Origin of the sequence: Pantoea nemavictus (assembly GCF_037479095.1) — a bacterium.
Lineage (GTDB): Bacteria > Pseudomonadota > Gammaproteobacteria > Enterobacterales > Enterobacteriaceae > Pantoea > Pantoea nemavictus.
Map to the genome: position 1 here is coordinate 3050762 of NZ_JBBGZW010000001.1, position 57671 is coordinate 3108432.

Sequence of the window (57671 nt, forward strand, 5' to 3'; positions counted from 1 at the left end):
GCGAGAAAAATGATCTGATTTCCGTACCTGCGGGCACCGCGCACTGGTTTGATATGGGCTCTGAGCCGCACTTCACTGCAATTCGTATTTTTGACAATCAGGAAGGCTGGGTGGCGAATTTCACCGGTGACCAGATTGCCGATGCGTATCCGCGTTTGGCGTGATTTTGAGTGTGCTTTGCGAGCTAGATTGTGCTCGCTGTCCCCCTCCTCGGTCCTCCCCCATAAATGGAGGAGGATGACGCTGCTGTATGTCAGTGCTGAAGCTGCATGTGGCAGCGTCTCCTTCCCCCATTTATGGGGGAAGGTCGGGATGGGGGACTGCCAGCACAATCCAGCCTACCTCAAGGCAAAAATATCCCTTCCTGAACCTGTGCAGGTGTCACCACTCCGGTATCCAGCACCCAACCGCTAATCAGCGCCGCAGGCGTTACATCAAACGCTGGGTTATATACCGCTGCATTTTCGGGCGCCCACTGCACGCTGCCAAAACTGCCTGACACGCCGGTCACTTCGCTGGCGGCGCGTTGTTCAATCGGTATCGCGGCGCCATTAGGGCACAGACGATCAAGCGTAGTATGCGGTGCTGCCACATAAAACGGAATGCCGTGATACTGCGCCAGCACGGCCAGGCTGTATGTACCAATCTTGTTTGCTACATCGCCATTGGCGGCGATGCGATCTGCACCGACCCAAATGGCATCTACCGCGCCGCGCGCCATTAAGCTGGCGGCCATCGAATCAGTAATCAACTGGTAGGGAATGTTGAGCTCACCGAGTTCCCATGCGGTTAAACGGCCGCCTTGCAGCAGCGGTCGGGTTTCATCAACCCAGACATTTTTCACCAAACCTTGCTGATGGGCATAGGCGATCACGCCCAGCGCGGTGCCCACCCCCGCTGTCGCCAGACCGCCGGTATTACAATGGGTTAGCAACTGGCTGCCCGGTTTCACTAGCGCGCTACCGGCGCGGGCGATGTTGTCACACAGCTGTTTATCTTCGGCCACCAGCCGCAGCGCCTCAGCGCTTAACGCTGCGACAAAATCGTTCTCCGCCAGCGCCACTTTCATGCGATCCAGGTTATTCATCAGGTTCACCGCCGTTGGGCGGGCGGCACGCAGAACCTCCAGAGCGGCAGCTAATTCCACCTGCGTTGTCCCCTGTTCGCCAAGCAGCGCCAGCAGCAAACTGGCGGAGAGGCCAATCAGCGGGGCACCGCGCACGCGCAGGGCATGAATATGCTCAACCAGCTGCGCAACGCTGTGCGCAGGCAGCCAGTTTTGCTGTTGTGGTAGTGCCTGCTGGTCAAGGATCCACAGCTGGTTATCGCGGACCTCAAGGCTGGTGGTTCGAAGTGTTTGCATTGTGTGAAATCCCTGTTGCCTTAATGCTGGCTATTGTGCCAACATGCGTAACGGATGTATAGACGTCTGAACGGCTTATTACTGTCGAAACACGAGGAAAAAGCAATGTCGCAATACCGTACGTTCACCGCTGCCGATGCTGTGGAATATGCTAAAAAATTTGGCAGCGTGGACGATCCGTCAGCGCTGGTGAGCGCCGAGGAGATCGGTGACGGCAATCTCAACCTGGTGTTTAAAATCTTCGACAACCAAGGCCGCAGCCGCGTAGTGGTAAAACAGGCGCTGCCGTATGTGCGTTGTGTGGGCGAATCCTGGCCGCTCACGCTCGATCGCGCACGGCTGGAAGCGCAAACGCTGATTGAGCACTACAAACATTGCCCACAGCACACCGTTAACGTCACCCATTACGATGCAGGATTAGCGGTAATGGTGATGGAAGATCTCTCCACTCATCGTATCTGGCGTAGCGAGCTGGTGAACGGCGCTTACTATCCACAAGCAGGGCGCCAGCTGGGGGAGTATCTGGCGCAGACGCTGTTCCATACTTCTGATTTTTTCCTGCATCCGCACCGGAAAAAAGCCGAAGTAGCGCGTTTCATTAATCCGGAAATGTGTGAAATCACAGAAGACTTGTTCTTCAACGATCCTTTTATTGACCACGAGCGCAACAAGTATCCTGCCGCGCTGGAGTCGCTGGTGGTCAGCCTGCGCAGCGATGATGCATTAAAAATTGCTGTTGCAGGCCTCAAGCACCGCTTCTTTGCCGATGCCGAAGCTCTCCTGCACGGCGACGTGCACAGCGGCTCCATCTTTGTGGCGGATGGCAGCCTGAAAGTCATTGATGCAGAGTTCGGCTATTTCGGGCCGATTGGTTTTGATGTCGGCAGCGCGATTGGCAACCTGCTGATTAACTACTGCTGCTTGCCGGGCCTGCTGGCACCGCGTGAAGCGGCAGAAGGGCGCGAACGTCGTCTTAGTGATGTGCAGGATGTCTGTAACCAATTTGCCAATCGTTTCCTTGAGCTGGCCAAAGCGAAAACCAGTGATGTGGCGCTGGCCTATCCGGGCTATGCCGAATCCTTCCTGCGTAAGGTATGGCGCGATACCATTGGTTACTGCGGGACTGAATTGATTCGTCGTACCGTGGGGATGTCGCATGTCGCGGACTTTAAACAGATTAACGATGACACGATGCGCACCGAGTGCATTCGCAGCTGTATAACGCTAGGACGTACGCTGATTTTGGCTGCCGATCATGTTGCCGATGTTGACGCATTAATTGCGCGCATTCGGCAGGCGGGATAAAGCGATCGCCATAAAAAAAGCCTCCGCATGGAGGCTTTTTTATTTTATGCCGCTTCGCTGGTGCGCGAACGGGGTTTACTCTGCGGCTTTGGCACCGCCAGCGCTTCCGGCGCAAAGTCATCGACATTGATGGCTTTCAGGCGACTGGCTTCGGCGCGAATCAGCACTTGTGCTTCGCTTTCATCAATCCAACCCTCCTGCAAAGCACGCTGCGCCAGCGCATCCAGTCGGGTGAACGACAGGTGTTTTTTCTGCTGCTGGCACAGACGATCGTGAATCACTTCTGCTGCCATCACATCCTGCAACGCTTGCTCCAGTTGACCCGCCGGATTGTGCGCGCTCGGTGCCAGATACTGACCGCGACCTAAACGGGTGCGCGTGGCGGAGGGCAGCTGCAGCAGTTTCGCCAACTGGTGATCGAGCTTGTCAGACGGCGCTGGGCAATGATGTCCACCCGCGAAGATCACCAGACGCAGCGCGCCGGCAACCAGGCGATTTGGGAAGTTGCGCAGTAGATCATCCATCGCCACTTCGGCCTGATGCAAGGCATCCTGCACGCCCCAATGCACCAGCGGCAAGTCGGCGGCATTACGGCCTTCATCGTCATAGCGTTTCAGCGTGGCCGAGGCGAGATACATCTGGCTCAGTACATCGCCAAGGCGCGCGGAGATGCGTTCGCGACGCTTCAGGCTGCCGCCCAATACCGCCATCGATACATCCGACAGCAGCGCGAGGTTGGCGCTTAAACGGTTGAGATGCTGATAGTAGCGGCGCGTGGCATCGCGGGTCGGCGTGGCGCTGGTGCGGCCGCCGGTTAAGCCCAGCCACAGGCTACGTACTTTGTTACTGCCGACGTGGCCGATGTGGCTGAACAGCGCGCGGTCAAAGGTCACCAAATCGTTTTTCGCTGCGGCATTCATCTCTTCCAGTACCCACGGATGGCAGCGGATGGCGCCCTGGCCGAAGATGATCATGCTGCGCGTCAGAATATTCGCGCCTTCCACAGTGATAGCGATGGGAGCGCCCTGATAAGCTCGCGCTAGGAAGTTATTTTCGCCGAGCATAATCCCTTTACCGCCGGCAATATCCATCGCATCGATAATGGTGCGCTGGCCGCGATGGGTGCAGTGATACTTCACAATCGCCGACAGCACCGCCGGTTTTTCTCCCAGCATAATGCCGCTGGTGATCAGCGTAGCCGCGGCGTCCATCACATAAGCATTACCGGCAATGCGCGCCAGCGGTTCTTCAATCCCTTCCATTTTACCGATGGAGACTTTGAACTGACGACGAATATGCGCATAGGCACCGGTTGCCAGCGCAATACTTTTCACGCTGCCGGTTGAGTTCGAAGGCAGTGTAATGCCGCGACCCACTGACAGGCACTCCACCAGCATGCGCCAGCCTTGACCGGCCATCGACGGGCCGCCAATGATGAAATCAATCGGCACAAATATGTCTTTACCGCGCGTTGGACCATTCTGGAACGGCACGTTAAGCGGGAAGTGGCGCTGACCAATCTCCACGCCAGGCGTGTGGGTCGGAATCAGCGCGCAGGTGATGCCGAGCTCTTCAGTATTGCCCAGCAGATGATCCGGGTCGGAAAGTTTAAATGCCAGGCCAAGCACGGTGGCAATCGGTGCCAGCGTGATATAGCGCTTGTTCCAGGTGAGACGCATGCCCAGCACCTGCTTACCTTGCCACTCGCCCATGCACACTACGCCGGTATCGGGAATCGCCCCGGCATCGGAACCCGCTTCCGGGCTGGTCAACGCAAAGCAGGGAATCTCATCACCGCGTGCCAGACGCGGCAAGTAGTGATCTTTCTGTTCGTCGGTGCCGTAATGCTGCAGCAGTTCGCCTGGGCCAAGCGAGTTCGGTACGCCAACGGTGATCGCCAGAATGCCGGAGACGCCGGCCAGTTTCTGCAGCACGCGTGCTTGCGCATAGGCTGAGAACTCCAGGCCGCCATACTCTTTCTTAATGATCATGGCGAAGAAGCGATGCTGCTTGAGATAGGCCCACAGCTCCGGCGGCAGATCGGCCATTTCATGGGTGATTTCGAAGTCGTTCGCCATGCGGCACGCTTCTTCTACTGGACCATCAATAAAGGCTTGTTCCTCTTCCGTCAGACGCGGTTGCGGATAGTTGTGCAGCTTCTGCCAGTCCGGTTTACCGCGGAACAGATCGCCTTCCCACCAGGTGGTGCCTGCATCAATCGCCTCCTTTTCAGTGCGCGACATCGGCGGCATCACTTTCTGGAAGCTGCGCAGTGCCGGCTTGGAGAACAGGCTGCGGCGCATCACTGGCAGATTAAACGGCAGCAGAATGATCGCCAGCGGGACCAGCAGCCACGGCGTCCACACGCCAGCGGCCGCCAGCGCGCCGGTCCACAGCAGCAAAATCACGCTGCTGAGCAGCAGAGAGATTTGGTGATAGAACAAGACGCTAAGCAAAATTAGCGTCGCAATGATTGAGGCAACCAACATAATGAACCACTCCATAAGTAGTAAGAGGTCTGACCTGTTATGGGTGTAGGTTTAGAATATGGGGCAAAATTTATCAATCTGTTTACATCGCAATTACAACACATCTCACAAATTCATTGCGCGAACGGCAACAGCTGCCAAACTTCCTCAACAGGTCGCGCTTTTCCTGATGGCGGGCGCTTTGCGGCTTAGTCCCATTCCGTTAAACTTGCTGCGTCAATCTTTCCTCTAAAAGGACATCCCTATGTACCAGGACATTATTCGCTCAGAGCTCAATGAAGCAGCCGATACGCTCAACAACTTCCTGAGTGATGAAGCTAACATTCACGCGATTCAGCGCGCTGCGGTTCTGCTGGCCGACAGCTTTAAAGCGGGCGGCAAAGTGCTTTCCTGCGGTAACGGCGGCTCGCACTGCGATGCCATGCATTTTGCTGAAGAGCTGACTGGGCGCTACCGTGAAAACCGTCCTGGCTACCCGGCGATTGCCATTTCTGATGTCAGCCATCTCTCCTGCGTGAGCAACGATTTTGGCTACGATTACGTGTTCTCGCGCTATATCGAAGCGGTGGGTCGCGAAGGCGATGTGCTGCTGGGTCTGTCCACGTCAGGTAACTCTGCCAACATCATCAAAGCCGTTGAAGCCGCGCGCGCGAAAGGGATGAAAGTGATCACGCTGACCGGCAAAGATGGCGGCAAAATGGCGGGATCGGCGGATATCGAAATTCGTGTGCCACATTTTGGCTATGCCGACCGCATTCAGGAGATCCACATTAAAGTGATTCATATCCTGATGTTGCTGATCGAAAAAGAGATGGTTAAGTCATGATGTGTTCCTCTCGCCGCTGGCGAGGGGTGCTAACCTAAGGCGGTTGCTATGTGCGAATTGCTCGGGATGAGCGCCAATGTCCCAACGGACATCTGTTTCAGTTTTACGGGTCTGGTGCAGCGTGGCGGTGGAACCGGGCCGCACAAAGATGGCTGGGGCATTACCTTTTACGAAGGCAAAGGGTGCCGCACTTTCAAAGATCCGCAGCCAAGCTATAACTCACCGATTGCCCGATTAGTGCAGGAATACCCGATCAAATCGCATTCGGTAGTGGCACATATTCGCCAGGCGAATCGCGGTGAAGTGTCGCTGGAAAATACCCATCCGTTCACGCGTGAACTGTGGGGCCGTAACTGGACATACGCGCACAACGGACAGCTTAAAGGGTATCGCCAGTTGGACACCGGGCCTTTTCGTCCCATCGGTGAAACCGACAGCGAAAAAGCCTTCTGCTGGATTCTGCATAAACTTACCGAGCGCTATCCGCGCACGCCGGGCAACTGGCCGGCAGTTTTCCGCTACATCGCCGAGCTGGCAGCAGAAATGCGTGAGAAGGGCGTGTTCAACATGCTGTTGTCGGATGGTCGCTATCTGATGGCGTTCTGTTCGACCAATCTCTACTGGATTACGCGTCGTGCACCGTTTGGCAAAGCGACACTGCTCGATCAGGATGTGGAGATTGATTTTCAGCAGCAGACTACGCCGCAGGATGTGGTGACGGTGATTGCTACGCAACCGCTAACCGGTAATGAAACCTGGCACCGGATAGTGCCAGGCGAATGGGCATTATTTTGCCTGGGTGAGCGCCAGGAATGATTTCGAGGCAGCATCCGGTGTTGAAATCACCGGGGTGCTGTTCACCGCATATTGGCCGGTTGCCGTTACGTTAACCGTTGGCGGCACACGGTACTTCACAAAGTAGGCATAGCCCGGCTGCAGTTCACGCCAGAAGTTAATGTAGGTCGAATATTTATGACGCTGCATGTTGCTGTCTGTCATGCGGAACGGATAGATATTGACCTGAATCTCCTGCTGACCATTACGCAGCGCGGCGTTGGTAAAGGCGAAGATCTCATCCATCGATGCATCGGTCATCGCGTAGCAGCCAACTGACACGCAATCACCGTGAATCATTAAATAGTTACCGTCATAGCCTTTAGCGCGATCGTACTGGTTAGGAAAACCGGTATTAATGGCGCGATAGAAACGGCTATCTGGTTTTAACTGGTTCAGCTTAACGTTATAAAAGCCTTCGGGACTTTTGAAATCGCCCTGACGACGTTTCGGTCCTAAGCCGCCAGAGAAATTACAGATGCGATAGCTGTCCAGCAGACGATATTCATTACCGATTTTGCCGTACAGTTCCAGCGTACGCTCTTCCTTGAAAATCTGAATAAATACAGGTGTACCAATTAATTGTTTCTTTAACTCTTTGCTCACCGGAGCCAGCGGTTGCGCAGGCTCAGGGTTAATTGCCCAGCTAAGGACCGGCATAAGAATCATCGCAATCAATAATGCGATTCTGCCCATTCTGTAGATACCTTGATGTGAAGAGAGATGATGACGCTAAGCGTCCGGGTATTGCATTATCGGAAATATCCGCTATCGCAGCGCAACATTAACATTGTCTGGCTTTTAATCAAGCCAGTGTCCGAGAAAATGGCGCGTTCCTAAAAGGAATACGACCAGAAATTTGTAAACTTTAATTTGTTGATCAGAAAGTTCGCTTTTTTTCCTGGTTTTTAAAACGCCTTAATCCTGATGATAAACAAGACGCGTTCTGGCTGTTAACGGAATCCGTCTGCCTATACTGCGCCGGTCAATTTCATCAGGTAATAATCCATGGAACACTCCTCTCGCCCGTCCCTTTATCAGGTTGATAACCTGAGCTACATGTTGTCGTCCGGCCCGGATATGATTAATGCGCATTTACGCGGCGGCAAAGCCTGGGAGCCGACAACGCTGCAGATTTCTCAGCTACTAATCGCAGGTATTGAGCGTCCGATATTGATCGATGTGGGAGCCAATTTAGGCGCCTGGTCGGTGCCGATGGGCGATCATATTCGGGCGAAGGGCGGAAAGTTATATGCTTTCGAGCCCCAGCGTCAGGTGTTTTATCAACTTTGCGCCAATCTGTTTAGCAATCAGCTGTTTCATTGTCATGCCATGCAGATGGCGATTGGCGACGCGAATGGTGAAATTGACGTACCGGTACTGGATATGCAAACCGAGGTGAACGTCGGTGCGCTGTCGCTGGATGCTGATATTCGCGCGCAACAGAAGATGCTCAGCACCGCCTTTACAGAGAGTGAATCGGTACGCATCGCTACCTTAGACAGTTTGCACTTACCTGCCGCGCATCTCGTCAAAGTGGATGTGGAAGGGCTGGAGTTAGAAGTGCTGAAAGGTGCACGTCAGTGGCTGGAGAGCTCAGGCTATCCGGCGATTTTGTTTGAGGTGTGGGGCGACTATCTGCCGGCTCTGATCCCGAAACGCAATCGCCTGCTCAACCTGTTAAAACGTGCGCTGGGCTACGAAGTGGAAATGTTTGGCGAACTTGGCATCGCACAGCATCCGCAGAATAAACGCCTGGAGATCAAAAAAACCGATAAAGGCATGGAGATTCGTCGCCTGGTGTAATTGGGCGCGCTAACATCAGGGTACTTTTGCATCTGTACAAATATCCAGTATTATAAAGAGGTCTCGATGGAATCTGGGTTAGTTGCAAAAGTGAAAATCATTCATGTCGATATGGACTGCTTCTACGCGGCGGTGGAAATGCGCGATGATCCTTCATTGCGCGATATTCCCATCGCGATTGGTGGCAGCCGCGTACAGCGCGGCGTGATCAGTACGGCTAACTATCCCGCGCGCAAATATGGCGTGCGCAGCGCGATGCCCACCGGTATGGCGCTAAAACTCTGTCCACATCTGCGTTTATTGCCGGGCCGCTTCGATGCGTATAAAGAAGCATCGCGCCAGATCCGCGACATCTTCTCGCGCTACACCGCGCTGATTGAACCCTTATCCCTTGATGAAGCCTATCTGGATGTGACCGACAGCCTGCATTGCCACGGCTCAGCAACATTAATGGCGCAGGCGATACGGGCGGATATCCTGCGCGAAACCGGTTTGACCGCCTCGGCCGGCATTGCGCCGATTAAGTTTCTCGCCAAAATCGCCTCCGATCTTAACAAACCCAACGGGCAATATGTGATTACACCGGATGCCATGCCAGGTTTTTTACTGACGCTGCCGCTGAGCAAAATCCCCGGCGTTGGCAAAGTGGCGACGAAAAAGCTGGAAGAGATGGGTTTACGTACCTGCGCTGATGTCCAGCAGGCCGATCTGGCGCTGCTGCTGAAACGCTTTGGCAAATTTGGCCGTATCTTGTGGGAACGCAGTAACGGCATTGACGAACGCAATGTGGTGGTGGAGCGTGAGCGTAAATCGCTGGGCGTTGAGCGCACGCTCATGGAGGACATTCACAGCTGGGAGCAGTGTCTGGAGATTATTGACTTTCTCTATGCCGAATTAGATCGCCGCTTAACGGCAATCAAGCCGGATAAGCAGATCGCTCGCCAGGGAGTAAAGCTCAAGTTCAACGACTTTCAGCAGACTACGCAGGAACATGTCTGGCCGGTATTGAACAAAGACGACATGATCGCGGTAGCGCGTCAGGCATGGGATGATCGTCGGGCAGGGCGCGGAGTGAGGCTAGTGGGATTGCATGTCACTATGGTTGATCCGCAGCTGGAGCGGCAGCTTGTGTTGGGGTTGTGAGGTGATGGTGCGGCCTGGCTCGCACCCACCCAAAACACTACTTCTTAGCGTACTTCGCTTCCAGCGTGGCAAACCACGGTGCGACGAAATCGCTGTTCTCGCCCCAGCCAGGGATAATCTTGTTCAGTGAAGCCACGTTAACCGCACCTTGCTGACTGTTCAGCTGCTGCTGCGAAATGGATGCCGCTTTAAACTCATAGCTTGCAGGCGTGGTTTCGCCGCCAATCTTGTTCGCCACCAGACGCATATTCACCGCGCCAATGGTTTTCGGGTCCACCGCCACGGTCTGCACCCAGGGACTGTTTTTCTCGTGCATCAGCTGCAGATCCTGGTTGGATACGTCGATGCTATACAGCTTGATTTCAGTACGACCATTCTCCTGCAACGCTTTGTAGGCGCCCTGACTAAATGCATCCCACGAACCCCAAATTGCATCAATCTTGCCTTTCGGGTACTTCGCCAGAATCGCGCCAATCTTGTTGGCGGTATCGCCCTGAACATCAGAGGAGACGGCGCCGATCGATTCCAGTTGATGAATGCCTGGGTTCTCTTTCAGCAACTTCTCATACACCACCTGACGGCGATCCATCGCCGGGAAACCGGCCACCCACAATTTGACGATATTCGCTTTGCCATTGAAGTCTTTGATCAAACTGCCGAGTGATTCCTGCGCCAGCGAGGCGTCATTTTGCGCGGTTACGGTCACACCCTTCACTGGCGTATTTACCGGCGTATCAAACACCGACAGCTTAATACCGGCATCGGCGATGCGCTGCACTAGCGCGGTAGAGTAGGGATCTTTGCCATGCGACAGAATAATGCCGTCATATTTTTGGCTGATCGCCTGATTAACAAAATCCTGGAAACGCGCATCATCGCCGTTGCTTAAAAAAGTGCTGACCTTAAAGCCCAACTTGCGGCCCTGCTGAATTGCACCGGCCACAAACTGTGTGGTGTTGTCGTCGGAACCGAGGTTACGGATGATGGCAATGCGCACCGGGCCTTCGTGATTGGCGATGGCTGCGGGCACCGGCGTTGTGGTGTCGGCAAAGGCAGCGCTGACGTTCAGCAGGCTCACTGCCAGCAGCGAAAGGGTAATTTTTTTCATTATGCTCTCTTTCTGAATAACAGCGCCTTAGCGGCGCTGGATGTAAGTGATTGCCAGCGCCAGCGCCAGCACCAGTCCTTTAATGATGTCCATCGCGTAATAGGGCACCGACAGCATCACCAGCCCGTTCTGCAACACGCCGAGGATGACGGCACCCACCAGAGTCCCCAACGCATTAGGTTTGCCTGAACCGGCCAGCGAGAAGCCAATCCACGCCGCGGCGACGGCGTCCATCAGGTAACCGCCGCCGGCATTCACCTGCGAAGAGCCGATGCGCGAAGCCAGCAGAATGCCGCCCAGCCCAGCCAGCAGCGATGAAAGCACATAGGCCAGCACGCGATAACGCGTGGTGCGGATGCCCGATAACCGCGCCGCTTCCGCATTACCGCCGAGCGCATACATGCGACGACCGTGCTTGGTTAGCGATAGCGCCAGCTGCGCCACTATCGTCACCACCAGCATAATAATCACGATGGTCGGCACCTGGCCGAGCAGGCCAAAAGCAGCGGGAATGGTGCCCTCGGCCATGTCACCGCTTGGCAGCACCATATTTTCCGTGATCGACCCGCCGAAGCTGTAGGTCATCGCCACGCCCTGAATCACAAATAGCGTGGCCAGTGTGGCGAGCATGTCGGGAATACGCAGAATCACAATCAAGAAGCTGTTGAATAATCCCACCAGCGTGCACAGCAGCAGCGTGATAATAATGGCTTCGGTGGTGCCAAAGCCGTGCCAGACGAAGAGCGAAATCACCAGCGCATTGGCCAGCGATGCCGTCGATCCGACTGACAGGTCAAAGCCGCCAATCGTCAGTGAAATCGATACGCCGATGGCGATTACCGTCACGATGGCAATCGAACGCAGGATGTTGATGATGTTGGTGGGCTCAAGGAAGCTGTCTGAGGCCAGACCAAACGCGGCAATCAGAATAACCACCGTCAGCAACATGCCCCATTTATAGAGGAAATCGAAAAGCTGATGGCGCAGAGAAGGCTGCGGGGTTAGGGATAGTTCTTTGCTGCTCACGCAGGTGTTCCTCCGGTGGAATAAAGCAGAAGTGTCTCTTCTGTGGCGTCTATGCCCTCCATCTCTGCCACAATGCGCCCATCCCAGAGCACACAAATGCGATCGCATAAACCGACCAGTTCAGAAAACTCGCCCGAAGCATAAATGATGCCTTTACCTTCGCGCGCTAAGCCTGCGATCAGACTGAATAGCTCGGTTTTGGCTTTGATATCAACGCCCTTTGTGGGCTCATCAAAAATCAGTACATCGGCGTTGTTGCGCAGCCATTTGCCAATTGCCACCTTCTGCTGATTACCGCCGGACAGGCGACGCAGGGTTTGCGCCGGTCCGGTAGTGCGTACATTCAGGCGTTGAATCACCTCTTCAGCCCAGCGCCATGCCTTGCGATGACCGAACACGCTCCAGCGCGAAAAACTGTTATCGGCGCTGATACTGAGATTCATGCTGACGGGTTCATCGATGAAAATGCCCTCTTTGCGCCGCTCTTCCGGCACCAGCGCCATGCGGTTCTCGACAGAGTCGTGGGGTGAACGCGGTCGCCATGCTTTGCCGTGCAGTTCGCCTTTCTCAACGCGGCTTTTGCTGGCGCCAAATAGCGCTTTGCACAGTTCGGTTTTACCGGCACCGGCTAAACCCGCAATGCCGAGGATTTCGCCCTGGTGCAGCCGCAGCGAAATGTCCTGCAGTAACTGGTCGTCGTGCAAGCCGTCAACCGACAGCAGCAGCGGTCGCGCCTCACGCGTGCGACGGGGCGGAAAGACATCGTTGAGCTGATGTCCCAGCATCTTCTCTACGATTTGCTCGCCGCTCAGCGCGGCCATCGGACAGCTTTCGATCAGGCGTCCGTCACGCAGCACCGTCAGGCGATCGCATATCGCTTTCAATTCGTCAATACGATGCGAGATAAACACTACGCCAATGCCGCTGGACTGTAAGCGACGCACCACGGCGAACAGGCGCTCGCTCTCGTGCTGATCGAGCGGAGCGGTAGGTTCATCAAGAATCAGAAAGCGGCAGTGGTGCGAGAGCGCGCGAGCCAGCAGAATTTGCTGCTTCTCCGCTAGCGTGCAGCGTTCAACCAGACGATTGACGTCAATATTCACTTGCAGCTGCGCCAGCAAAGCACGCGCCTGGCGACGTATATCGCGCCAGTTATAGAGGTGCCCCGGCTCGGCTAAGCGATCGAGCAGAATGTTCTCCGCCACGCTAAGTTGCGGCACCAGCGCCACATCGACTTCCTGCTGGACCAGATGGATGCCCAGCTTTTTGGCATCACGCGGCGAGCGAATCATCACCGGTACGTCGTCCAGCAGAATCTCACCGCTGTAGTGCGCATGCGCCCCAGCCAGCACCGCCATCAGCGTTGATTTTCCGGCGCCGTTGGCACCGGTTAAGGCATGTACCGAACCGCCTGCGGTGAGGAAATCTACCTGCGCTAGCGCGGCGAAACCGCCAAAGGCGATGGAGATATTACGCATCTCCAGGCGGTTGATCGCAGTCATGAAGCCGGGCCTTTAATTATTTGAGTGGGAGGCATTTTTTCCTGAACCCTCACTCTGGGCAACAATCGAAAGGGCATAAGCTAGCACGAAATCTTCTTAGCCGTCCGGACATCTGGACATGATGGCGGCTAAAGCTGAAGAGCAGGAAAGAGTTGGAGGAATCAGGAGGTGGGAAGCAAGATTGTCAGGGCAATATGCTGGGGAAGTCGATCGCTATAAAGGGCAACCCGACGCTATGCCTGCAAAGATTTTGTCGACTGTGCATTAATTTGCGCAAGGCATAAAAAAACCCGACCGAAGCCGGGTTGCTCGCGAAAGCGCAAACTTACGCTTTTTCTGGCATTACGCTCAGCAGCGCAGTCAGCAGCTTCCAGTACAAACCGACGCTCTCGATGTGTACCTGCTCATCGGGCGAGTGCGGGCCGGTAATGGTGGGACCGATCGAAACCATATCCATTTCCGGGTACGGCTTCTTGAACAGACCACACTCCAGACCGGCGTGAATCACCTGAATGTTTGGCGTTTTGCCAAACAGCGCTTCGTAAGTTTTACGCGTCAGCGCCATAACCGGTGAGTCAGCATCGGGCTGCCAGCCCGGGTAGCCGCCCTTCGGTGCGCCTTGCGCGCCAGCAAGATCGGCCAGCGAGGTCAGCACTTCAACTACCCAATCTTTACCGGTATCGATCAGCGAACGAATCAGGCAGATAATTTCGGCATTATTCTGATCCATGGTCACCACGCCGACGTTCAGCGAGGTTTCCACCACACCTTTAGCGACGTCGGAGTTACGGATCACGCCGTTTGGCGTGGCATTCAGCAGGTTCAGGAAACGATCGCGGCTGTCAGTGCTTAACGCCTGGCCCTGGTGCGCCAGCGACTCGGTAACCACCGCAATGTGTTTCTCTTTAATGCCCAGCTCGTTCAGCAGCGTCGCCTGGAAATGTGCCGCAGCAGATTTCAGCGCATCCACTTGATGGCTGTCGATGGCCAGCGTCGCGAAGGCTTCGCGTGGAATGGCGTTGCGCAGCGTACCGCCGGTGAATTCGATCAAACGTACGTCGAATTCACGCGCGTGCAGCGCCAGGAAACGCGCCAGCAGCTTGTTGGCGTTGCCCAGACCGTGGTGAATGTCGGCACCGGAGTGACCGCCTTTCAGGCCTTTCAGCGTCAGCTTCAGGGTCTCATAGCCCGCCGGGACAGCTTCACGCGTCAGTGGCAGGGTGGTGATGAAGTCGATACCCCCGGCGCAACCCATGTAGATCTCGCCTTCCTCTTCGGAATCGGTGTTGATCAGAATGTCGGCCTGCAGCCAGTTCGGCTGTAAACCAAATGCACCGTCCATGCCGGACTCTTCGGTCATGGTCAGCAGCACTTCGACCGGACCGTGGATCAGGCTGTTATCAGCCAGTACCGCCAGCGCAGAAGCCATACCAATGCCGTTATCCGCGCCCAGCGTGGTGCCGCGCGCTTTCACCCATTCGCCATCAACGTACGGCTGAATCGGATCTTTGGTGAAGTCGTGCACTGTGTCATTGTTCTTCTGCGGCACCATATCGAGGTGCGCCTGCAGCGCCACCGGCGTGCGATTTTCCATGCCAGCCGTAGCGGGTTTACGAATCAGGATGTTGCCAACCTGATCGCGCTCAACCCAAAAACCTTGCTCTTTTGCCCAGCCAACAACGTATTCGGCCAGGGCTTCTTCGTGGTAAGAAGGGTGCGGAATGGAACAGATTTTGGCAAAAATATCCCACAGCGGTTGGGGTGAAAGTTGCGACAATTCAGACACCATGCGTCTCCTGTGTCAGCGTGGCGGACATACCGCACGCACGCGGGTTTCCAGTAAAAATCGTCGTCAGAACATCTGACGTGATGGGCCTGAGAATATCACTGTTTCTCGCCGGGTGCGTAATCAGGCGCGCTAAAAACCTGCAACCAGTAAGACAGATGCTGGTTTTTAAGGCGTCAGATCCTTATAATCTCGCGCAACCTTTTCCCCCTTGCATATTTTTTAAGCCAAGTTTCTTGGCCGGGATTCCTTCATATGAGCGAAAAATACGTCGTAACCTGGGACATGTTGCAAATTCATGCCCGTAAACTGGCCCAGCGCCTGCTTCCTGTGGAACAGTGGAAAGGTATCATTGCGGTGAGCCGCGGTGGTCTGGTTCCGGCATCATTGCTGGCGCGCGAACTGGGTATTCGCTATGTCGATACCGTTTGCATCTCCAGCTACGATCACGACCATCAGCGCGAAATGAAAGTGCTGAAGCGTGCAGAAGGCGACGGTGAAGGCTTCATCGTGATTGACGATTTAGTGGATACCGGCGGTACCGCGCAGGCGATTCGCGATATGTATCCAAAAGCGCGTTTCTGCACCATCTTCGCCAAGCCAGCTGGCCGTGCGTTGGTAGACGACTATATTGTCGACATCCCGCAGAACACCTGGATCGAGCAGCCTTGGGACATGGGCGTGGTGTACATCCCGCCAATCGTCAAAAGCTAATTGATGCATCGCAAACAACGCCCGGTTATGCCGGGCGTTGTGCTTTCTGCGCCTCGCGCGCGTATGGCGGGTGCAGTACACTCTTAGCCATCGCCATGACGTTGGCAGGAGAATCACTAAGATGTCTGATAAAAACCTGAGCGAAGAACTCTTCAAACCCCGTTTCAAACACCCGGAAACCTCTTCATTAGTGCGCCGCCAGCATCACGCGGCGGTACAGGTGCATAACGCCCTCGAAGGTGACACCCAGCGCGGCTGGTACCGCATGCTGAATAAGCTGCTGTGGACGTGGCGTGGTTTGTCGCCACAGGAGATCAGCGAGGTGCTGGCGCGTATTGCCGTTAGCGATTTCGAGCGCACCAATGAAGCCCTGCTCGACACGGTGATCGGCTATCGCGGCGGCAACTGGAATTACGAGTGGTCGAAGCAGGCAGCGCTGTGGCAGCAGCAGGCGATGCAAAGCGAGAATCATGAAACCGCCGGTCAACATTGGCTGCACGCCGCCAATCTGTTCAGCCTTGCCGCCTATCCTTATATTAAGGGCGACGATCTGGCCGATCAGGCGCAGGTGCTGGCCAATCGCGCCTATGAGGAAGCCACGCAGCGCTTGCCGGGTGAACTGAAATCGCTGACCTTCCCGATAAGCGGTGGCGCGCCAGTGACCGGCTTCCTGCACATGCCAGCGCAGGCCGAAGCGCCGTATCCAACGGTGCTGCTGTGCGGCGGTCTCGACTCCTTGCAGAGCGATCACTATCGCCTATTCCACGATTATCTTGCGCCGCGCGGCATCGCTATGCTGACGCTGGATATGCCGTCGGTAGGGTTCAGCAGCAAATGGACGCTCAATCAAGATACCAGCCAGCTGCATCAGCAAGTGCTGCGCGAGCTGAGCAACGTGCCGTGGATCGATCATACGCGCGTGGCGCTACTGGGTTATCGCTTCGGTGCCAATGTGGCGACACGTCTGGCTTATCTTGAGGTGCCGCGCCTGCGCGCCGTCGCCACGCTCGGCGCCATGGTGCACAGCGTGTTTGTTGATGCGCAGCAACAGCAACAGTTACCGGATATGTATATGGATATGCTGGCGAGCCGTCTCGGCATGTCATCCACCTCCGACAGCAATTTGCGCATCGAACTCAATCGCTACTCCTTGAAGGTGCAGGGTTTACTGGGGCGCCGCACGCCAACGCCGATGCTGGCGGCGTACTGGCCAGATGATATTTTTGGCCCGCAAGAGGATGCGCAGCTGATTGCTAACTCATCCTCGCAGGGCAAGACGCTGGCGATTCCCGCCAAACCGGTGTTTGCCAGTTTTGACCAGGCGTTGAATCAAATTTGTGACTGGCTGGAAAAACAGTTGAAAAACTAACTGGCGAAAGCGCGAACCTCTGCTACTACTTATATCCGGGATTTTCCATTTTTAGTTTCATGGGAAGCTAAAAATGCATTTGATACGGTTTATTTGAGGGAGAGTTTGCATGACGTTACCGAGTGGTCACCCCCGTAGTCGCCTGCTTAAGCGCTTCACCGAATTGGGGCCGTATATTCGTGAGGGGAAATGTGAAGAGACGCGTTTCTTCTTTGATTGCCTGGCGGCCTGCGTCAACGTCAAGCCGGCACCGGAACTGCGTGAATTCTGGGGCTGGTGGATGACGCTGGAAGCCCATGAAGATCACTTTACCTATGAGTACCACTTCGGTCTGTTTGATAAAGCAGGTGATTGGGGCGCAGCAACCATCAAGGGCAAAGAGAACAATGCCAAAGTGGAAAGCACACTGCGTAATTTCCATGAGCGCCTGAAAGCAATGCTGCATGAGCAGAAGCTGGATCTGAAACCGGCGGAAGGGTTTAAAGACGAGCCAGTAAAACTGAGCGCCTGATAAAACGTAGCGTGATTGAACAAGAAAGAGCCGGTGATGAGCCGGCTCTTTTTTTATAGACACAACAAGGGTAATACCAAATCAGAACTGGTACGTCAGACCAACGGCCACGATGTCATCGTTGTTGAGTGACAGACGGTTGTCGTCGCTCAGCTGGTTGATTTTGTAATCAACAAAGGTCGACATGTTTTTGTTGAAGTAGTAAGTCGCGCCCACATCGATGTATTTAACCAGGTCCGCATCGCCGATACCTTCGATGTCTTTGCCTTTGGTCTGAACGTAACCGATGGAAGGACGCAGGCCGAAGTCGAACTGATACTGAGCAACCAATTCGATGTTCTGCGCTTTGTTCGCTGCACCTGATACTGCTGCGCCGGTAGCGGAATCCGTACCGCTGATTGGCGTCATGTTACGGGTTTCGGTGTAGATGGCCGCCAGGTAAACGCTGTTAGCATCATATTTGATGCCCGCGCCCCATGAATCGGCTTTATCACCGGAACCGTATGCACGCGCTTGCTGCTGGTTAGTACGATCGGAAGAGGTAAGGGCAGACATCAGGCTGATGCCGCTATCACCAAGGGTGTAGCCCAGAGATGCACCGTAACCGTCGCCGTTCTGGCGTGAGGTATCGGTCGCGCTACCGCGTGCGTTGGCGCTGGTCGAATCGTTTTTGCCCTGATATTGCAGCGCGAAGCGCAGGCCATCAACCAGACCAAAGAAGTTGTTGTTGCGGTAAGTTGCCACGCCGGTCGCACGCGCGGTCATGAAGTTATCGGTACGCGCCGTACCGTCACCGCCAAACTCTGGGAACACGTCCGTCCAGGCCTCAACGTCGTACAGCACGCCGTAGTTACGACCGTAGTCGAATGAACCGTATTGACCAAATTTCAGGCCAGCAAAGCCCAAACGGGTTTTGTTGCCAGTGTTAGCGTCAGAACCTTCAGAGTTGTTGACGTTGTATTGATATTCCCACTGACCGTAACCGGTCATCAGGTCATTAATCTGCGTCTGGCCCTTGAAACCGATACGCACGTAAGATTTGTCGCCATCGCTTGACGCATTATCGCTGAAGTAGTGTTCAGCTTTAACACGGCCGTAGAAGTCCAGTTTATTACCGTCTTTGTTATAAACTTCTGCGGCGTTTGCGGTGGAAGCCAGTGCCAGCGCAGAAACAACCAATGCCAGTGTGCTTTTCTTCATTTTGCTATCAATCCCAATGAGTAAAATTTGTTGTACCCGTGAAAGGTTTTGTAAAACACGGGACTTTTTACCGGTTGGCGATGAAAGTTTTATGACAGTTTTTCGGTTTTCTTGTTAATCGCGAACTTTTGGTCTAGCGCATTGTCCGCGGATTTTTGTGCTTTTCCCCTTGCTGCTGTTGGCTTCCTTGCTCACTCCTGATAAAACGTCCCTTCGCAGATTTTTTTCTTACATGGCAGGAAAAACATGAGTGGCAGTCAGACCCTTGTGGTCAAGTTGGGTACTAGCGTCCTCACCGGCGGTTCGCGTCGGTTGAATCGGGCGCACATGGTGGAGCTGGTTCGTCAGTGTGCACAACTGCACGCGGCGGGCCATCGCATTGTTATTGTGACCTCTGGCGCCATCGCCGCTGGACGCGAACACCTTGGTTACCCCGAACTGCCGCCTACCATCGCCTCAAAGCAGCTGCTGGCTGCGGTGGGGCAGAGCCGTTTGATCCAGCTGTGGGAACAACTTTTCTCGATTTACGGCATTCATATTGGACAAATGCTGCTGACGCGCGCCGATATGGAAGATCGTGAACGCTTCCTCTACGCGCGTGACATGCTGCGTGCGCTGCTCGACAACCACATCGTACCGGTGATTAACGAGAACGACGCGGTGGCGACCGCGGAGATTAAAGTCGGCGACAACGACAATCTGTCGGCGCTGGCCGCGATGCTTGGCGGTGCCGATAAACTGCTGCTGCTGACCGATCAGCAAGGGCTGTTCACCGCCGATCCACGCACGAATCCTGAAGCTGAATTGATCAGCGACGTGCACCAGATCGATGACGCGCTGCGTACCCTCGCCGGCGGCAGCGTTTCCGGCCTCGGCACCGGCGGCATGGCGACGAAACTGCAGGCGGCCGACGTCGCTTGCCGCGCCGGCATTGATGTGATTATCGCTGCGGGCAGCCGTCCCGACGTGATCAGTGACGTGCTGTATGGCAAACCGGTTGGCACGCGCTTCCATGCGCAGCAGTCGCCGCTGGAGAACCGCAAACGCTGGATCTTTGGCGCGCCGCCTGCCGGTGAAATCACCATTGATGATGGCGCGCTGGCCGCGATGCTCGAACGCGGCAGCTCGCTGCTGCCAAAAGGGATTCGTGAGGTGCAGGGCAATTTTTCGCGCGGTGAAGTGATCCGCATTCGCAATCTGCAAGGGCGAGATATCGCCCACGGCGTGACGCGTTACAATAGCGATGCCATGCGCATGATTGCCGGTCATCACAGCCAGGAAATTGGCGAGATCCTCGGTTACGAATATGGCCCGGTAGCGGTGCACCGTGACGACATGATCGTCAGTTAAGGAGCGGATGATGTTAGAAGAAATGGGTAAAGCGGCGCGCGCAGCGTCGTACAAGCTGGCGGAGCTCTCCACCGAACAGAAAAATCAGGTGCTGCTGACCATTGCCGATCGTCTGGAAGCGGAAAGCGCCGACATTCTGGCAGCCAACGAGCAGGATCTGGCCGATGCACGGCAAAACGGCATGAGCGCAGCGCTGCTCGATCGTTTGACGCTCAACCCGCAGCGCCTGAAAGGCATTGCCGATGATGTGCGTCAGGTGTGTCGTCTGGCCGATCCGGTTGGCCAGCTGATTGATGGCGGCGTGCTGGATAGCGGCCTGCGCATTGAGCGTCGTCGCGTGCCGCTCGGCGTTATTGGCGTGATTTATGAAGCGCGTCCCAATGTGACCGTCGATGTCGCGTCGCTGTGCCTGAAAACCGGCAATGCGGCCATCTTGCGCGGCGGCAAAGAGACCTATCGCACCAACGCGGCTACCGTGCGGGTGATCCAAAATGCCCTGATGCAGCACGGATTACCGGCGGGCGCGGTGCAGGCGATTGAAAATCCAGATCGCGAACTGGTTAATCAGCTGCTGAAGCTTGATCGCTACGTCGACATGCTGATCCCGCGCGGCGGCGCAGGTTTGCACAAGCTGTGCCGTGAGAACTCGACTATTCCGGTCATCACCGGCGGCATCGGCGTGTGTCATCTCTATCTCGATGAAACCATGGAGACCGAGGCGGCGCTGGAGGTGATCGTCAATGCCAAGAAACAGCGGCCAAGCGCCTGTAACTCATTGGAAACGCTTCTGATTCATCGCCATCAGGCTGAGCGCTTTATCCCGGCATTCCTGCAGCGCATGGCGCAGGAGAAGATTGCGCTGCACGGCGACGAAAACGTGCTGGCGCTGCTGCAAAACGGTCCCGCTGATGTGGTGGCGGTGAAAGCAGAAAATTATGATGACGAATGGTTGTCGAACGATCTGAACGTCAAGCTGGTGGCCGATATTGATGCCGCCATTGCGCACATTCGTCAGCACGGCACGCAGCACTCCGACGGCATCCTTACGCGCAGCATTGGCAACGCCAATCGCTTCGTCAACCAGGTTGATTCATCTGCGGTATACGTTAATGCCAGCACCCGTTTCACCGACGGCGGTCAGTTCGGCCTCGGCGCCGAAGTGGCGGTCAGCACGCAGAAGCTGCACGCGCGTGGACCGATGGGACTTGAAGCGCTAACCACCTATAAATGGATTGGTTGGGGCGACGATACGCTGCGTCGTTAATGTTCGCTCCTGCATGACAATGGGCACCGAAAACGGTGCCCATTTTTTTCGCTTTCGATCCAGTTATTCCAAGAGCTTTTTGATTTATTTCTGTCATCTATGGCGGGGTCGCTGCTTTTCACCCATTTTTTCCTTTAGATGCTGGTCTTACTGCTACAGAACAATCCTGAAAACCCCTGTCAGAACAAGCGATATGGTAATGATCACTGGTTTCGGCTTAACCGAAAGGGATAATGATTGTCCAGCTTCATTGATAAAAGCGGTTGGGTAGTAAACTGACGGTAATATAAAATGAACTGGTAGCAAAAATGAAAATAACATTCAGTCTTTTACTGAAGGCAGATTATTAACTGATGGTTAAAAAAGAAAGTACCAGACAAGCATTTACTGCCAGGCTGATTGCCGCGTGCGAGAGCGCGGGAATTGTCGGACACGGACGGAACAAACAGGTTGCGCTTGCTCTGCAAGAGAGGGGATGCAAGATCTCAACGCCGGGGGTTTGGAAATGGTTTAACGGACAATCAATTCCGGATGATAACAATTTGCTGGCGCTCAGCCAGTTATTAGACGTGCGCGTCGAGTGGCTGCAGTTTGGCATGGAAAAACCGGCTGCCTTGCTGACTCAGCGAAGCCTGGTTAACCCACAACATCTGTTTCGCGTGGAGAGTCTGGATATCGGACAACACGGTGTGCGCAGCAGCAGTACGCGTGACGAACTGGTGGAAACCATTCAAGCCATTGAATATGGGCTGGAAGAGGCGCGCGTACTGTTTAACGGCCGTCCGGCCGAAAATATTCGCCTCATCGCCCTCAACAGTGACTCAATGGCAGGCACCTTTGCGCCGCGCGATCAGCTGTTTGTCGATATCAGCGTGCATCGCTTCGATGGCGATGGCATTTATCTGTTTACGCTTGACGATCAGCTCTATCTCAAACGCCTGCAGCTGCAGCACAAGAAGGTGGCGGTAATCTCCGATAACAAGCGCTATGAGACCTGGTATTTAACGCTGGAAGAAGCGAAGACACTGCAGGTGGTAGCGCGGGTGATCATGAGCCAGGCGCGTGATTACCAAATTCTGGGCTGATCACAAAACGGCAGGTTGCGACAAAAAAATATTTTGGCTGAAATCATAAATTTAACTGATGGTAAATAAAAAATTAACCATTGGTGTTTGCCAATGCATTAGAACCTGTTAATAATTTGAGCATGGATGGACGACATACCTGCTCCCGGATGAGCCCGCTCTTAAACAATTGAGGCGCTGCACAAGCGCGATACATACCATCCAAAGTTAGTGAACTTTGGGATGGGGTGGATACGCACTTTGCAGCGTTGTCAGTTGCCCTCTGTTTTTCACTCTCCTCTACTTCACCCTGGCCGTTAACACTGCCGGGCGAGTTGACGTCGAGTATTTCCAGAGGAACAACCGACGCTTCGGTTTAAGCCGAATCGCCGTGCCTGCCACCCCATCGCCAAAGACTCATTCACAGGAGGAGTTATGGCGATCATCCAGTACGGAAAATCAGTATTCTCAGGCAATGCACGCACGCGCCGTCATCGGCGGCGCCAGTCCCTCAGTCGCCTTAAGCGCAGCATCGACAGCGCGCTCGGCATCGAATATGAAAACGTCACCTTACGCACCGCTGAGCGCATCTGCCAGCGCCAGACGCAATCACGCGTCGACAGTGCGGTGTTAGCTCCCACACGCGTCCATCAGACGCAAGCGAGTTTCGATAACTGCTGTTTACCCCACGTTTATTTGTACGCCGTGCGCTAAGTCCTTCTCTCCCTTTCCCCACTTTTAAGCGGAACGTTTCAATGGTGCTCACTGTTTAACCATTCTTGAGCGTTTCGCTTACCAAACAATGCGCTGAGATCGATAAACGATCAGCGAGATTTATGTGTTTTTGCCATTTTGCGCAGCCATTTTCAGACTATTGCGCCCGTTAAAGAGGAACCAACCACTATGAGCCAGATTATTGCCATCCTGAATTTCGAAGAGGGTTATCGCGAAGCGCCTTACCTCGACACGTTGGGCTTTCCGACGGTCGCTGGCGGTATTCGCATCGGCCCAAAAGGCGCATCGCTGAGCAATTACATTTTCCAGGTGCCACGACCGGTGGGGGATGTATGGAAGCAGTGCATCGTCGAGGGCAAAGTGCTGCAGATGCATCAGCGCGCGCTGGTGCAACAGGCGCTTGCCAAGTGCAATGAGGCGCGTAGCGATGTGCTGATCAGCATGGGGTATCAACTCGGTGTGGATGGCCTCGCGATGTTTCGCGGCATGCTCACCTCCATCACGCAAGGCGACTTTGATGCCGCCGCCAATGCCATGCTCGACAGCCTGTGGGCGCGGCAGACATCCGGCCGTGCACGGCGCCATGCCGAAGTGATGCGCAGCGGCACCTATGACATTTATCGGGGGCTGCTATGAATCTGAAACTGCTGATTTTTGTTACTGCGGTGCTGGCGGTGATCGTCGTGGTGATGGTGATGCAGCGCTTCACCACGCTGGAGTTCGTCAAGCATGCGCGGCTGTTATTCAAAACCTGGTCGGTGTGGCTGGCGTCACTCGGTTCGATGCTCAGCGCGTGGGTGCAATCTTTTCCCAGTGCTGCGCTCGATGCGTGGAACAGCATGCCGCCAGATGTGAAAGCGATTCTGCCGCACAACTATCTCGGTTTGATTGGCGCCTTCATGGTGGCGATGGGCGTGATTGCGCAATTCGTTCGCCAGAAAGGTCTCAACCAGCAGAAAACAGCGATGGAGGAAAAAGCATGACATTTCTCATGGCAATGCTCGGCGGCAGCTGGCACTGGCTCGCCGCACTGGCGGGCGTGATTGCCGCGCTGGCTGCCAGTTATTTCGGCGGTAAGAAAATCGGCAAGGTGCAGCAACAATCCCAATCCGCCGTGGAAAACGCCGACAAAGCGGCAGCCCAGGCGGTGGCAGTTAATCAGCAGCAGCAACAGCTGCGCGAGGAGGCCAAACGTGTGGAAGCCAGCAATCTTAATCTTGATGACGCTGCTGCTCGCGACAAGCTGCAGCAATCGAAATACCACCAGCCCTGAAGCCCCTGTCGTCATCGACTCTGCCTGTACCCTTTTTTCCCCGATTTACACCCACGGCAATGATGCCGAGCGCATGGACGTTCGTACCGTGCGCGCCATCAACAACCACAACGATCTTTGGGAACAGCACTGCGGCCAACCGGCCAAATAACGCTGCTCTCACGCATTTGCATTACCTACCTGAAAAGCCGAGGAGGCTATGATGATCGAAGTTAACTCTTATGCTGAACTGCGCACCACTGCACCATCCAAAAACGGCGATCTGGCATTCTTACGCCGTTACAATCCAGATTCCACCTTCCGTGGCGGCGGTGATTTTACCGGTTTTATCGGTACCACAACGGCCGTTGATGATGGCGGCACGCTGGCGGTAGGAAACGGTTTTTACTGGAAGCGCGTGATTAACAACCCTTCCGATATCAACCTCTATCACTTCGGTGCGAAGGGCGACGGTTATGCCAACGACACCGATGCGTTTAATCGGATGCTGGCATGGACGCAAAACTACTCGGGGAACATCACCGCGTTACCGGTGCGTTTCCCAGGCGGTAAATTCCTGATTAGCCCAATCGATATCAGCGGTACCGAGCGCGCCTTCTTTGGCTTGCAAGGCGATGATGTTGAGCTGGGTTCTTTGCCGCGTACCACCATCATTTCAGACAAAAGCGCCAATACGGTGTTCAAGGTGAAGGCGCGTCGTACCTCGATCAGAGGTATTGCATGGAATGGCCAGGCGTCGGCCGATATCACCACCAACAAAAGCACCATCACTGCCGATATGTGCAGCAACGTGCAGCCGTTCTTCGAAAACACCTGTATCGAAGGCACCACCGTAAATATTTACTGTTTCCGCGCGCAGAATAATGGCGGCACGGTAATCAAAGTGCTGGATACTCTCGACAGTAAATTCGACCAAATCTACACCCTGTATACCTACGGACGCGTGTTTGATGTCGGCTGGTCGAACTCGCCAAAAGGCGCCTGGGATCACTCCACGGCGATTGAGATCTGCAACTGTAACTTCCAGACCGGTTACGGTGACGCCACGCTCTATATGCCGCGCGTGACGCAGGGGATTTTGCGCAACGTATGGATTGAGCATACGCGCAATCCGGGCGATCTCTCTGACGGCGGCTGGACCATCGATACGCTGAATATTGAGGATTGCGGTAACCCATTCAACCTCAATAATGCGCGCGTCACCATCCGACAGCTGAACCTGCAATCTGGCGCCAAAGTGAGTACTGACCTCGCCCCTGGCCGCTGGTTATCCACCTTTGAATATGGCTATCGCCGTGATGAAAGCTACGGCAGCTTCCTGACCGGTTCGCTGCGTGCGGGCTATTTCAGCGGCTACAAGATCACCAACAATACCGACACCGATAACTGGTATCGCCTGGGACAGCTGTTTTTCCCGAATGCTAACCAGCAGTGGGTGATGGAGTTCATTGGTAAAGCGGATGCCACTCAGCCGACCGGCACCGCCGGTTCCCCGGTCAATGTGGCTGCCACCGGTAAAACCTGGATCAACCTGCAGCGACTGGAAACGGTATGGGCCGATGTTTATCACATGGGGCAACCCGCGGTGCTGGATATCCGCTACAGCCGTGTTGGCACCACCTATGCGGCGGTATGGGTAAAACTGCGGGCTAACAGTGGCGACACCATGATGAACCTGAAATGCACCGGTCCAACGCGTTTCGATAGCGGTTCATGCTCGCTGTTCCAGCAGGACTTCTCGGTGGTGACTGATACCACCAAACTGGGCGGCTTCAAACCCGCCGCGCGCTTCGGTCTGCATAATGGACTGGCAGGTATCGGCGCCAATGAGAAAGGAGTACTTACCGTCGCGACGGCGGCCGGTACGCCGACCAATAAAACCGCGCCTACGGGCTTTGTGCTGGTCAATATTAACGGTGTCGATCGTAAGCTCCCCTATTACGATTGAGGTCCAGCACCTTTTTGGCGAGGCCTCTGGCCTCGCCTTTTTTTGTTTATAGAGCGGAGAAGGATATTTTGTTCTGTAAGCTCTTGCTGAAATGATTTCCGTATAATTTTTAAACACAATAATTGATGTACACTTTAAGGTGCATTATTATGTGCTTAATAAAATATAATGAGAGGTGATTTATGGAGCGAATTCTCGCGGAAAAATCTATAAATATTACTGAGTTGAGAAAGAATCCGGCAAAGTACTTCATTGATGAGCCGGTAGCTGTTCTTTCCAACAACCGACCTGCGGGTTACATGATCAGTGCTGAGGTATTTGAAGAACTGATCGATCTGTTGGAGGAGAAACAAGGAAGAGTTCATACGGCTGCGCGATTCAGACCCAATGCTAACCGTCTAAGTGACATTGCGGAGAGTGGCGAGAAACTGCTGCAAAGCGCCTCTGACAAGGATCTGACCGAGTTCACCGAATGAGCATTAGGGTTTTTAAATCAACTTTGATTCGTCAACAATTGAGCCAGACAGAGCTTGATGATTTAGTGGCGGATTTTCTGTCCTATAAAAAAGAGGGGGAGTTGCCAGATACGTTTGGTCGGGATGCGCTCTATGATGACGACCGAACCTATCCATTGGTAAAAGAAGAGCAGGTGGCTCACATTCATCTTGCCGATGCAGATGCACCTTTTCCCAAATTTTTACGTCAGTTCAAGCGGACCAGCGATCAGGCCCACTTGGTTTACTGTCAGGGTGCAATGGATCCCAATGCCTATTTACTGATTATCATCCTGAAGCCCGAAGCGCATAAAATGGCACGCAATAATAACAATATGCATAAGATCGGGATGATGGCCGAAGCATTCAGGATGAAGTATTAAGTTGATCAAAAACCCCTTTTTATAGAGGAGCGGCATAACACCGCTCCTCTATCCGTCACCCTTTCGGGAAAATCCACACATGGTTTTCCGGCAGCGCCAGATGGCAGTGCTGCGGATCGCGTACCTCGGTGCCGTAGGCGCGAATCACAAAATCATCGCCCGCGGTACGGAACAGATATTCCCAGCGGTCGCCGAGATACATGCTGGTGAGCAGCGGCAGTTCCAGCTGATTTTCACCCGGTCCGTCTACCAGTCTCACGCGCTCCACGCGAATCACCGCCGTGGCGTCCTGCCCCTGTTGCACACCTTCTCCCGCTAATCCCCACAATGCCCAGCCTTTTCCTTCGATACGCGCTTTACCGTCGCGCAGCTCGGTGATTTTGCCGTGCAGCCGGTTGTTGCTGCCCATAAACTCAGCGGTAAACAGGGTTTTCGGCGAGCCGTACATCTCCTGCGGCGTACCCTGTTGCTCGATCTTGCCGTTATTGAGCAACAAAATACGGTCGGAAATTGCCATCGCCTCATTTTGATCGTGTGTCACCATCAGCGCCGACAAGCCCAGCTTGATGATCAGTTCACGCAGGAACACCCGCGCCTCTTCACGCAGCTTGGCATCCAGATTTGATAACGGCTCATCCAACAGGATCACCGGCGGGTTATAAACCAGCGCACGGCCAATGGCTACACGTTGCTGCTGCCCACCGGAAAGCTGATGCGGGTGGCGTTTGCCGAGATGACCTAAGCCCAACTGCACCAGCACATCCTGCACGCGCTGGGTGATTTCAGCGGAGGCCACTTTGCGCAGCTTTAACGGATAAGCCACGTTCTCAAACACGGTTTTGTGTGGCCATAACGCGTAGGACTGGAACACCAATCCAAGGTTGCGCTCTTCCGCCGGGATCTCGCTGCGCGGCGTGCCGGCGTAAACGGTGTTGTTGCCAATAACAATGGTGCCCTGCGTCGGCTTCTCCAGCCCAGCGACCGCGCGCAGCAGCGTAGTTTTACCGCTGCCGGATGGCCCCAATAGAGAAACCACCTCACCGCGCTGCAGGTTCATGGAAACGCCTTTCAGCACCGGGTTGTCGCCGTAGGTTAAGTGCAGGTTCTCGACCGATAATTCAATCATGTAATTTCACTCCAAATCGCAGGGCAATACCCAAACCGACGACCACCAGCAGGATGTTAATAAAGGAGAGGGCGGCAACGATATCAATCGCGCCCGCCGCCCACAGGGAAACCAGCATTGAGCCGATGGTTTCCGTGCCGGGTGACAGCAGATACACGCCGGTGGAGTATTCGCGCTCGAAAATCAGGAACATCAGCAGCCATGATCCAATCAAGCCGTAGCGTGACAATGGAATCGTGACGTGGCGCGTAATCTGTCCGCGCGTGGCGCCAGTGCTGCGCGCCGCTTCTTCCAGCTCCGGCCCCACCTGCAGCAGCGTTGAGGAGATCAAACGCAGACCATACGCCATCCACACCACGGTATACGCCAGCCAGACGCTGAAGATGGTGCTACGCAGCGAACGCAGCCAGACGATCAGGTTATCGCGCAGCCACTGCGACCAGGCGAAATCAGAAAGCCAGCCCGCTTTGAGCGAGTTATCCAGCCACATCGGCAGGAACAGGAATACCCAGAGAAATGCCAGACCGGCCAGCAGCCCTGGCACCGCGCGCGGCACCAGCACGCTGTAGTCGAGGAAGCGCGTAGTGTTGTCCGGTTTGCGGTGCATGGCGATGCCAATAAATAGATAACATCCCACCGCCAGCGCGCCGCCAATGACGCCGATCGCCATGGAGTTGACGATAGCGCGCAGCAGGTTGGGTTGCGCCCAGATGGTCTGGAAGGTTTTGATCGACAGTTCATCCCACAGCGAGACGCCAACGCCCCAGTTGGAGATAAAGGCGCGCAGCACCACGCCGAGCAACGGTACGCCAATGGTGACGGTCAGCCAGAAAGCGACCACCGCACCGGCAACCCAGCGCCATTTGCCTAGCGGCAGGGCGCGCGCCTGCGACGCTTTCCCTTTCACAGTGACGAAGCGGTTGGCGGTGCGCATCAGGCGGCGTTGCAGCATCACCAGCGGAATGGTGATGCAAATCAGCACCACCGCCACCGCGGCCATCAGGTGATAGGACGGCGTGCCGAGTTTATTGGTCAGCTGATAGAGATAGGTGGCCAGCACCATGTTGCCTTCGGGATCGCCCAGCACCAGCATCAGACCGAACACCTCCAGCCCGAGGAAAAACAGCAGTACGATGGCGTATAGGATCGAGGGACGTACCATCGGCAAACTGACCGCGGTCATCACCTGCAGCGGCGATGCACCGGCGATACGCGCCGCTTCTTCCACATCCGAACCCACGCTGCGCAGCGCCGAGGAGATATAGAGATAAGCGTGCGGCACGTGCGTCAGACCGGCGATCACCACGATGCTCGACATGTCGTAGATATTCCATGGCACAAATCCCAGCAGCGACTGCGCCCACAGCGAGAAGAATCCCACCGGGCCCGCCGCCACCACATAACCAAATCCCAATACCATCGGCGAGACAAAAATCGGCACCAGGATCAGCGGCTCAATGAGGCGTCTGCCCGGTAGATCGGTGCGCACCATTAAGAATGCCAGAATGCCGCCCAGTGGAATGGCGATGATCACCAGGCCGAATGCCAGAATGAATCCGCTTCTCAATGCCTTATAGAAGTCGGGATCGGTAAAAATAAATGCGAAGGACTCCAGGCTCCACTCTTTCGACGGTGAAAAGAACGGGGCGGAGAGGAAACTTTGAATGACGATAAACGACAGCGGAACGTAGATAACCAGCGCGGTTATCAGCACCACGACGCCGCGCGGCAGGCTTTGCCACTTTCTGCGCAATGTACTCATAGTGAGACCCTGAATGGCGAAATCAGATAAGAGAAAACCAGCGCGACGCAGCGGGTCGCGCTGGCTTAATGCCCTTATTTACCGGCGGCGGTGCGCCACTGTTTGATGTAATCGAGGCGTTTTTTCGGCTGCAAATACTCCAGCAGGCTTTCATCCACCGGGATCGGTTTCAGCGCCGTGCCTAACATTTTGGTCATGCCATCAATGTCGTTTTTGCCTTCAATATCGTTGCGCAGGGAAGGGATGTCGGCCTGATTGGCCAGAATGCTTTGTCCTTTCTCAGACAGCACGTAATCCAGCCACAGTTTGGCGGCATGGCTGTTACTCGCTTGCTGGCTGATAAAGGAGACGCGCGACAGTACCAGCGTGTAATCCTTCGGATAAGCGATCCCCAGTGAAGGATCGGTTTTGGCGCGGGCTTCGGCATAAGAGCCGAGGATGTTGAAGCCGATCAGGTTTTCACCGGATGAGACCCGCTCCATCATGGTGCCGGTTGATGACTGCACCGCTAAGCCGCCTTTTGCTACGTCGGCCAGGGTTTTGAAATAGTTGGGATCGGCTTTCGCATCCTGCACCGAGAGCATGAAGCCGAGGCCCGATTTCTCAATATCGTAGGTGGTGACTTTGCTCTTGAACTTGTCGGTCTGGCTGGCGATCAGCTTGGCCAGCGCGGTGTGTGAATCAGGCACATCAGCGGCGGGAATCAGGCGTTTGTTGTAGATGAAAACCACCGGTTCGTAGGTGGTACCGTAAGCTTTGTTATTCCACACCGCCCATTTGGGGATCTGGCTCAACTCTGGCGATTTATACTCCTGCGCATAGTCGGTAGCCAGCTTCAGGCCGGTATCCATTGAGGAGCTCCACACCACATCGCCGCTGGTGCCGCCCGACGCCTGTTCGCTGATAAAACGGTTGTACAGCTCGGTGCTGTTCATATCGTTATATTCAACTTTGATGCCGGGATAGGTTTCTTCGAAGCCTTTGATCAGCGGACCGGCGGCTTTGGTGTCGGTGGTGGAGTAGACCACCACTTTGCCCTCTTTCGTTGCGGCATCAATAACGCTTTGGTAGTCCGCCGGATAGCCCTGCGGCGGGGCGGCAAAAGCAGAGCACGACATCAGGACAGTAGCGGTAACCAGAGAGAGATGAAATGTGTTCGACATTATAATTAACCTTTTAGTTACATTTGAGGAACTAAGGGTCAACATAGCCGATCGTCTTTGTCAGACAAGAGGTGACCGAACGTTATCTTCACGAAGTGTGATTGTCGGCGCTGTTTAGCCAATTAACACCATTAAAACCACGCAGGCCGCGGCACGGCATTTGCGCTCGGTCACACTATTGCGCGTCGGTTATTTTACGGTACAGCCGACGCGGATGGCCGATATTGCCATACTGCATCTCCACGCCAATAAAGCCGATCTCGACACAATATTCCAGATAACGGCGCCCGGTGGTTTTGCTGATTCCCACGCTCTCTACCACTTGCTCCACTGACCAGCTGTCCGCGGGCGCCTTGCTGAAAACGCGTTTAACCCGTTCCAGAGTGATCGCTTCAATGCCTTTGGTTGAGGGCGCGGCAGGCATATCGCTGGTGGGCAGATTAAACAACTTATCCAGCACCTGCTGGTCAACACTCTTCATCTGGCGCAGGGTCTGCACTAGCAGCATAAAGCGTTCCAGCGAGGCGCGCAGACGATGAAAAAATACCGGTTTTAACAGGTAATCAAACGCGCCACTGCGCATCGCGTGGCTACAGGTTTGCATGTCGCTGGCGGCGGTAATAAAAATCACCGAACACTCAAAACGTTTTAGCAGCGGATCGTCAATCAGCGTGACGCCCTGGCCGTCCGGCAAGTAATTATCCAGTAGCACCAGCCTTGGCTGATGCTCGCGGATAAGATGACGCGCCTGCTCCAGCGTGGCGGCAATGCCCACCACACGCAGGTGAAAGTGCTGCTCAATAAATTCGCGATGCAAATCGGCGAGATGCGGCTCATCTTCGACAATCACAACATCAAGCGCCCTGGCACTATTCATGGCAACCTCCTGGCGAAACGGCGGGCTGGAACGGGATGAAAACCGAGAAGATGGTGCCCTGCGGCGCATTGTCGCTGATCTCGATGCTGCCGCCGGCCTGCTGAACATAACCTGCCGCCAGATAGAGGCCAATGCCGTGTTCCGCTCCCAGCACGTCGTCGTTGCTGGAGGGTTTACTGGTGACGCCCTGCTCAAACAGATGCGGTTTAATGCTGTCATCTACGCCGCCACCCTGATCGGCGACTTCAATGAGCAGCTCCTGATTGCGATCGGAAATATACAACTCCACCGGCGTAGTGGGCGTTCTGGCGATGAGCGTGGCATCGACGGCGTTATCCAGCAAATTCCCCACCACAGACATCAATGCAGTTTCGCTAATGCCGGCGGGAATACGGTTGAGCTGGCAGGCGGGATCAAATTTTAGCTCGACGCCTTTTTCACGCGCGCTGACATATTTCCCCAGCAGCAATCCGCACAGCGCCGGTGAGGTGAAGCGTGCGGAGACAAAATCCAGCACCTGCTGCGCCCCGGCAGATTGCGCGTGGATATAGCGCATCGCATCGTCATAGCGCTGCATTTGTAATAAGCCCACCAGCGTGGCGGTCCAGTTCAGCTGCTCATGACGCATAATGCGCAAATTATCCGCATATCGCTTTACCTGGCTCAGCTGGCTGCTCAGGGTATTGATGTCATTTTTATCGCGAAAGCTGCACACCCAGCCGCTTGGCTCGCCGGGCTCCAGCTCGATCGCCACCCGGTTGACGATCACCTGACGCTGATTCAGCACGGTGATGTGATCGTGGTGACGACCACTCGGTTGCTCCGCGTGTTGGCTGAGAAACCCCGGATGAATCTGCAGCGCCTCATGCAGCGGTTTACCCAGCAGTTCGCTCTCGCTCTGCTGAATATCCAGCAGTTCTCGAGCGGCGCGATTAATTAAAATCAGCTGCTTCTCCGCGTTAACGGCAAATACCCCTTCATACATCGCTTCCAGTAACGCTTTTTGTTGCAGCACCAGCAGCGCGATATCTTTCGGCTCCAGCCAGAACATCTGTTTCTTCAGGTTGCGGGTAAACACCCATGAAAAAATAAACAGCAGCAGCAGCAGGGCGAGGCCATACAGGCTTGCTTGCCACAGCAGGCTAACGTTGATATTGGCGATATAGGAGGTGAGATAGCCCACCGACACAATACCAATCACCCGATGCTGCGCATCAAAGATCGGCGCTTTGCTGCGGAGCGATACGCCGATGCCGCCTTTACGTACGGAGATGATGGTGTTCCCCTGCAGCACCTCCGCGTTGTCGCCACCAATTAACGGCAGGTTGAGGCGTTCGGGCGATTCCGAATGATAGAGATGCTGCTCATGGACGTCGCCGATGACGATATAACTGGCATCGCTTTGATTACGCAGTGGCTGGATCAATCCAGCAATGCCTGCAATATCCCGGCGTGCCACTCTCTCCGCCAGGCCCGGCATCAGCGCGATTTCACTGGCCTGCACCCGCGCGCGCTGGCCCAGATCGTGATGCAGCTGTCGGTCGATAAAATGGAACAGGATGGTGCCCAGCAAGGCTAATAGCAGGCAGGAAAAAAGCACCAGAGAGAGAAAGAGTTTCACCTGAAAAGGTAATCGGCGTTTCATACAACCTGCAGTAAGGAAAACTGGAGTGAGGCGTGAGGGGAGACTAGCACGCGAAAATGCCGCCCGGCATCGGTTGAAGCCAGAGTTGTGAGCTGGCTACAATCTCTCAGCGGCTTGGGCGCTGGTGAGTGCTGGTACGCCGAACAAACGCTTTCCCTCCTTATTCCTGGCATTCTCTCCCTGCGGCGCTAATCAATTGCTTAAATGCCAATTCATCGCGGCTAATCTATGTGCATCATTTTTATTAACGCGCTGCCTGAGTAAATTCCGTTTTGGTCTGGCAACCATTGACCTTATAACCACCAGTGGTGAGAATGCCGCTATAAGTTTTGAACCAGATCGCAAATTTTGGGCATTAAGCCCGTTGCAGTGCGGCTGCGAGAGCCGCACTGAATTAACGCCACTTGCACGCATCGGCTAGCGAAAGACGCGCCGGAGTAATAAAAGTGCAGGGCATACAGCAAATATCGTTAATGTCGTGACGTTCGTTGAGAAGGCCCGTCTATTGATGCACCTTTTCAGCCCCGGTCGGCATTTCTTGTTTTCCGTGATGAGTGCGATAAAGCGCTAGCGCTTTTTTATTCTCATTAGGAAGCAGATAAAAATTTAATTTAAGTTCGGATTGAAAAGGCGGTCACTGCGTAAAGCATCGTCCGCTGCTGAAAAAACGTAAATCGCTGAAATTACACTGAACTCTTATGAGTGCAGCGCAGCCTTTTTACGCCAAAAATAGCGCTTTGTCTGTTTTCAGTACACTGGTAGCTGCAAGCCAGGGGCGGTAGCCTGCCCATTTTGTCGAGTAAAAACAGAATTAAATTGCTCAGTTTATTTGGCGATTATCTTATTACGCTTGCTGTGGAGTCAGATTTAACCGGCATTTTTAATTCGCCTGAGGAAACTCTGAAATACACAGCCAATAAATGTTAAGCAGGGCGAAAGCAACGCACAGCAATGGTTATCGATTATTTACTGTGACGTTCATCGATCTTTTTTTACGCCCGCAAATTTTACTCCGACGGAGTCCAGAGGTCCTATGCAAAATCCCGTTAACGACGTTTTAATCAGCGTCATCGTGCCGGTGTATAACGCCGCGGCGTATCTGGAGCGATGCATTGATAGCCTGCTACGGCAGGATGAAACCCGTTTTGAAGCCATCTTCATTAACGATGGTTCCAGCGATAACTCGCTCGCCATTTTACAGCGTTACGCCCATTACCCGCATTTTCACATCATCGACAAAAGCAACGGCGGTGTCTCTTCAGCACGTAATCAAGGGATTAACGCATCGCGTGGCAAGCTGCTGTGCTTTTTAGATGCCGATGATTTTCTGCCAGCCAGTGCCTTCGCCACCTATGTGCGCCTGATGCAAAACCCGGTGGCGATGGTGGTGGGGGAGTCGCAGCACTTTACGCCGCAGGGGCAGCCACTCGATTTTCCGGCCAATTCGAGTGATGCGCGCCAGCTGGCAGCCTCAGCGGCCATCAATGATTTGCTCTACTTCAATCCGCGTCACGGCATCTGCGACAAGGTATTTCGTGGCGATGTAATCCGCCAGCATCAGCTCCGTTTTAACGAAGAGATTTATAACTTCGAAGATCTGCTGTTCGTGATTAATTACCTGCATCTGCAGCAGGATCGCCAGGTGATATTTACCCAACAGGTGGTTTATCACTATGTGGTATCAGATAACTCTGCCACGCGCTCGGCACTGCGGGAAAAACACTTCTCGTTTGCACGCTCCTTTAATGGCATGCAGGCGTTTTTATCCACGCAGCACAAGCGTTGTTATTACCATCTCTATTTAAAAGTCACCTCATCTTATATCTATAAAGCGCTGCACAGCGATGGATTCAGCCGTGCCTTTATTGATGAATATATCTCGCTCTACCGTCGCAGCTTTAAGTCCTATTTCACCTCTGGATTGATGTTCAATCCGTGGAGTTTGTACTTTGCGCTGTTTTTCGTCAGTCCACGACTGGTATCGCGTCTGCGCCGCCTGGCACAGAAATAAACGCTGAGGTTGAGTTGTGAAAGATAAATTAAAAAACTCGATGTGGATGATCGCGGAAAAGCTGATTGCGGTATTTGGCCTGATATTTGTCACCTCCTATGTGGCGAAATATGTTGGGCCCACCACCTTCGGCATCATCTCGATCTCTATGCTGGTGTTCCAGTTTATTCAAAGTATTGCCCTGATGGGCAGCGATGTGATTCTGCTGAAACGCTTATCACAAAATCATCACTCCGGTATGCGCTTAATGATGGCGACATTCCTGCTGGTGTTACTGATTTATGGCGTGTTATCCGTCACTGGCATGCTGATTATGGGCGAAGAGTGGAGTGCTGATGCGTTGATATTTATCTGCGCTGCGGCGATTGCCTGCCTGTTTTCCTCACTCGATTTGGTCAATATCTACAATGAGGCGATGCTGAATGCGCGCCTGAATGTGATAGCCAACCTGGCTGGCCTGGCAATCAGTTTGACGGTGCGCTTCTTTATTTCCTATTACGGTTTTGACCCGCACTATCTGGCGATTCCCATTGTACTGGCGACCTTTATTCCGTTTGTCATCAAGCTGACGATATTCCTTAAATACCATCGCCAGGTGCCGATTCCCGCGATACGTCAGATGAAGAAATACTCCCGCTATATGGTGGCCTCGGGTATTTCACTGGTGTTTTCGGTGATAGCGGTGGCGATTTATACCCGCGTGAATCAAATCAGCGTCTCTTATTTCCTCGGCGTAAAAGAGGCGGGGATATTCTCCGTCGCGCTAACGTTGGCTACCGCGTGGGTATTTTTACCTAATGCCTTACTGGCTTCCTTTTTCCCAGCGTTCTTTGCCGAGCGCGATGATGAGCAGTCGATCATTAAGGCGCAGAAATTACATCTGCTGGTGATTGGCGTTTCATCAATGGTGATTCTGGCTATTTGGCTATTGTCCGGATGGTTTATCCGTGACTTTTACGGCGCCGAGTATCTCGATGCGGTCGCGCCAACGCTATTACTCAGCGTTGGCGCGATGTGTGCCGTGCTCAGCAGCGTGATGGATCGCTTTATTATTAAGTACAACGGTTATCGTTATTTGGTGAAGAAAACCTTCGTAGTGTTATTAATCTGCGTGGCGTCATCACTGCTATTGGTGCCGTATTTTGGTTTAAACGGCGCGGCCATGAGCGTGGTATTAACCGAGTTCCTCTCCTTCTCGCTACTTAATTACTTTTTCCCTGCTCAGCCAGTTATGCGTATTCATCAAGTGTTTATCAACCCCAGGAAACTATGGCTGTTATTTAGCAATATCAAAACCTCAGACAGTAAAGAGAGTTTATCATGAATGAAAAACCCCTATTTAGTCTTATCATTCCCGTCTATAACTCACAAAAAACCATTCAACGTACTTTGCTGAGCGTACTTAAACAGACGTTCAGCAATTATGAGGTTATTGTCGTTAATGATGGCAGCAGCGATTCAACCCCGAAAATACTGGAGGAGTTTAGCGCTTATTCGCAAGTCACCGTTATTCACCAGATTAATGCCGGTGTTAGCGCGGCGCGAAATAGCGGGATGCAACAGGCCAAGGGCGACTATGTACTGTTCCTTGATGCGGATGATTGGGTGGATGATAACTTCCTGATGATCTTCAAACAGAATCTCGATGCCTGGCCAGCGGAAACGGTGGATCTGATGGTCGGCAACCTCAACGACAGCCGGGTGGGGAAGGTGTCGCAGGCGGGCTTCTTCAGTAATGAGGATATTCCCTATGTGCTCGGTGAGTTGGAGATGAGTGACAACATTGGTTATCTGCATAACAAATGTTATCGCCGGCAGATTATCGAAGAGCTAAATCTGCGCTTTTTGGAAGGTATCTCCATGAGCGAGGATCTGCTGTTTAACCTTAAATTCTTCAGCTGCATTAGCAATTTCCTGGTGACACCGGGCGCGGCTTATCACTATGAAGATGTCGAGGCGTCACTCTCCAAACGAAAAGTGCAATACAGCGAACTGAAAGTGAGAAAACAGTTTCTGACGGCGCTTTATGACTCAATTATTAGTAAGTATCACGCCAGCGATCTCGATTATTTTCTTAAAGGTATCTCCAAGCGCGTATTGGCGTTGGATATGCAAATCGTCACCGCCATGTATCACTCTTCGTTTTCACCTGCGGACATTGCCCAGGAAATTAATGAAATAAAGCGAGGAAAATACTCCAAAGGTATTTTCATTCTGCTGAATAAAAATGAAAAACTGAAGTACATGATTATGAATTTGAATACTCTCACAGCGTACTATTTTCTTTATGCACTCTACCGGATGCGCGCATTCTGATTCTGCCTTCATACTTCAAGTTGCAGGTGCGTTGGCTGCGTGGATTCGCCCCGGTCACTTACTGATGTAAGCTCCCGGGGACTTATCCACTTGCCGCCTTCCTGCAACTTGAATTATTTGGCAGAACCGTTATCAGTGGCAACAACTTAACCGTAATCAGTGGCAACAACTTACCGTTGCCACTCCTTTTCATTATCTCCACACCTTTCCACTTCCTTCGCTGCTTTCTCCAACTTCTGGTTTACTCCTTCTTGCACTCCTCTCGCGTCTCATGTCAAATAGCGCCCCAGGCAATCGATTGCGCGCAAGTTTCGTGCATTTCCTGCCCTTAAAAACATCAGGGTGCGTGAATTTGATCCATTAAAACGTCATCCTTTGCGTTACGGCGGCGCTGCAAAGCCCGCGCCATGATTGGCAGCCATCGTTCTGGCTGCATTTTTGTTCAAGCTTGAATGTGTGGAGAGACAGATGGACAACTCACAAACCAGTACGCTTAGTACCGTTGAAACAGCGGCTAAGGGCTGGCGCAAGAGTGATACCGTGTGGATGCTGGGTCTATACGGTACGGCGATTGGTGCGGGTGTACTTTTCTTACCGATCAATGCCGGTGCAGGCGGACTGGTCCCGCTGATTATCATGGCGATTCTTGCCTTCCCCATGACCTATTACGCGCACCGTGCGCTGACGCGCTTTGTGCTCTCCGGGAAAAATCCCGGCGAAGACATTACCGAAGTGGTGGAAGAGCACTTTGGTGTCGGTGCCGGCAAGATCATCACCTTGCTCTACTTCTTTGCTATCTATCCCATCCTCTTGATGTACAGCGTGGCGATCACCAACACCGTCGATAGTTTTATCGTGCACCAGTTGGGCCTGGTTTCGCCGCCGCGCGCATTGCTGTCGCTGATTTTGATTATTGGCATGATGACGGTGGTGCGCTTTGGCGAGCAGATGATTGTCAAAGCGATGAGCGTGCTGGTGTTCCCGTTTGTCGCGGTGCTGATGCTGCTGGCGGCTTATCTCGTGCCGCACTGGCATGGCGCGGCGCTGGAAACCTTGTCGCTGAGCCAGAGCGTGAGCGGTCACGGCATCTTAATGACGCTGTGGCTGGCGATTCCGGTGATGGTCTTCTCCTTTAACCACTCGCCGATCATCTCGTCATTTGCGGTTGCCAAGCGCGATGAATATGGCGCGGGCGCTGAGAAAAAGTGTTCACGTATTCTCGCCAACGCGCATTTGCTGATGGTGGTGACGGTGATGTTTTTCGTGTTCAGCTGCGTGCTGAGCCTCTCGCCTGCCGATTTGCAGGCGGCGAAAGATCAGAACATCACCATTCTCTCCTATTTAGCCAACCACTTTAATGTGCCGATGATTGCCTGGATGGGACCGATTGTGGCGATGGTGGCGATCACTAAATCATTCCTCGGCCACTATCTTGGCGCGCGTGAAGGTTTCAACGGCATCGTGGTGAAATCCCTGCGCAGCCGCGGAAAAACCGTGACGCCGCAGCGTCTGAATCGACTAACTACCGGCTTTATGCTGCTGACAACCTGGCTGGTGGCGACGCTGAATCCGAGCATTCTGGGGATGATTGAAACGCTGGGCGGGCCGATCATTGCGATGATTCTGTTCCTGATGCCGATGTACGCCATTCAGAGAGTGCCGGCGATGCGTCAGTACAGCGGTAAGATCAGTAACGTATTTGTGGTGATGATTGGCGTGCTGGCGATTTCTTCTATCGCCTATTCATTGGTGAATTAATCATCGTCATCAACAAGGTGCGCATTAATGCGCACCTTACGATTTTGTAGGGTCGCCATTTATGGCAACCTGGCAAACATTACACCGCAGCCGTTTTAAACACGCTCATTGATTGTGCCAGGCGATCCGCCTGTTCCTGCAACGCCTGCGAAGCCGCTGAGGCTTCCTGCACCAACGCGGCGTTCTGCTGCGTTACCGCTTCCATCTGCGTAATCGCCGAATTAATCTCGCTAATTCCGCTGCTCTGTTCGCTGCTGGCGATGGTGATTTCGCTCATGATATCCGCCACGCTTTTCACGCTATTGACCACTTCGCCAATGGTGGAACCCGCGTGCGTCACCAGACGGCTGCCTTCGTCGACCTGCGCCACCGAATCCTCAATCAACACCTTGATCTCTTTCGCTGCAGAAGCCGAACGTGCCGCCAGATTGCGCACTTCGGTTGCCACCACGGCAAAACCGCGGCCCTGTTCGCCGGCGCGCGCTGCTTCAACGGCCGCATTAAGAGACAGAATATTGGTTTGGAAGGCAATGGAGTCGATCACGCTGATAATATCGACGATCTTCTTTGATGAGAGCGTAATGGCTTCCATCTTCTCGATAACCTGCTCCATCACCACGCCGCCCTGTTTCGCCACGTTAGAGGTATTAGCGACCAACTGATTGGCTTCACGCGCGTTCTCGGCGTTATGTTTGACGGTGGCGGTCATCTGCTCCATCGCCGATGCGGTCTCTTCCAGCGAGCTGGCTTGCTGTTCGGTACGGGAAGAGAGATCGATGTTACCGCTGGAGATCTGATTCGACGCCACGGCGATGGTATCGGAGCCCGCGCGCACATCGGAAACGATGGTCAGCAGATTGTCATTCATCGCCTGCAGCGCCTGCATCAGCACGGCGGTTTCATCTTTGCCGGTGATCTCAATGTGCGAACTCAGGTCGCCCGCGGCCACTTTCCCGGCGATTTCCACCGCTTCGTTGAGTGGGCGCACAATTGAGCGCGTCAGCATAAAGCCCAGCACGATGGCCGCCGCAATGGCGATAGCGGAGAAGATCAGCGTCATTTCAATCGCCGATGAACCGTTATCGATAATTTTGGCACCTTCCTGCTCCAGTTGTTGTGACTGTGAGTCGGCAAACGCCACGGCGCTCGCGAGGAAAGCATTTTGCGTATCGGTAATGGATTTCAGCACATAGGTGCTGGCCGCTTCGGCATCACCGGCACGCACCAGCGCAATCAGCTGGTTTTTTTCCGCTTCAAACTTGTCACTGGCGGCAAGCAGTCCGGCAATTTTCTTTTTACCCACCTCAGTCACCTGCAGCGCTTTGATTTTATTCATCGCGTTATTGGTGTGTTCGGTGGCTTCCGCTAATTGCTGGTAGCGCTTCTCGTTATATTGCGGACGCGTGGTATCAATCACGATGCCGCGTAGATATTTAATTTGATCGTTAACGCCATCGCGCACGTCAAAGCCCAGGCGCACTTTTACATAGCGATCTTCCACGATCGACGTGATGCCGGTTTTGATGTTGTTAATTTTGGTAATGGATGTCACGCCAACAATCACCAGCAGTGCCACCACTAAACCAAAGGCGATGCCCAGACGGACGCCGACCTTCATATTCTTTAAGCTCAACATTGGATCTCCCCGTAATGCCAAAAATTGATGTTATCAAGACGGAAAAGCAGGCAAGACGCCCGCAGCAGGTTGATGTTTTTTAAGGTGAAAAAAGTTACGCAGCGTGACAAAACTGGTATGGCAGCACCGGCGCAAGCGCTATCAGTTATCGGTAGTTAATGTTTTAACTTTAATTTTTTAGAGGTGTGTCACAGTTTGGTGAATGGCGATGACGTTGATTTTTGGCTGGGCGGGGAAAGGTGTATCTGGTCGCCATGAATGGCGATTCGTAGGGTGCGCGTTTCTGCGCACCGGAATAACGATGTCATTAACGCGGTTTTTTCAGTACGCCGTGAATCACGCTGGAGAGTTCGTTAATTTCGAATTTCGCCACGTAACCATCGGCACCGACTTTGCGCACGTGATCTTCGTTGGCGCTGCCGGAGAGCGATGAGTGGATCACCACCGGAATCTGGCGCAGGTTGTTATCGCGCTTGATATTGCGCGTCAGGGTAAAGCCGTCCATCTCCGGCATTTCCAGATCGGTCAGCACCAGCGCGATCTTGTCGTGAATCGACTCGCCGTTGGCCGCGGCTTCTTTCTGCATCTCGTTAATCTTGATCCAGGCTTCCAGACCGGTGTTGTGCATGATGGCCGGAATGCCCATGCTCTTCAGGCCCTGTTCCAGCAGCTGACGCGCGACTTTAGAATCTTCCGCCACAATCGCCACCTGGCCCGGCTTCAGATTGAAGTCTTTGGCGGTTTCTGCGCTTGGCTCAACGCCGCGCACCGAGGGAATGATGTCATACAGAATCTGCTCAACGTCCAGCACCATCGCCAGATTGTTACTCTGGCCGTCGGTATCGAGGCAGGCGATGCTGGTAATATTGCGGCTACCGATGCCCGCTTCCGCGGTATGTACCTGGCTCCAGTCGAGACGCACAATGTTCTCCACCGACTCCACCGCAAACGCCTGCGTACTGCGCGCATATTCGGTTACCAGCAGCAGATTAAGGCCGGTTTCCGGTTTGCAGCCGGTGACGGCGGGCAGATCGATAACCGGAATAAACTGTCCGCGAATGCTCGCCATGCCAAGCAGCGGCGATTGCATACCTGCAGCGCGGGTGATGGTCGGCATCGGCACGATTTCACGCAGTTTAAACACGTTGATGCCGTAGAGCTCAGATTTGCCTTTCAGCTGATCGGAACCCAGGCGGAACAACAGCAGTTCGAATTTATTGGAAAGCGCAAGGTTAGCGCGTTCATCGATCTCTTTCTGAAAATTATCCATCATGGCCTCGGGGCAGATCTGGGCTGGGAAAAGGGCAGGGCAAAATCGCCATGATTAACTTATCGGCAGCAGAGAAAAAAAATGAAGGGAGATAACGGAAATTTTAGCGTGAGAGCGATCGCCCTCACGCGAGAGTCGATTACTTCAGCAGGATGGCGCGTACGCTTTTGCCTTTGATCTTGCCCTCTTTCAGCTTGATCAGGGCTTTCTTCGCCTGCGCCGCGTCGATGGCGACGTAAGCGTGTGTGGCCGTCATATCGATCTTGCCGATCTGGTCGCCACTGAAACCGGCTTCACCGGTCAGCGCGCCGAGGATATCGCCCGGACGGATTTTGGCTTTGCGGCCGCCATCAATGCACAGCGTCATTTTGGTCGCCGGCAGCGACTTCGCGCTGGTGCCTTTCAGCGTGCTGGAGGAGACCCAGTTGAGCTTCTGCTGCAGATACTCTTCCAGCGCATTGGCGCGCACCATTTCGTCTGGGGCGACAAAGCTCACCGCCAGACCTTTCTCACCGGCGCGACCGGTACGGCCGATGCGGTGAATGTGCACTTCCGGATCCCACGCCAGCTGAAAGTTCACCACCAGCGCCAGCGATTTGATATCCAGGCCGCGCGCCGCCACATCGGTGGCGATCAACACGCGGATGCTGCCGTTGGCGAAGCGAATCAGCACGCGCTCGCGATCGCGTTGTTCCAGATCGCCATGCAGGGCTAACGCACTGATATCCCGTTCGTTCAGCGCGGCGGCCACGTCATCACATTCGCGTTTGGTGTTGCAGAACACCACACAAGAGGCCGGTTGCTGCTGGCTGAGCAGGGCACCGAGCAGGCTGTGACGCTCTTTGGCGCTGGCTTCAATAAACTGCTGCTCGATGGTCGGTAATTCAGTTTTATCTTCGGTGGCAACCGCCAGCGCATCACGCTGAAAACGCTGGCTGAGGCTGGCGATGGTATCCGGCCAGGTAGCAGAGAACAGCAGCGTCTGGCGCGTCTCTGGCGTAAAGCCAATGATTGCTTCCATATCGTCGCGGAAGCCCATCTCCAGCATGCGATCCGCTTCATCCAGCACCAGCGTTTGCAGCTGGCTAAGATCGAGGTTGTCGCGCTTGAGGTGATCGAGCAAACGACCCGGCGTGCCGACCACGATGTGCGGTGCATGCACCAGTGAATCACGCTGCGCGCTCATCGGTTGGCCACCGCACAGCGTCAGAATTTTGATATTGCGGGTAAAGCGCGCCAGCTGGCGCAGCACATTGCTGACCTGATCGGCCAGTTCGCGCGTTGGGCACAGAATCAGCGCCTGCGTATGGAACTGGCTGTTATCAATACGGTTCAGCAAACCCACACCAAACGCGGCGGTTTTGCCACTGCCGGTTTTTGCCTGCGCACGCACGTCGCGCCCTTCCAGAATAGCGGGCAGGGAAGCGGCCTGAATCGGCGTCATGGCGTCGAAACCCATCTCGCGCAGGTTATCGAGTTGGCTGGCAGGCAGTTGCGTCAGGGTAGAAAAAGCAGTCACGGGAATGTCTCTAATTGCGGGTAGGATTGCGGCGGTCAGTCTGGCAGAAAGGGCCGGGATCGGCAATGGCAAAAGCGTGGTTGGTTTAGGCGTGAAATCAGTTAGCAATGCGATCGTTTTGTTCATTTTATCAGCGAGAACTCTCGCATAGTTCTAATGCTTTTCCGGTTGCTTTTACGCTAGCGCGTTGCGGGAAAAACAGACATCTTTAATGAAAAGGTGGGATTACCCTTGATAAATAAGCCTTATCGCATCTTTTAGTCGCCTTTTAGCGGGGGTAACGCTTATGTGTCGCTCCGGTTGGGTAAAATTCTGATTAAAAAACACCGTCGATTTGCTTTATATTTAGCGCGCCATTTGGCTAATTATAAAGTACCCGAAATAATTCATGATGCAGGAAGGCGGCAAACGAGAGCAGCCAACGCACCTGCAGCGTGAAGGATGAAGGGTAAATTCAGAGGTCATTTCATTGAGTCATCATGTCCAGGGACAAAACGAAGACATTCTGAAGATCGTCGGCCGCGCCGTGTTAACGCTGCATCTGCATGGGGAAACTTTGTCATCGGATAAAGTCAGCTCCATGATTGCCTGTTACGCGGAAGAAGAGCCTGTCAGCGACGATGAAAACCAGCGGCTGTATGCGCTGGCGATTCAGATGCTTTCGTAAATCCAGCACTCATCGGGTGTGCGCATGCCGCCCTTTTTATGTCGTACGTAAAGCCTCCTTGCGGAGGCTTTTTTGTTTATGGCGTCAATATGATTCGCGCATTGAGTGGGACGGTCGCCATAAATGGCGACCCTACAACAGCGGAGGGTGCGCATTCATGCGCCTTGAGAACATCAGGCGCTAAACACCGGCAATCCGCGGTGGAAGGTGGCGCGTACCGGGGAAATGCGCGCTACGGCTTCGGCGGAACAGCTGGCCTCAACCAGCATCATGCTGGCTTCATCCGCCACCTGCGGCCATTGGCGCTCGCCCTGATTCGATAGCGGTAAAATGCCGCCGGTGGCGATATGCAGCGCACGGCTTAAACCAAACTCATCGGAACCGCGATACAGCTGCGCGTACAGATTGGCTTTTTCCAGCATGCTGCCGGTGCCAAACGGCGACCAGTGATCGATCACGCTATCGGTCCCGGTCATCACCGTGATGCCCGCCGCTTGCAGTTGCGGTAGTGGCATGGTCAGTTTGCCAATCGGAATCGTTGAGGCCACGCTCATCTGCTGCTCCGCCATGCCGGCAATCATCTGATCCAGCGCCTTGCCTTCCAGCGTAGCGAGCGCAAAGCCGTGGCTCAGCGTCACTTTACCTTTCAGCTGTGGATTTTTTGCAATGGTATCAACCATGTACTGAATCGCTGCCACGCCAGCGGGCGAGGTTTCATGCAGGTGGATATCCACGCCGCGCTGGAAATCGATAGCGATCTGGAACATGGCATCCAGCGACGCCTGCATCGCGCCATCCACGTTGGTCGGATCGAGTCCGCCAACGAACTCTACGCCCATCTGCATCGCTTCACGCATCAAACCATCGACTTTCGAGTGCAGCAAACCGTGCTGCGGGAACGCAACAATTTCACAGGGAAATTCCGGGTGATCGGCCAGCGCCAGCTTCAGATGCTCAAGACTTTTCAGGCCGCTAACCGGATCGATATTGCAGTGGCTGCGCGCTTCGGTGGTGCCTTTACTGTGCAACAGGCCAATGATCGCTGCAGCACGCGCCTGCGAGGTCGGCAGCAGCTGCGGGATCAGCACCTGCTCACGCGCAATCATATCCATGATGGTTTTGCCCTGACGCGGACGCGGCGCTTGCCACGGGCCACCGTAGAAGGTTTTGTCGAGATGAATGTGCATATCGCGGGTGCGGGGCAGCAGCAGGGCGCCGTTGGCATCCCACTGCGTGAGCGCGGCATTGCGCGCTTTGCCGGCAGCATCAATTGTAACGAAAGCGCCATCTTTGATCGTGATGTCGTACAGCGCGGTGCGCGTAGCGATGATTTCACTGCCGTCGCGCTCAAAGCCCTCTTCGAGACGCACGTTAAGCAGTTGGTAGTGGGCGACGCGCGGCGGTGGCGTGTGCGGTTGCGTACTGTTTGACAGCAGCGGAGAGGCTTGTCCGGCATAGCTCATACCGGCTGCCATCAGGCTGCCAGCAGCGGTCAGGCTAAGAAATTCGCGACGGCTGGGAGAAGTGAGTTGCATCAGAGGTTCCATCAAATGAGAAACGCTTAATCTGGCAAAACCTGACGCGGCGCGCTGCGATATTTTCCACTGATGAGCAGTGGAAAAATCACTGCCACTGCAACTGGCAAAACGTCACGAGCGCGGCGGCCAGCGCCTGCTGCAACGCATCCTGCGGCGTACGACAAAACAGCGCCAGTTCAAAATGGCTAATGCTCGGCAACCCGTCAGCTTCGCTTAGTACGCGATGCTCCGGCAGGCGGCAGCTGGCGGGCAGCAGCGTCACACCTAATCCGGCGGCGCTGGCGCTGGCAAGGGCCACTAAACTGGCGCTGCTGTAGCTAATGCGCCAGCTGCGGCCGAGGCTGTCTAGCGTCTGCGCCATCTCTTCGCGGTACAAACCGAGCTGTGGAAACACCACCAATGGCACCGGCGTTTGCTCAAAGCAGGGATGGGCGGCGCTATCCAGCCACAGCAGCGGCTCCGGACGTGAAGCCAGCGGGCGCTCGCCGCCGGGCTGTTTAATCAGCAGGATATCCAGCTCTTCGCGCTGCCATGCGCGATGCAGATCGACATACATGCCGCTCATCACGTCAAGGCGCAGCTGCGGGTGTTCGCGGCTGAATTCCGCCAGCAAACCGGCGGTCGGCGCGGCGAAATCTTCCGGCACGCCGAGGCGTAAAACGCCGTCACGCCATTTGTCGCTCAGCACGTCGTGTGCTTCGCCGTTCAGCGCGATAATACGGCGCGCATAGCCGAGCAGTTTTTCGCCCTCTTCAGTTAGCGCGACCTGATGCGAAGTGCGCTCCAGCAGCGCTTTGCCAATCATCTCTTCCAGCCGACGTACTTGCTGGCTGACGGTAGATTGCGACAGATGCACGCGATCGGCGGCGCGCGTAAAGCTGGCGGTTTCGCATACCGCGACGAAGCTCAGCAGCTGCTGCGGGGTGAACATCGGCTGACGATTCATTATTCCACTGGTCACCATGGTGTTATTTCATTTCCAAATAGTAACCACTGCTGCGATGCTGGCAACTCTTTTACAGCAGGATTGTGTATGAATCGACATTATAACGGACTAACACTCGGCGCTTTGGTGCTGGCTGGGCTGAATATGCGTCCGTTTCTCACTTCTATTAGTCCATTACTCGGCCAGCTGCGCCAGGCGATGGGACTCTCTTCACTGGCGGCCTCGCTGCTGCCCGCAGTACCGATGGTGATGATGGGCGCGGTGGCGCTGCTAAGCGCTTCGTTGATGCAACGCGTGCCGCTGCAACGCTTGCTGCTGGCCGGATTGATGCTGCTACTGCTGGCGCTGGCCGCGCGCGGCATCATCCATGACGGCAGCTGGCTGGTGGTGAGTGCTCTCTTTGGCGGCCTTGGCGTGGGCGTGGTGCAGATGGCGATGCCAGGCTTGATTCGTCAGCGGTTTGCCCAGCGCAGCGCGGCAGTGACCGGACTGTGGGCCGGGGCGCTCATGGGCGGTGGCGGCTTGGGCGCCGCGCTGTCACCGTGGCTGAGCGAGCATTATGGTTGGTCGCTGGCGTTGACCGGCTGGGCGCTGCCGGTGCTGCTGGCGATTGGCCTGTGGCTCTACGTGCGCGTTCCGACTGCCGCAAGCACGGAAAACATTGCGCTGCCGTCGCTGTGGCGCAAACCGCGTGCCTGGACGCTGGCGCTGAGTTTTGGCCTGGTGAACGGCGGTTATGCCACCTGTGTCGCCTGGCTACCGGATGCTTATCAGCAACTGGGCTGGTCAGCGCAGGCCGGCGGTTCGCTGCTGGGCGTGATGATTCTGTGCCAGGTGGCGGGCGCGCTGCTGATGCCGCTGCTGGCGCGTAAGGCCGATCGCCGTCCGCAGCTGATTATTAGCCTGGTTTGTCAGTTGATCGGCATGAGCGGTTTTCTGCTGGCACCGCAATTGGCACCGTGGCTGTGGGCGGCGATTGCCGGTTTTGGCCTCGGCGCGGCGTTCCCATTGGCGATGGTGCTGGCGCTCGACCATCTGCCCCATCCGCAGGCCGGTGCGCGGCTGGTGGCGTTCATGCAGGGCGCGGGGTTTATCATCGCTGGCAGCATGCCGTTTATCGCCGGTCAGCTGCAGGCGTTGACCCACAGTTTTTGCAGCGTCTGGCTCATGCAAGCGGCGGTGACCGTCGGGCTAATCGTGCTTAACCTGCGCTTTCATCCTCACAGCTACCGTCGCGCCTTTGGTCAGACATCGGTGTGATTGGTCCTACCAAATGAGTGAAATTGCGCCGCATCATCACATAACGGGAAAAATCACGCGCCTTTCGTTGCGTTGAGTTAACAATGCATTAACTATCTGGAACCTGAAATCCCGACCAAACGAATATTGGTCCTACCAATGGTGGAGGGTTCCATGAATGATAACTCGCCGCGCTTAGCGGATACGCTGCGCGCGCGGCTCTGCACGTGGATCAGTGAACATCAGCTGGAGCCGGGCATGCGTTTGCCCTCCGAACGCGCGCTGGCGGCGGAATTTGGTGCCTCACGTTCATCACTGCGTGAGGCAATTCAGCAGTTGATCAGCAGCGGCGTGCTCGTTAGCAAACGCGGAGGCGGCACCTGGGTACGCCAGCCGCAGGCGCCGTGGTCGGAACAGCGTATCGTTGAGCCGATTCGTCAGTTGCTGGCCGCCGATCCCGACTATCGCTATGACATCCTGGAAGCGCGTCATGCCATTGAGGCCAGCACCGCCTGGCACGCGGCGTTACGCGCCACCGAATCCGATAAAGAGCGGTTGCGCTACGCCTTCGATGCGCTGTTGAAGATGAACGAGAGCGACGATCCCGATCTCGCGGCGCAAGCCGATCTGCGCTTCCATCTCGCCATCGCCGAAGCCTCGCACAATGTGGTATTGCTGCAAACCATGCGCGGCTTCTTCGATCTGCTGCAATCCTCGGTGCTGCACAGCCGCCAGCGCATGTATACCCATCCGGTGATTTTCAATCGCTTGCACGAACAGCATCAGGCGATGTTCGAGGCGGTGATGAGCGGTGACGCGGAAGCGGCGCGCCAGGCGGCGATGGATCACCTCGGCTTCGTGCATACCACCATGAAAACCCTGCATGAAGATGAAGCGCGTCAGGCGCGGATTACGCGTCTGCCGGGCCACGATTTACCTCAGCATAAGGAAAACAACGGATGATCATCTCTGCTGCCAGTGACTATCGCGCCGCGGCGCAACGCATCTTGCCGCCGTTCTTGTTTCATTATCTGGATGGCGGCGCCTATGCCGAGCACACGCTGAAGCGCAATGTCGCCGATCTCTCCGACGTGGCGCTGCGCCAGCGCGTGCTGAAAAACATGTCGGAATTGAGTCTTGAGACAAAGTTGTTCAACGAAACCTTATCGATGCCGGTCGCGCTGGCGCCGGTGGGCTTGTGCGGCATGTACGCCCGCCGCGGTGAAGTGCAGGCGGCACGCGCAGCGGCACTGAAAGGCATTCCGTTTACGCTCTCTACCGTGTCGGTTTGCCCGATCGAAGAAGTTGCGCCGGCAATTAATCGCCCCATGTGGTTCCAGCTCTACGTGCTGCGCGATCGCGGCTTTATGCGCAATGCGCTGGAACGCGCCAAGGCTGCCGGTTGCACCACGCTGGTGTTTACCGTCGATATGCCAACGCCGGGCGCGCGTTATCGCGATGCGCATTCGGGCATGAGCGGCCCGAATGCGGCACTGCGCCGTTACTGGCAGGCGGCAACGCATCCACAATGGGCGTGGGATGTCGGGCTACATGGCCGTCCGCACGATCTCGGCAATATCTCCACCTATCTTGGCAAACCGACCGGGCTGGAAGATTACATTGGCTGGCTGGCGAACAACTTCGATCCCTCCATTTCATGGCAGGATCTGGAGTGGATTCGCGAATTCTGGGATGGCCCGATGGTGATCAAAGGCATTCTCGATGCGGAAGATGCGCGTGATGCGGTGCGGTTTGGCGCCGATGGCATTGTGGTATCCAATCACGGCGGTCGTCAGTTGGATGGCGTGCTCTCCTCGGCGCGTGCGTTACCAGCGATTGCCGATGCGGTAAAAGGCGATATCACCATTCTGGCCGACAGCGGTATTCGTAGCGGTTTGGATGTGGTGCGCATGATCGCGCTCGGCGCCGACAGCGTGCTGCTGGGGCGCGCGTTTGTCTATGCGCTGGCCACGCACGGCCAGCGCGGCGTCGAGAATCTGCTCAATCTGATTGAGAAAGAGATGAAAGTGGCGATGACGCTGACCGGTGCGAAATCCATTAAAGAGATTACTCAGGCTTCGCTGGTGCAGGCCAATGCGCTGCTGAGCGAGGCAGGATTAAGCCCGGCACGTCCACGCGCGGTGAGCTGAGAAAAGCAAAATCAGTCACGTTGTCTATACTCATTACCTGTCGAACTAAACAGGAGGAATGACATGACCATTCATAAGAAAGGATCGGCCCATTGGGAAGGCGACATTAAAGGCAAAGGAACGGTAAGCACTGAAAGCGGTGTGTTGAGCAATCAACCATACGGTTTCAATACCCGTTTTGAAGGGCAGAAAGGCACCAACCCGGAAGAGCTGATTGGTGCAGCACATGCCGCTTGCTTCTCCATGGCGTTGTCGCTGATGTTGGGCAATGAAGGACATAAAGCGACCAGCATCGATACCACTGCGGATGTGTCGCTGGATAAAAAGGGCGACGGTTTTGCCATCACCAAAATCGCGCTGACCAGCGCCATTGTGCTGCCAGGCATTGATGATGCCAGGTTCGATGAGATTATCCAGAAAGCCAAAGCGGGCTGCCCGGTGTCTCAGGTACTGAATGCTGAAATCACGCTCGACTACACGCTGAATAAATAATCGCCCTATTGGGTGACCAGCGTTAGAATTAACGGTGCGCCTGAGGGCGCATCGTTGCTTTCTGCCGTCTGGAGGATGCGTGGCAAAAAAACTGGCTGCAACTAAACACTGGAAAATGATTGTGGTGCTGTTGTGCATCTGCGGTGCGCTAATGCTGATTCGCTGGGCTGCGATGATATGGGGATGAAGGACTGGATTGGCAGTCACAAGCTCGGCGTGCTGGTGATGGTGATTTTGGTACTGGAGTTACTGCATTATCTGCTCACGGCGTCATGGTTGCCGTGGCAGCTTGGCTAATCAATCAGGCGTATTCGCCATCGGTATGACGAACGTTACGCACACTGCTGCGCGCAATGCGATAGGCCTTGCGCGGATCGCCCGCCACGAACTCAAACGTGGGCGAGAAGTAGAACGGCAGCCAGCCGCCGAAGCCGCTTTCCCACTCCCAGCGCACGGGGCAGGGCCACAGGATGCCATCATACAAAATGTAGTAAACCCAGCGTCCGTTTGGACGACGGGGGCGAGATGTTTTCATTGGATTCACAACGATAATAGTGAAAAGCAGCTTATATTTTGAACGCTACAACCCATTCTTGCAATGCCGTCTGGCTGTTTTTTGCGCGACTGTAATAAAACTGGCACCGAATTAACGGTGCACTTCGCCACAAAGTAAGACCACGTTTGGCCGGACTTTATGGATGCGATCGGCCATCTGCTCACAGGCCACTTTGGTCGGATAGATGCGCTCCGAAACCGGCAAGGCGTCGCAGGCATCATGCCCACACGCGCTCACTAACAAAACAAAACCAATCAGCATAATCAGACTCCTTTAACACCTTCTCGCTGGTACGGAATGTGTGGCTGGTCGTTCCCTTTTTTGATCCAGTATAGCTAAACGCGTCGGGAGTCAATTATCACCCTGAGCGGCTTTCTTGTCCGGTCGGCAAGATTATACGCTGCGCGGCGCGCATCCGTAGCGTAATCTGGGCTAAACTGTGCGGCCCTGATAAAAACGATGAGTGAGTTAACCATGTCGAACGAAATTGCCCATCCGGCCAGCAGCCCAAAACAAGCCGCCCTGCAGCTGGTGATTGAACTGGTCCGTGCAGGAAAGCTGAGCCCGCTGCACGGCGATGCTTCCAATATGATCTCTATCTACGAGCAGTTTAAAAACCATTTCGAAGCGGAAAAAGAGTAGTTCTTGCGCCTGCGGTCGCCATCATTGGCGGCCCTACGCTAGCTCATCCGTATGGGTGCGATCGTACTCTTCCTGCGCACGCTCCAGTGATGGACCATGTTCCAGCGCCCAATCATACAGGGCGATAAACGGCTGCTGCAGCGTCTGCGCCAGCGGCGTCAGGCTGTATTCCACACCGATTGGCGCCGTGTTCAACACTTCACGATTCACCAGCCCATTGCGCTCCAGCCGCTTTAACGCATCCGCCAACGCTTTGTGGGTGATACCGTCCAGCCGACGACGAATCTCGTTAAAACGCGACGGCTTAGTACAGAGCACGGTGAGAATTAAAATCGACCATTTATTGGTGATGTGCTCCAGCACCGGACGAGTTTTTCCTATATCTCTCAAGCTGTTACCGTCGATCTCTGCCATGGCGATATACTCCGCGATATCTGGTATAAACAAAGTGCGTAATTGTTATTAAGTATAAAATATATACCATCTGTTTTCTACCCAAACAGGAGAGTGCAGATGAGCAGACTGGAAAACAAAGTAGCGGTGGTGCTGGGCGGTGCGAAGGGGATTGGACTGGCAATTAGTCAGCGGTTTGCCCGCGAAGGCGCCACGACCTGGTTTACATCGCGTCGTGATGAAGAGTTACAGGCCGCCAGCAGCACCATTACCGGCAATGCGCACCCGTTGCGTGCCGATGTGAGCCAGCAGAGTGAACTGATCCGTGTTATTGAGACAATTAAGCGTGAGTTCGACCAGATTGATGTGCTGGTGATTAACGCCGGGATGGCCGAGTACGCCACCATTGATGAGATTGGCGCGGAGCATTTCGACCAGATCTTCGGCCTCAACGTGCGCTCGCCAGTGTTTGCGCTGCAGGCGGCGCTGCCGCTGCTGAAGCCCGGCGCCAGCGTGGTGCTGATAGGGTCGATCGCTGATGTCATTGGCACCCAAGGATATGGCGTTTACAGCGCCAGCAAAGCCGCGCTGCGCTCCTTTGCCCGCACCTGGACGCGCGAGCTTTCGGCGCGCGGCATCCGCATCAATGTGGTGGCGCCAGGCCCGATCGATACCGAGATGATGCAGGCGGCCACCGAAGAGGTGCGCATTGGCATCACCAGCACCATTCCGCTCAGTCGCATGGGCCAGCCGGAAGAGGTGGCCAACGTGGCGCTGTTCCTCGCCAGCGATGAGAGCAGCTACATTGCCGGTGCCGAGATTTGTGTGGATGGCGGGCTGACGCAGGTGTGAGGGAATTGATGCAACTCAACGGCCATCGCAGGATGGCTGTTTTTTGGGTATCAGGCGAAATACCAGGCGGGCAGGATAGCGATCAGGTTATTTAGCGTATGCAGGAAAATTGGCAGCGCCAGGCTGTTACTGCGCAGGCGTGCATAACACAGCAGCAGTGAAAACAGCGTTAACGCAACCAGCGTTTCCCAATGCACATATTGGGTATGCATGGCGGCGAACAGCAGAGAAGTGAGCAGCATGCAGGCAAAGCGGCTTCGCGGCGCCCACAGCAGAAAACCTTGCAGCAGGAATCCCCGGAACAACACCTCTTCAAACACCGGCGCCAGTAATACCGCAGTGAGCAGCAGAATCAGCATTGAGCTGCGTCCCTGCTGCGACTGGGCGATCAGCCAGCCTTCCGGCTGCAAAAACTGAGTCTGCGCCACCATCAAAGCGAACAGCAGGCCGATAAACAGCAGCCCCTGCATCGGGCGCACAAATCCAAGCGGAATATCACTACGACGCTGGCAGTAAAAGCGGTACAGCGGATAGATCACTGCAAACTCTACCAGGCAGAGCACCGGCATCAGCAAGCCATTGGTGCGCAGCATCCCATAATTGGGAAACAGCGTAACCAGCATGGTCACGAGGTAATAGACCACAAAGCTACCCACGTAAAACAGCGTTAACGTAACTTTGTCGGATTGGGTGTCCATAGGCGACTCAGCGAGCAGAGGAGAGCGCATAGTAGCAACGCCGATCACCGCTGTCGAGGTGGTGTGCTGCACATTTGCGCTGCTCAAATATTCCACCAGCAAGACTAAATCTGCGGCGCGCCGGGCCGATAACCGATCAAACCCTTACAGGGTGGAGATGTGCGCCGTGTTCGTCATCATCCGCCTTTTTTGCTGCCTGTATTCTACGAGCATTGTGCATGAATTCTCAGTATCAACGACACGCGGCGTTACCCGCCAAAGCCAACATGGAAGCACACACGGTTCGGATAACGCGGCGTAGTTTGCGCACCTTAACCTCGCTGCTGTTCGGTGTGCTTCTTCTCGCCGTGTTAATGGTGCTGGTTATCGCCCATCAACAAAATAGCGATTCCATTCAGCAGGACGCCAATCTAATGCGTCAGGCCTGGCAGCAGCAACAGCAGGAGATGATTGTCGATGCGCGTGATTACGCTAACTGGGGCGAAGGCTGGAAAAACCTGCATCTGACGGTCAATAAAATCTGGGCGTGGGATGAAGAGAACTTTGGGCCAGGCCTTTACAGTGAGTATCACTATGACGGCGTATTTGTGGTGGATGGCGCAGGCAAAACGCGCTACGCGGTGATTGATGGCAAATTGTCCTCTGTGTCTCTGGAGAGCTGGCTGGGTGCGCAGAGTGTATTATTGTTGGGAGAAGCGCGTAAGCTTCACGACGCTGTCGCTCGTAATGTGATGATAGATAATAATCCAGCCATTATCGTCGCTGCGCCAATCACCCCGGGAAAAGTACGTGATTTGCCAACCCTACCGGGCCCGCCTTCAGTCATGCTGTTTGTTAATATATTTACCCCTGAGAAACTTCAAGCGCTGGGGAACTCACTCAATGTGCTCGAACCGCGTATCGCCAGCAGTGTAGACGAGGCGCAGTACGAACCGCGTCTGGTTGAACCGGTGGTGCAGGGCGATCCTTTGGTCATTCGCTGGAAGCCGAAAGATCCTGGATTTGGCGTGATCTGGATGATGATGCCGCTGTTGCTGTTTACGGCGCTGGCCGTGACGCTGGTGACGCGCCGCGTGATCCGTCACGCGTTACACAACGCGGTCATTTCCGATCGTCGCTTTGAAATGCTGGCTGTCAGCCAAAGTGAACTCGCTGATAGCGAAGAACGTTTTCGCGATTTGGCGGAAGCGGCATCAGACTGGATTTGGGAGATCGACGACCAGGGCCGCCTGCGCTATCTCTCGTCACGCTTTACTGCGGTTACTGGCCATCAGGTAAAGAGTTGGATGGGACGCTCACTTGATCAACTCATCAGCCATCCCAGCCATTCGTTGGTGTCATGGTTGATGCATCAAGAGGAAGAAGTGCAGCGCGTGCCGCTGCGCTGCCAGTTTATGTCGGCCAGTGGTGAACGGCGCATTGGGCAATTAATGGCGAAAACAATTCGTCGTAATGGCCTGCGTGCCGGTTTCCGCGGCACGGTTTCAGATATCACTCATGAAGTGGATGCCGAAGCGCGAATTCAATTCCTGTCACGTCACGATATGCTGACGGGATTGGCCAATCGCGTTCAGCTGCAGGAGTATTTGACCACTTATCTGGAGAGCGTTAGCGAAGAGGATCCGCTGTTTGTCATCAGCTTTGACCTCGATGAGTTCAAACCGATTAACGATACCTGGGGCCACTCGGTGGGTGATGCGGTGCTGAATGAGATCTCCCAGCGGTTGAAAAATCTGCTGGCGCCGAATGAGCTGGCGGCCCGGCTTGGCGGCGATGCCTTTATTCTGCTGCTGCGCGAAACTACCCGTGCTGGCGTTGAGTACCGCTGTCGTGCATTGCAACGCACCGTTCATCAACCGATCATCAGCGGATCGCATCAGATCAATTTAACCGCCAGCATGGGTATCGTCTCTGCGCCGCAAGATGCCGCACAACCGGAAGCGCTATTGCGACTCGCAGACATCGCGCTCAGCCAGGCACGTAGTGCCGGGCGCAATCAATGGATGTGGTATTCCAGCGATATGGCAAATCACCTGCAATCGAAGCGTGACATGGTACAGGCAATAGAAGCAGCATTGAAAAATAAAGCTTTTTCACTGCACTATCAGCCGCGCTATCAGCTGCAGAGCGGAAAGCTGGCTGGCGCGGAAGCGCTGATTCGCTGGCAGTTGGAAGATGGTCAATGGATCACGCCGGATCGCTTTATTCCGTTGGCGGAAGAAAAAGGATTAATAACTGCGATTAGCGATTGGGTGCTGATGCGTGCCTGCCTCGATGCCTACCATTGGGGTGAACAACGTTACGTCTCAGTTAACATTTCACCGGTTGAGTTCCGAGCCAACGATCTGGTGCAGCGCGTGGCGCATGCACTGCGTATCAGCGGATTACCCGCCACGCGGCTGGAACTGGAGATTACCGAAAACGTCACCTTCGAGAATCCGGATCGCGCGCTGGAGATCATGCAAGGTTTACGTGCGCTTGGCGTGCGGCTCACGGTGGATGATTTTGGCACCGGCTATGCGGCGTTGGGTTATCTGAAAACCTTTCCGTTCAACGGGCTGAAAATCGATCGCTCCTGGATGAAGGAGTTCCCGGAATCGCAGCAGGCGCAATCGGTGGTGGCGGGGATTGTTGGATTGGCACGCGCGTTTGCACTCACCATTACGGCAGAAGGCATTGAAACTGAAGCGCAGTTAAAAGCGCTCAAAGCGCTCTCTTGCGAAGAAGGGCAGGGATATTTTCTGGGACGACCTATGCCGTTAGCCGCGTTTAATGCCCGGCTCAGGGAAGAAGTTTTAATCAATTAATGTCGCACATCATAGCTACCGTCTTGAACGTCAAACGGTAGCTACAAATGTGCCTTACGACTAACGCACTCTAATGGCAACAAAAGTCATCAGCGCGGCGAAGCCGACAAAAATA

54 protein-coding genes (1 of these 54 cut by a window edge) are annotated in these 57671 nt (G+C 54.7%); 32 read left to right on the plus strand and 22 right to left on the minus strand.

Annotated features, from left to right (window positions below; genetic code table 11):
• Positions 1 to 164 carry the 3' portion of a 1,2-dihydroxy-3-keto-5-methylthiopentene dioxygenase gene (locus WH298_RS13905; protein ID WP_180823126.1) on the plus strand. Its footprint begins 379 nt before the window's first position, so only the last 164 of its 543 coding nucleotides appear in the window; the start codon falls outside the window, past its left edge; the stop codon is at positions 162 to 164.
• A 179-nt stretch (positions 165 to 343) separates the two neighbouring features.
• Here the strand turns inward: WH298_RS13905 and mtnA are convergent, their stop codons facing one another.
• Positions 344 to 1363, minus strand: a complete 1020-nt coding sequence (mtnA, locus tag WH298_RS13910) for an S-methyl-5-thioribose-1-phosphate isomerase (RefSeq protein WP_180823127.1) — start codon at positions 1361 to 1363, stop codon at positions 344 to 346.
• 105 nt (positions 1364 to 1468) lie between these two features.
• Between mtnA and mtnK the strand changes: the two genes are divergently transcribed.
• The gene (gene mtnK, locus WH298_RS13915) at positions 1469 to 2668 is read left to right on the plus strand and encodes an S-methyl-5-thioribose kinase (RefSeq protein WP_180823128.1); all 1200 of its coding nucleotides are present in this window, start codon (positions 1469 to 1471) and stop codon (positions 2666 to 2668) included.
• A gap of 44 nt (positions 2669 to 2712) precedes the next feature.
• Here mtnK and fadE read toward each other — a convergent pair whose 3' ends face one another.
• Positions 2713 to 5157, minus strand: a complete 2445-nt coding sequence (fadE, locus tag WH298_RS13920) for an acyl-CoA dehydrogenase FadE (RefSeq protein ID WP_180823129.1) — start codon at positions 5155 to 5157, stop codon at positions 2713 to 2715.
• Positions 5158 to 5401: 244 nt separating this feature from the next.
• Between fadE and lpcA the strand changes: the two genes are divergently transcribed.
• Positions 5402 to 5983 (plus strand): D-sedoheptulose 7-phosphate isomerase, encoded by a 582-nt coding sequence (gene lpcA, locus WH298_RS13925; protein WP_007887152.1) that lies wholly within the window; start codon positions 5402 to 5404, stop codon positions 5981 to 5983.
• A gap of 48 nt (positions 5984 to 6031) precedes the next feature.
• Complete coding sequence (locus tag WH298_RS13930; protein WP_007887151.1) at positions 6032 to 6799, plus strand: class II glutamine amidotransferase; 768 nt, start codon at positions 6032 to 6034, stop codon at positions 6797 to 6799.
• On the opposite strand, the gene dpaA is transcribed toward WH298_RS13930, so the two are convergent.
• Positions 6770 to 7513, minus strand: coding sequence for a peptidoglycan meso-diaminopimelic acid protein amidase (gene dpaA / locus WH298_RS13935; RefSeq protein ID WP_180823130.1), 744 nt, complete (start codon positions 7511 to 7513; stop codon positions 6770 to 6772). The two genes, WH298_RS13930 and dpaA, sit on opposite strands and share 30 nt — an antisense overlap.
• A 312-nt stretch (positions 7514 to 7825) precedes the next feature.
• Here dpaA and WH298_RS13940 point away from each other — a divergent pair, with 312 nt between their 5' ends.
• A complete protein-coding gene (locus WH298_RS13940) occupies positions 7826 to 8623 on the plus strand; it encodes an FkbM family methyltransferase (RefSeq protein WP_180823131.1) in 798 nt (265 codons plus the stop codon).
• 66 nt (positions 8624 to 8689) lie between these two features.
• Positions 8690 to 9766 carry a DNA polymerase IV gene (gene dinB, locus WH298_RS13945; protein WP_180823132.1) on the plus strand — a complete coding sequence of 359 codons (1077 nt, stop codon included), beginning with the start codon at positions 8690 to 8692 and terminating at the stop codon, positions 9764 to 9766.
• Between the two features lie 37 nt (positions 9767 to 9803).
• Here dinB and WH298_RS13950 read toward each other — a convergent pair whose 3' ends face one another.
• The 4 genes from WH298_RS13950 to pepD form a co-directional block, all read right to left on the minus strand.
• Positions 9804 to 10874, minus strand: coding sequence for a sugar ABC transporter substrate-binding protein (locus WH298_RS13950; RefSeq protein WP_007887141.1), 1071 nt, complete (start codon positions 10872 to 10874; stop codon positions 9804 to 9806).
• 27 nt (positions 10875 to 10901) lie between these two features.
• Positions 10902 to 11900, minus strand: a complete 999-nt coding sequence (locus WH298_RS13955; protein WP_007887140.1) for an ABC transporter permease — start codon at positions 11898 to 11900, stop codon at positions 10902 to 10904.
• Positions 11897 to 13402: a sugar ABC transporter ATP-binding protein gene (locus tag WH298_RS13960; protein WP_180823133.1), complete on the minus strand. Its 1506-nt coding sequence runs from the start codon at positions 13400 to 13402 to the stop codon at positions 11897 to 11899. The genes WH298_RS13955 and WH298_RS13960 overlap by 4 nt, the downstream gene beginning before the upstream one ends.
• A 325-nt stretch (positions 13403 to 13727) precedes the next feature.
• Positions 13728 to 15188, minus strand: coding sequence for a beta-Ala-His dipeptidase (gene pepD, locus WH298_RS13965; RefSeq protein WP_049851200.1), 1461 nt, complete (start codon positions 15186 to 15188; stop codon positions 13728 to 13730).
• 255 nt (positions 15189 to 15443) lie between these two features.
• On the opposite strand from pepD, the gene gpt reads away from it, so the two are divergent.
• The 3 genes from gpt (at position 15444) to crl (ending at position 17782) form a co-directional block, all read left to right on the plus strand.
• Positions 15444 to 15902, plus strand: a complete 459-nt coding sequence (gpt, locus tag WH298_RS13970) for a xanthine phosphoribosyltransferase (RefSeq protein WP_007887137.1) — start codon at positions 15444 to 15446, stop codon at positions 15900 to 15902.
• A gap of 121 nt (positions 15903 to 16023) precedes the next feature.
• Complete coding sequence (gene frsA / locus WH298_RS13975; RefSeq protein WP_007887136.1) at positions 16024 to 17271, plus strand: esterase FrsA; 1248 nt, start codon at positions 16024 to 16026, stop codon at positions 17269 to 17271.
• Positions 17272 to 17380: 109 nt separating this feature from the next.
• Complete coding sequence (gene crl / locus WH298_RS13980; protein ID WP_007887135.1) at positions 17381 to 17782, plus strand: sigma factor-binding protein Crl; 402 nt, start codon at positions 17381 to 17383, stop codon at positions 17780 to 17782.
• Between the two features lie 81 nt (positions 17783 to 17863).
• Here the strand turns inward: crl and ompC are convergent, their stop codons facing one another.
• Positions 17864 to 18982, minus strand: a complete 1119-nt coding sequence (gene ompC, locus WH298_RS13985) for a porin OmpC (protein ID WP_180823134.1) — start codon at positions 18980 to 18982, stop codon at positions 17864 to 17866.
• A 246-nt stretch (positions 18983 to 19228) separates the two neighbouring features.
• On the opposite strand from ompC, the gene proB reads away from it, so the two are divergent.
• From proB to WH298_RS14035, 10 genes are all read left to right on the plus strand, one after another.
• Entirely contained in the window at positions 19229 to 20332 is a 1104-nt protein-coding gene (proB, locus tag WH298_RS13990; protein WP_007887132.1) for a glutamate 5-kinase, read from the plus strand.
• Between the two features lie 10 nt (positions 20333 to 20342).
• Positions 20343 to 21596 (plus strand): glutamate-5-semialdehyde dehydrogenase, encoded by a 1254-nt coding sequence (proA, locus tag WH298_RS13995; RefSeq protein WP_180823135.1) that lies wholly within the window; start codon positions 20343 to 20345, stop codon positions 21594 to 21596.
• A gap of 353 nt (positions 21597 to 21949) precedes the next feature.
• Complete coding sequence (locus WH298_RS14000) at positions 21950 to 22681, plus strand: S24 family peptidase (RefSeq protein ID WP_007887129.1); 732 nt, start codon at positions 21950 to 21952, stop codon at positions 22679 to 22681.
• Between the two features lie 414 nt (positions 22682 to 23095).
• The gene (locus WH298_RS14005) at positions 23096 to 23374 is read left to right on the plus strand and encodes a transcriptional antitermination N peptide (protein ID WP_180823136.1); all 279 of its coding nucleotides are present in this window, start codon (positions 23096 to 23098) and stop codon (positions 23372 to 23374) included.
• Between the two features lie 189 nt (positions 23375 to 23563).
• Positions 23564 to 24031: a lysozyme family protein gene (locus WH298_RS14010; RefSeq protein ID WP_007887127.1), complete on the plus strand. Its 468-nt coding sequence runs from the start codon at positions 23564 to 23566 to the stop codon at positions 24029 to 24031.
• Entirely contained in the window at positions 24028 to 24378 is a 351-nt protein-coding gene (locus WH298_RS14015) for a DUF7940 domain-containing protein (protein ID WP_007887126.1), read from the plus strand. Before WH298_RS14010 ends, WH298_RS14015 begins: the two co-directional genes overlap by 4 nt.
• Positions 24375 to 24668 carry a hypothetical protein gene (locus tag WH298_RS14020; RefSeq protein ID WP_007887125.1) on the plus strand — a complete coding sequence of 98 codons (294 nt, stop codon included), beginning with the start codon at positions 24375 to 24377 and terminating at the stop codon, positions 24666 to 24668. The genes WH298_RS14015 and WH298_RS14020 overlap by 4 nt, the downstream gene beginning before the upstream one ends.
• Positions 24669 to 24870: 202 nt before the next feature.
• Complete coding sequence (locus tag WH298_RS14025) at positions 24871 to 26616, plus strand: amylovoran biosynthesis protein AmsF (RefSeq protein ID WP_180823137.1); 1746 nt, start codon at positions 24871 to 24873, stop codon at positions 26614 to 26616.
• A 182-nt stretch (positions 26617 to 26798) separates the two neighbouring features.
• The gene (gene yafN / locus WH298_RS14030; RefSeq protein ID WP_007887121.1) at positions 26799 to 27092 is read left to right on the plus strand and encodes a type I toxin-antitoxin system antitoxin YafN; all 294 of its coding nucleotides are present in this window, start codon (positions 26799 to 26801) and stop codon (positions 27090 to 27092) included.
• Positions 27089 to 27493, plus strand: coding sequence for a type II toxin-antitoxin system YafO family toxin (locus WH298_RS14035; RefSeq protein WP_191322115.1), 405 nt, complete (start codon positions 27089 to 27091; stop codon positions 27491 to 27493). The genes yafN and WH298_RS14035 overlap by 4 nt, the downstream gene beginning before the upstream one ends.
• A 55-nt stretch (positions 27494 to 27548) precedes the next feature.
• On the opposite strand, the gene WH298_RS14040 is transcribed toward WH298_RS14035, so the two are convergent.
• The 5 genes from WH298_RS14040 to WH298_RS14060 form a co-directional block, all read right to left on the minus strand.
• Positions 27549 to 28619, minus strand: coding sequence for an ABC transporter ATP-binding protein (locus WH298_RS14040; protein WP_049850767.1), 1071 nt, complete (start codon positions 28617 to 28619; stop codon positions 27549 to 27551).
• Positions 28612 to 30381, minus strand: a complete 1770-nt coding sequence (locus WH298_RS14045; RefSeq protein WP_180823138.1) for an ABC transporter permease — start codon at positions 30379 to 30381, stop codon at positions 28612 to 28614. Before WH298_RS14045 ends, WH298_RS14040 begins: the two co-directional genes overlap by 8 nt.
• Positions 30382 to 30455: 74 nt before the next feature.
• Complete coding sequence (locus tag WH298_RS14050) at positions 30456 to 31544, minus strand: ABC transporter substrate-binding protein (protein ID WP_007887116.1); 1089 nt, start codon at positions 31542 to 31544, stop codon at positions 30456 to 30458.
• Between the two features lie 175 nt (positions 31545 to 31719).
• Positions 31720 to 32421, minus strand: a complete 702-nt coding sequence (locus WH298_RS14055; protein ID WP_180823139.1) for a response regulator — start codon at positions 32419 to 32421, stop codon at positions 31720 to 31722.
• On the minus strand, positions 32414 to 34066 hold the full coding sequence (locus WH298_RS14060) for an ATP-binding protein (RefSeq protein ID WP_180823140.1): 1653 nt from the start codon (positions 34064 to 34066) through the stop codon (positions 32414 to 32416). Before WH298_RS14060 ends, WH298_RS14055 begins: the two co-directional genes overlap by 8 nt.
• Positions 34067 to 35099: 1033 nt before the next feature.
• On the opposite strand from WH298_RS14060, the gene WH298_RS14065 reads away from it, so the two are divergent.
• The 4 genes from WH298_RS14065 to WH298_RS14080 all read left to right on the plus strand — a co-directional run bounded on the left by WH298_RS14065 (position 35100) and on the right by WH298_RS14080 (position 40151).
• On the plus strand, positions 35100 to 36077 hold the full coding sequence (locus WH298_RS14065; RefSeq protein ID WP_180823141.1) for a glycosyltransferase family 2 protein: 978 nt from the start codon (positions 35100 to 35102) through the stop codon (positions 36075 to 36077).
• Positions 36078 to 36093: 16 nt separating this feature from the next.
• Entirely contained in the window at positions 36094 to 37401 is a 1308-nt protein-coding gene (locus WH298_RS14070) for an oligosaccharide flippase family protein (RefSeq protein ID WP_007887108.1), read from the plus strand.
• A complete protein-coding gene (locus tag WH298_RS14075) occupies positions 37398 to 38393 on the plus strand; it encodes a glycosyltransferase family 2 protein (protein ID WP_049850774.1) in 996 nt (331 codons plus the stop codon). The genes WH298_RS14070 and WH298_RS14075 overlap by 4 nt, the downstream gene beginning before the upstream one ends.
• A gap of 468 nt (positions 38394 to 38861) precedes the next feature.
• Positions 38862 to 40151: an HAAAP family serine/threonine permease gene (locus WH298_RS14080; RefSeq protein ID WP_007887104.1), complete on the plus strand. Its 1290-nt coding sequence runs from the start codon at positions 38862 to 38864 to the stop codon at positions 40149 to 40151.
• A 79-nt stretch (positions 40152 to 40230) separates the two neighbouring features.
• Here the strand turns inward: WH298_RS14080 and WH298_RS14085 are convergent, their stop codons facing one another.
• From WH298_RS14085 to dbpA, 3 genes are all read right to left on the minus strand, one after another.
• On the minus strand, positions 40231 to 41787 hold the full coding sequence (locus WH298_RS14085) for a methyl-accepting chemotaxis protein (RefSeq protein ID WP_180823142.1): 1557 nt from the start codon (positions 41785 to 41787) through the stop codon (positions 40231 to 40233).
• 307 nt (positions 41788 to 42094) lie between these two features.
• Positions 42095 to 43057 (minus strand): chemotaxis protein, encoded by a 963-nt coding sequence (locus WH298_RS14090; protein ID WP_007887101.1) that lies wholly within the window; start codon positions 43055 to 43057, stop codon positions 42095 to 42097.
• 139 nt (positions 43058 to 43196) lie between these two features.
• Positions 43197 to 44576: an ATP-dependent RNA helicase DbpA gene (dbpA, locus tag WH298_RS14095; protein WP_008105991.1), complete on the minus strand. Its 1380-nt coding sequence runs from the start codon at positions 44574 to 44576 to the stop codon at positions 43197 to 43199.
• Between the two features lie 469 nt (positions 44577 to 45045).
• Between dbpA and WH298_RS14100 the strand changes: the two genes are divergently transcribed.
• On the plus strand, positions 45046 to 45243 hold the full coding sequence (locus WH298_RS14100) for a hypothetical protein (RefSeq protein ID WP_036620388.1): 198 nt from the start codon (positions 45046 to 45048) through the stop codon (positions 45241 to 45243).
• Positions 45244 to 45416: 173 nt separating this feature from the next.
• Here the strand turns inward: WH298_RS14100 and WH298_RS14105 are convergent, their stop codons facing one another.
• Complete coding sequence (locus tag WH298_RS14105; RefSeq protein ID WP_180823143.1) at positions 45417 to 46778, minus strand: amidohydrolase family protein; 1362 nt, start codon at positions 46776 to 46778, stop codon at positions 45417 to 45419.
• An 88-nt stretch (positions 46779 to 46866) separates the two neighbouring features.
• Positions 46867 to 47727 carry a LysR substrate-binding domain-containing protein gene (locus tag WH298_RS14110; protein ID WP_007887097.1) on the minus strand — a complete coding sequence of 287 codons (861 nt, stop codon included), beginning with the start codon at positions 47725 to 47727 and terminating at the stop codon, positions 46867 to 46869.
• An 87-nt stretch (positions 47728 to 47814) separates the two neighbouring features.
• Between WH298_RS14110 and WH298_RS14115 the strand changes: the two genes are divergently transcribed.
• The 5 genes from WH298_RS14115 to yniD all read left to right on the plus strand — a co-directional run bounded on the left by WH298_RS14115 (position 47815) and on the right by yniD (position 51795).
• On the plus strand, positions 47815 to 48987 hold the full coding sequence (locus WH298_RS14115; protein WP_180823144.1) for a cyanate transporter: 1173 nt from the start codon (positions 47815 to 47817) through the stop codon (positions 48985 to 48987).
• Positions 48988 to 49140: 153 nt separating this feature from the next.
• Positions 49141 to 49929 carry a transcriptional regulator LldR gene (gene lldR, locus WH298_RS14120; RefSeq protein ID WP_007887095.1) on the plus strand — a complete coding sequence of 263 codons (789 nt, stop codon included), beginning with the start codon at positions 49141 to 49143 and terminating at the stop codon, positions 49927 to 49929.
• Positions 49926 to 51116, plus strand: coding sequence for an FMN-dependent L-lactate dehydrogenase LldD (gene lldD, locus WH298_RS14125; protein ID WP_049850781.1), 1191 nt, complete (start codon positions 49926 to 49928; stop codon positions 51114 to 51116). The genes lldR and lldD overlap by 4 nt, the downstream gene beginning before the upstream one ends.
• 63 nt (positions 51117 to 51179) lie before the next feature.
• Positions 51180 to 51608, plus strand: coding sequence for an OsmC family protein (locus WH298_RS14130; RefSeq protein WP_049850782.1), 429 nt, complete (start codon positions 51180 to 51182; stop codon positions 51606 to 51608).
• A gap of 79 nt (positions 51609 to 51687) precedes the next feature.
• Positions 51688 to 51795, plus strand: coding sequence for a small membrane protein YniD (yniD, locus tag WH298_RS14135; protein ID WP_021507251.1), 108 nt, complete (start codon positions 51688 to 51690; stop codon positions 51793 to 51795).
• Positions 51796 to 51909: 114 nt separating this feature from the next.
• On the opposite strand, the gene WH298_RS14140 is transcribed toward yniD, so the two are convergent.
• Positions 51910 to 52143, minus strand: coding sequence for a hypothetical protein (locus WH298_RS14140; RefSeq protein ID WP_007887092.1), 234 nt, complete (start codon positions 52141 to 52143; stop codon positions 51910 to 51912).
• Between the two features lie 111 nt (positions 52144 to 52254).
• Positions 52255 to 52425: a hypothetical protein gene (locus tag WH298_RS14145; protein ID WP_007887091.1), complete on the minus strand. Its 171-nt coding sequence runs from the start codon at positions 52423 to 52425 to the stop codon at positions 52255 to 52257.
• 198 nt (positions 52426 to 52623) lie between these two features.
• On the opposite strand from WH298_RS14145, the gene WH298_RS14150 reads away from it, so the two are divergent.
• On the plus strand, positions 52624 to 52806 hold the full coding sequence (locus tag WH298_RS14150) for a hypothetical protein (protein WP_036620354.1): 183 nt from the start codon (positions 52624 to 52626) through the stop codon (positions 52804 to 52806).
• 33 nt (positions 52807 to 52839) lie between these two features.
• Here the strand turns inward: WH298_RS14150 and WH298_RS14155 are convergent, their stop codons facing one another.
• Complete coding sequence (locus WH298_RS14155) at positions 52840 to 53220, minus strand: winged helix-turn-helix transcriptional regulator (protein ID WP_049850783.1); 381 nt, start codon at positions 53218 to 53220, stop codon at positions 52840 to 52842.
• Between the two features lie 99 nt (positions 53221 to 53319).
• On the opposite strand from WH298_RS14155, the gene WH298_RS14160 reads away from it, so the two are divergent.
• Positions 53320 to 54051 carry an SDR family NAD(P)-dependent oxidoreductase gene (locus WH298_RS14160; RefSeq protein ID WP_180823145.1) on the plus strand — a complete coding sequence of 244 codons (732 nt, stop codon included), beginning with the start codon at positions 53320 to 53322 and terminating at the stop codon, positions 54049 to 54051.
• Between the two features lie 50 nt (positions 54052 to 54101).
• Here the strand turns inward: WH298_RS14160 and WH298_RS14165 are convergent, their stop codons facing one another.
• Positions 54102 to 54749, minus strand: coding sequence for a CPBP family intramembrane glutamic endopeptidase (locus tag WH298_RS14165; RefSeq protein WP_049851201.1), 648 nt, complete (start codon positions 54747 to 54749; stop codon positions 54102 to 54104).
• Positions 54750 to 54967: 218 nt separating this feature from the next.
• On the opposite strand from WH298_RS14165, the gene WH298_RS14170 reads away from it, so the two are divergent.
• Positions 54968 to 57556: a bifunctional diguanylate cyclase/phosphodiesterase gene (locus tag WH298_RS14170; RefSeq protein ID WP_180823146.1), complete on the plus strand. Its 2589-nt coding sequence runs from the start codon at positions 54968 to 54970 to the stop codon at positions 57554 to 57556.
• Positions 57557 to 57671: the final 115 nt, after the last annotated feature.

What these genes read in the sequence shown, in the direction of transcription:
- mtnA (WP_180823127.1), bottom strand. Translation starts at nt 1,363, where the DNA reads ATGCAAACACTTCGAACCACCAGCCTTGAGGTCCGCGATAACCAGCTG.
- mtnK (WP_180823128.1), top strand. Translation starts at nt 1,469, where the DNA reads ATGTCGCAATACCGTACGTTCACCGCTGCCGATGCTGTGGAATATGCT.
- fadE (WP_180823129.1), bottom strand. Translation starts at nt 5,157, where the DNA reads ATGTTGGTTGCCTCAATCATTGCGACGCTAATTTTGCTTAGCGTCTTG.
- lpcA (WP_007887152.1), top strand. Translation starts at nt 5,402, where the DNA reads ATGTACCAGGACATTATTCGCTCAGAGCTCAATGAAGCAGCCGATACG.
- WH298_RS13930 (WP_007887151.1), top strand. Translation starts at nt 6,032, where the DNA reads ATGTGCGAATTGCTCGGGATGAGCGCCAATGTCCCAACGGACATCTGT.
- dpaA (WP_180823130.1), bottom strand. Translation starts at nt 7,513, where the DNA reads ATGGGCAGAATCGCATTATTGATTGCGATGATTCTTATGCCGGTCCTT.
- WH298_RS13940 (WP_180823131.1), top strand. Translation starts at nt 7,826, where the DNA reads ATGGAACACTCCTCTCGCCCGTCCCTTTATCAGGTTGATAACCTGAGC.
- dinB (WP_180823132.1), top strand. Translation starts at nt 8,690, where the DNA reads ATGGAATCTGGGTTAGTTGCAAAAGTGAAAATCATTCATGTCGATATG.
- WH298_RS13950 (WP_007887141.1), bottom strand. Translation starts at nt 10,874, where the DNA reads ATGAAAAAAATTACCCTTTCGCTGCTGGCAGTGAGCCTGCTGAACGTC.
- WH298_RS13960 (WP_180823133.1), bottom strand. Translation starts at nt 13,402, where the DNA reads ATGACTGCGATCAACCGCCTGGAGATGCGTAATATCTCCATCGCCTTT.
- gpt (WP_007887137.1), top strand. Translation starts at nt 15,444, where the DNA reads ATGAGCGAAAAATACGTCGTAACCTGGGACATGTTGCAAATTCATGCC.
- frsA (WP_007887136.1), top strand. Translation starts at nt 16,024, where the DNA reads ATGTCTGATAAAAACCTGAGCGAAGAACTCTTCAAACCCCGTTTCAAA.
- crl (WP_007887135.1), top strand. Translation starts at nt 17,381, where the DNA reads ATGACGTTACCGAGTGGTCACCCCCGTAGTCGCCTGCTTAAGCGCTTC.
- ompC (WP_180823134.1), bottom strand. Translation starts at nt 18,982, where the DNA reads ATGAAGAAAAGCACACTGGCATTGGTTGTTTCTGCGCTGGCACTGGCT.
- proB (WP_007887132.1), top strand. Translation starts at nt 19,229, where the DNA reads ATGAGTGGCAGTCAGACCCTTGTGGTCAAGTTGGGTACTAGCGTCCTC.
- proA (WP_180823135.1), top strand. Translation starts at nt 20,343, where the DNA reads ATGTTAGAAGAAATGGGTAAAGCGGCGCGCGCAGCGTCGTACAAGCTG.
- WH298_RS14000 (WP_007887129.1), top strand. Translation starts at nt 21,950, where the DNA reads ATGGTTAAAAAAGAAAGTACCAGACAAGCATTTACTGCCAGGCTGATT.
- WH298_RS14005 (WP_180823136.1), top strand. Translation starts at nt 23,096, where the DNA reads ATGGCGATCATCCAGTACGGAAAATCAGTATTCTCAGGCAATGCACGC.
- WH298_RS14010 (WP_007887127.1), top strand. Translation starts at nt 23,564, where the DNA reads ATGAGCCAGATTATTGCCATCCTGAATTTCGAAGAGGGTTATCGCGAA.
- WH298_RS14015 (WP_007887126.1), top strand. Translation starts at nt 24,028, where the DNA reads ATGAATCTGAAACTGCTGATTTTTGTTACTGCGGTGCTGGCGGTGATC.
- WH298_RS14020 (WP_007887125.1), top strand. Translation starts at nt 24,375, where the DNA reads ATGACATTTCTCATGGCAATGCTCGGCGGCAGCTGGCACTGGCTCGCC.
- WH298_RS14025 (WP_180823137.1), top strand. Translation starts at nt 24,871, where the DNA reads ATGATCGAAGTTAACTCTTATGCTGAACTGCGCACCACTGCACCATCC.
- yafN (WP_007887121.1), top strand. Translation starts at nt 26,799, where the DNA reads ATGGAGCGAATTCTCGCGGAAAAATCTATAAATATTACTGAGTTGAGA.
- WH298_RS14035 (WP_191322115.1), top strand. Translation starts at nt 27,089, where the DNA reads ATGAGCATTAGGGTTTTTAAATCAACTTTGATTCGTCAACAATTGAGC.
- WH298_RS14040 (WP_049850767.1), bottom strand. Translation starts at nt 28,619, where the DNA reads ATGATTGAATTATCGGTCGAGAACCTGCACTTAACCTACGGCGACAAC.
- WH298_RS14045 (WP_180823138.1), bottom strand. Translation starts at nt 30,381, where the DNA reads ATGAGTACATTGCGCAGAAAGTGGCAAAGCCTGCCGCGCGGCGTCGTG.
- WH298_RS14050 (WP_007887116.1), bottom strand. Translation starts at nt 31,544, where the DNA reads ATGTCGAACACATTTCATCTCTCTCTGGTTACCGCTACTGTCCTGATG.
- WH298_RS14055 (WP_180823139.1), bottom strand. Translation starts at nt 32,421, where the DNA reads ATGAATAGTGCCAGGGCGCTTGATGTTGTGATTGTCGAAGATGAGCCG.
- WH298_RS14060 (WP_180823140.1), bottom strand. Translation starts at nt 34,066, where the DNA reads ATGAAACGCCGATTACCTTTTCAGGTGAAACTCTTTCTCTCTCTGGTG.
- WH298_RS14065 (WP_180823141.1), top strand. Translation starts at nt 35,100, where the DNA reads ATGCAAAATCCCGTTAACGACGTTTTAATCAGCGTCATCGTGCCGGTG.
- WH298_RS14075 (WP_049850774.1), top strand. Translation starts at nt 37,398, where the DNA reads ATGAATGAAAAACCCCTATTTAGTCTTATCATTCCCGTCTATAACTCA.
- WH298_RS14080 (WP_007887104.1), top strand. Translation starts at nt 38,862, where the DNA reads ATGGACAACTCACAAACCAGTACGCTTAGTACCGTTGAAACAGCGGCT.
- WH298_RS14085 (WP_180823142.1), bottom strand. Translation starts at nt 41,787, where the DNA reads ATGTTGAGCTTAAAGAATATGAAGGTCGGCGTCCGTCTGGGCATCGCC.
- WH298_RS14090 (WP_007887101.1), bottom strand. Translation starts at nt 43,057, where the DNA reads ATGGATAATTTTCAGAAAGAGATCGATGAACGCGCTAACCTTGCGCTT.
- WH298_RS14105 (WP_180823143.1), bottom strand. Translation starts at nt 46,778, where the DNA reads ATGCAACTCACTTCTCCCAGCCGTCGCGAATTTCTTAGCCTGACCGCT.
- WH298_RS14110 (WP_007887097.1), bottom strand. Translation starts at nt 47,727, where the DNA reads ATGAATCGTCAGCCGATGTTCACCCCGCAGCAGCTGCTGAGCTTCGTC.
- WH298_RS14115 (WP_180823144.1), top strand. Translation starts at nt 47,815, where the DNA reads ATGAATCGACATTATAACGGACTAACACTCGGCGCTTTGGTGCTGGCT.
- lldR (WP_007887095.1), top strand. Translation starts at nt 49,141, where the DNA reads ATGAATGATAACTCGCCGCGCTTAGCGGATACGCTGCGCGCGCGGCTC.
- lldD (WP_049850781.1), top strand. Translation starts at nt 49,926, where the DNA reads ATGATCATCTCTGCTGCCAGTGACTATCGCGCCGCGGCGCAACGCATC.
- WH298_RS14130 (WP_049850782.1), top strand. Translation starts at nt 51,180, where the DNA reads ATGACCATTCATAAGAAAGGATCGGCCCATTGGGAAGGCGACATTAAA.
- WH298_RS14140 (WP_007887092.1), bottom strand. Translation starts at nt 52,143, where the DNA reads ATGAAAACATCTCGCCCCCGTCGTCCAAACGGACGCTGGGTTTACTAC.
- WH298_RS14145 (WP_007887091.1), bottom strand. Translation starts at nt 52,425, where the DNA reads ATGCTGATTGGTTTTGTTTTGTTAGTGAGCGCGTGTGGGCATGATGCC.
- WH298_RS14150 (WP_036620354.1), top strand. Translation starts at nt 52,624, where the DNA reads ATGAGTGAGTTAACCATGTCGAACGAAATTGCCCATCCGGCCAGCAGC.
- WH298_RS14155 (WP_049850783.1), bottom strand. Translation starts at nt 53,220, where the DNA reads ATGGCAGAGATCGACGGTAACAGCTTGAGAGATATAGGAAAAACTCGT.
- WH298_RS14160 (WP_180823145.1), top strand. Translation starts at nt 53,320, where the DNA reads ATGAGCAGACTGGAAAACAAAGTAGCGGTGGTGCTGGGCGGTGCGAAG.
- WH298_RS14165 (WP_049851201.1), bottom strand. Translation starts at nt 54,749, where the DNA reads ATGGACACCCAATCCGACAAAGTTACGTTAACGCTGTTTTACGTGGGT.
- WH298_RS14170 (WP_180823146.1), top strand. Translation starts at nt 54,968, where the DNA reads ATGAATTCTCAGTATCAACGACACGCGGCGTTACCCGCCAAAGCCAAC.